Here is a 57,671-nt window from a genome sequence, read left to right on the forward strand (position 1 = left end):
CGCCCGCGCCGATCAGCGCGATGTCGAGTTCTGCCATGGACTTTCCTAGCCGTTCAAGAGGCCTCTGGCCGGTGGGGGTGTCTAGCCTTTGAGGGCGCCGCTGAGCACTCCGTTGATGAAGTGCCGCTGGAAGAAGAGGTAGACGAGGACGACGGGGGCGATCACGATCAGCGTGGCCGCCGCGAGGAGCGGGATGTCGACCTCGTACTGGCCGGTGAACAGGCCGAGTCCGGCGGGCGCGGTGCGTCGGCCCGGGTCCTGGATCAGCACCAGCGGCAGCAGGAACTGGTTCCAGCTCCAGACGAAGTAGAGAACGCCGAGGGTGGTCACGGCCGGGCGGGAGCTGGGCAGCAGCACCCGCCACAGCGTGGCCCAGGACGAGGCGCCGTCCAGCCGGGCGGCCTCGATGAGGCTGCGCGGCATGGTCGCGAAGTGCGCCCGCATCCAGAACACGCCGAACGGCATGAACGCGCCGATCTCGGCGAGGGCCAGGCCCGGCACGGTGTTGGTGAGCCCGACGGCCCGCAGGTCGTAGTAGAGCGGGATGACGGTGACCTCGACCGGGATGGCCAGGCCGAGCAGCAGGTACGCGTAGAGCTTGCCGCGCCCTGGGACCTCCATGGTGGCGAGCGCGTATCCGGCCAGGGTCGCGCACACGACGGCGGCGGGCACGACGCTGAGCGCGATCAGCGCGCTGGACCGCAGCAGGGTGCCGAATCCGGCGGCGGACCAGGCGTGGCCGAAGTTCTCCAGGTGGATGCCCTTCGGCCAGGCGAAGCCGGTGAGCGGCGTACTGGCGGGCTGGAGCGCGGCCAGCAGCAGGGAGAGGAACGGGATCAGGACGACGGCCAGGAAGACGGCGAGCACGGCGGGCGCCGCGATGCCCCTGGTGGCCGGACGGGCTGTAGCGGCCTCGGTGGCGGTGGTCACGGGGCCTCCCTGGCGAGCCGGTTGATCACGAGGACGGCCACCGAGATGACGGCGGTGAGGACGACGGCCAGGGCGCTGGCGAGACCGACGGCGCCGCCGCCGAAGGCGAGGCGGTAGATGAGGATGCCGGGGACGACGGTGGTGTTGCCCGGGCCGCCGCCGGTGGTGATGTAGATGAGGTCGAAGCTGGAGAGCGCGGCGATCACGGTGATCGACAGGGCGACCGCGATCTCGGGCCGCAGCAGCGGGACGGTGATGGACCGGAACTCGCGGATCGGGCCCGCCCCGTCCATGCGGGCCGCCTCGTAGATCTCCTGGTCGATGCGCTGGGTCCCGGACAGGAAGAGGACCATGCACAGGCCGGAGACCACCCAGGTGCCGATGAGCCCGACGGCGGGCAGCGCCCAGGTGAAGCTGCCCAGCCACGAGTCGGCGAGCCGCCCGAGGCCGATGGCGCGCAGCCCCTGGTTGAGGGTGCCGTCCTCGGCGTACACCCAGCGCCAGATGATGGCGACCGCGACCAGCGGGATGACCTGGGGCAGGAAGAGCAGCGCCCGGATGAGGGCGGTGCCGCGGCCGGTGCGGCGGGACACGATGGCCGCCGACACCAGGCCGAGGCAGATGGGCAGAACGGAGAAGAACACGATGAGCGCGCCCGCGTGCCAGGCCGCGGCGCGCAGCTGCGGATCGGCGAAGACACGCCGGTAGTTGTCGAGGCCGACGAAGGACGGCAGGGTCACGCCGTCCCAGTCGAAGAGCGACAGGTAGGCGGTGTGGAGGGCGGGGAGGACGGCGAAGAGCGTGTACGGGAGGAGGGCGGGCAGGACGTACAGCAGCGCCACGGCCCGGCGGCGGCGCCGTCTGCCCGCGCCGGTCGTCACGGTCCCGGCGGTGTGCGGGCGGGGGCGCGGACGGTGAGGGGTGCGGGGGCGGCGGTGGGCTCCGGTGGCGAGGCGTTCGGTGGCGGTCATGCGTGGTAGTTCTCGTAGTCCTGCTGAAGGTTGGACAGGAACTTCTCCGCGCTGACCTTGCCCCCGGCGAGCAGCTGGAGCTGGGTGGTGAGGGTGTCGGCCATGGTCGTGGTTGAGGCGTTCTGGATGAACGGCTCCAGACCGGCGTCCTTGACGATGCCCTGCCAGCCCTGCTGCACCTCGCCGATCAGTCCGCTCTGCCGGGGCATGGCGGCCGCGTCGGGTGCCATGAAGCCGCCCTTGGCGATGACGGGCGCGGCGCCCTTACTCGCGGCGAATTCCAGGAAGGCGGCGGCGACGTCGGGGTTGTCGCACTTACTGGAGACGCAGTAGTAGACCCCGGCGCCGGTGGTGCGGACAGGGGCGCCCCGGGTGGCGGGCGGCGCGTTGACATAGCCCGCGTCGTCGCCGAGGCCCTTGGCGACGGCCGCAGCGGCCCAGTTGCCGCTGATGCGGAAGACGCCCTGGCCCTTGGCGAAGGCGGCGGTGGCGTCGTTGTCGCTGAGCCCGTTGGTCTTGGGCGTGACGTAGCCCTCGTCCACCCAGCGCAGAAGCGTCCGGGCGGCCTTCAGCGCCTCCGGTCCGGTGATGGTGGCGCCCTTGTGGCCGAAGGCCCAGGCCTCGCGGTCGGCGGGCTTCATGAAGACGGAGAGCAGGACGTTGAAGGGGTGGTTGAGGCCGCCGTCGAGGTTGCCTTCGACGAGCGCGGTCTCCCCGGCCGCCTTGGCCTTGGCGAACATCTTCTCCAGGTCGTCCACGGTGGCGGGCGGGAAGCGCAAGCCCAGCTCGCGGGCCTTGGCCTTGTTGTAGTACACGCCCTCGAAGGACAGCCCGGCGGGCACTCCGTACAGCTGCCCGGTGCCTACCGTCCTGCCGTCGTCGGAGAAGGTGATCTGGTCCAGGCCCGGGAACTTCTTCGGCCAGCCGTACGCACGGCTGTACGCGCCCATGTCGAGCAGCAGCCGGCCGCGGACGAGGTTCTGCATGCCGGAGGTGAACTGGGCGATGTCGGGTGCGGTGTCCGCGGACATCGTGGTGTTGATGCTCTTGAGGTAGTCGTCCCAGCCGGTGTACTGGCGCTTGATGGTGATGTTGGGGTACTTCGCCATGAAGGCCTTGACCAGGCCCGGGGTCATGGTGGTGTCGTCCGCGTCGGCGAGCACGAGGGTGAGCTTCTTGCCGGTCGGCACGGCGGTGGAGGCGGGCCCGGCGCTGCTCTTCTTGGCGGAGGAGCCGGGCGTCAGGCTGCCGCACGCGGCGAGCGCGGAGGCGCCGACCACGCCGGAGGCGGCGAGGAAGGCCCGTCTGGACAGGGCGGTGGAGGACAGGGAAGACGCAGAGGACAGGGGTGACTGGGTGGGTCTCACGGGGGTCTCCTGAGACGGCGAGGAGGCGATGCCGGGCTTCGCGGAGGGGGCGCGGGGGGCGCGGCGGGGCCCTGTGCGGGGGAAGCAGGGCGTGATTTAATAAAGCAGTTTCGTTTCATAATCGGCATGGCGCGAAGGCGCGTCAAGAGCCGGGGTCGACGGATACCAGATAGCAGGAGGCTGAATCCTTTGGTCATGTCCAGGGGTCTCGGAGGCCGCGACGACGCGTCCCCGGCCACCGCCGCCGTCCCGCAGACGCGCTGGCCCGTGGACCAGGGCGCCGATCCGGGCCCGCCCATGCCTGCGGTGGTGGGCGTGGCGGACCTCCGCGCCACGAACGCGGCCGCCATCCTGGCCGCCGTCCGCTCGGCGGAGTACCACCCCCGCCTGTCCGAGCTGGTCAAGGCCACCAAGCTGTCCCGCCCCACGGTCGAGGCCATCGTGGACGAGCTGGCCGACTGCGGCCTCATCGAGACCGCCGCCGCGGAGTCAGCGCGGGGCAGGCGCTCCCCCGGCCGCCCGGCCCGCCGGTTCCGCTTCCGGGCCCGCGCGGGTTTCGTCGTCGGCGTCGACGTACGGGCCCGGTCGGTCACCGCCTGCCTCGCCGATCTGGACGGCAGCGCGGTGGCCGTCGAGCGCAAGGCGGTGCGCGCCGACCTCACCGGCCGCGCCCGCGCCCGCGCCGTGACGGCGGCCATCGACGCCGCGATCGGCCGGGCGGGCGTCGACACCCGGCGGGTGTGGGCCGCGACGGTCGGCACCCCCGGCCTGGTCGACCGGGACAACCTCACCATCCGGCAGGCCGACAACCTCAAGGACTGGGCCCGGGCGGACATCGTCGGCGTCCTGCGCGACCAGCTCGACTGCCAGGTGACCGTGGAGAACGACGCCAACCTCGCCGCGCTCGGCGAACGGTGGCGCGGCGTGGGCGGCGACACCGACGAGATGATCTTCGTGCTGCTGGGCGAACGGCTCGGCGCGGGCGTGATCACGGAGGGGCGGCTGCTGCGGGGCCACCACGGGGCGGCCGGGGAGATCGGCTTCATCCACTTCCCCGTCCTCCCCAGCGAGCCCGCGCCGCCGCGCCCGGGCCTGCCGCCGCAGGCCTCCCTCACCGTCCGCAACGCGGCCGCGGGCGACCCGGACGCGGTCCGGGCCGTCGCGTCCTACGGACAGCGGCTGGCCGACGGCATCGCCCCCGTCCTGCTCGCCCTCGACCCGGCGCTGGTCGTGCTCGGCACCGGCCCGTTCGGCGACCCGGACCTGCTGCCCGCCGCCGAACTGCTCCTCGACGCCGCCCAGCGGCACGCCGACGGCCTCCTCGTGGACCCGCCCCGGTGGCGGCTGTCGGCCCTCGGCGACGAGGCCGTGATCACGGGCGCGGTCCGCCTCGCGCTCTCCTCCGTCGAGGCCGTGCTGCGCACCCGTCCCACCAGCCTGACCCCGCGCTGAGTCCGCTTCAGCGCGCGGTGTAGTCGTCCTGGCTCAGCGCGTACACGGTGCAGGGACGGTTCAGGACGGTGTCCTCGCGCAACGGCGTGAACCCCAGGCGGTCGGCCAGGGCCGCGGAGCCGGTATTGCCGTGGTGGATCATGGCCGTGATCTGCTTGAGGCCGAGCGTGCCGAAGCCCCACGCCAGGACGGCGCGAGCTGCTTCCTTGGCGTAGCCGTTGCCCCAATGCGCTCGGGCGAAGGTCCACCCGATCTCGGTCTCGCCGAACTGCTCCCACCAGTTGAGGCCGGAGCGCCCGATCGCCTCACCGGTACTGGCCAGCTCGACGGCGCACAGCCCGTGCCCGCGCCGCACCCACTGCTGGTGGATGTCGCGGAGACGGGCTTCGGCCTGCTCGGGGGTGTAGGCGCCGACGAACTGGTTCACCTCGTCGTCGGCGTGCAGCCGGACCCACCAGTCGGCGTCGGCCTCGGTGAGCGGGCGCAGCCGGAGGCGCGGTGTGGTGAGCACGGGCCCTCAGGCCTCCTCCCGGTGGGCGATACCGTCGCGGCAGCCTACCTTCGGCAGCCACCGGTCCGGCAGTCTCAGCCGAGGGCGCGGGCCATGAGCTGGGCGAGGTGGGTGCCGGTGCGGTCGGTCCGCTGGGCGATCTGCGTACGGCAGCTGAACCCGTCGGCGAGGACGTACGTGCCGGGCGCGGCCGCGCGTACGGCGGGCAGCAGGGCCTCCTCACCCGCGGCCACCGATACGTCGTAGTGGCCGCGTTCGAAGCCGAAGTTTCCGGCCAGGCCGCAGCAGCCCGCGTCGAGGGTGGTGTTGTCGACGCCCATACGGTGCAGCAGTGTGCTGTCGGCGCCGAAGCCCGAGGTGGCGTGCTGGTGGCAGTGGGTCTGGCTGATCGACCGGGCTTCGATGGCCGGGGGCTGCCAGTCGGGTGCGTGGTGGACGAGGAGTTCGGCGAGGGTGACGGTGGCGCGGGCCAGGGCGCGGGCGCCGTCGCCACCGTCGCTGCCTCGGTCGCCGTCGCCGTCGCCGTCGAGGAGTTCGGGCAGGTCGCTCCGGAGGGCCGCCGTGCAGCTGGGCTCCAGGCCGACGACGGGGACGCCCGCCCGTACGGCGGGGGCGAGCGCGGCGACGGTGCGCCGGGCGATACGGCGGGCGACGCCGAGCTGTCCGGTGGTGATCCAGGTCAGCCCGCAGCACTGGGTTCCATCGGGGACCCGCACCTGGAACCCGGCGCTCTCCAGCACCGCCACCCCGGCTCGCAGCACATCGGGGGTGAAGTGGTTGTTGAACGAGTCGACCCACAGCACGACCGGACCACGACGGCCGCCGGTTTCGGGTGTGCGGGTGCGGAACCAGGACAGGAAGGTCTGCTCCGCGAAGCGCGGGATCTCCCGTTCCGCTGCGATCCCGCCCAGCCGTTTGACCAGCGGCGCGAGCCGGGACGACGTCAGCGCGTTGACGAGGCGTGGCATGCGGGCGGCGGGCCGGGACAGCAGGGGCAGCCAGCCCATGGAGTAGTGCGAGGCGGGCCGGACGCGCCGCTTGTAGTGGTGGTGCAGGAACTCCGACTTGTAGGTGGCCATGTCGACGCCGACCGGGCAGTCGGTGCTGCACCCCTTGCAGGACAGACAGAGATCCAGCGCGTCGCGGACCTCGCGGGAGCGCCAGCCGTCGGTGATGACCTCGCCCCGGGTCATCTCGTGGAGCAGACGGGCGCGGCCCCGGGTGGAGTGCTTCTCGTCCCGGGTGACGCGGTAGCTGGGGCACATGACGCCACCGCGCGGGGCGGCGGTGCGGCACTTGCCGACGCCGACGCAGCGGCGGGTGGCCTTGGTGAAGTCACCGTCGTCGGCGTGGAAGGGGAACACGGTCGCCAGCGGGAGCGGGGTGCGGTGCGGGGTGACCCGCAGATTGCCGTCGACGGGCAGCGGCCGCACGATCATGCCGGGGTTGAGGCCGTTGTCCGGGTCCCAGGCGTTCTTGAACTCCTCGAACAGGGCGATGACACCGGGCCCGTACATGAGCGGCAGCAGCTCGGAGCGGGCCTGGCCGTCGCCGTGCTCGCCGGAGAGCGAACCGCCGTGGGCGACGACCAGCTCGGCGGCGTCGGTGACGAAGGCGCGGAAGACGGCCGTACCGTGCTCGGTGGTGAAGTCGAAGTCGATGCGGACATGCAGACAGCCCTCGCCGAAGTGTCCGTACACGGCGCCGCTGAGCCGGTGCCGGTCCAGCAGGCCGGTGAACTGCCGCAGATACGAACCGAGTTGGGCGGGCGGGACGGCCGCGTCCTCCCATCCGGGCCAGGCTTCGGACCCGTCGGGCAGCCGGGTCGCCAGGCCCGCGCCGTCCTCGCGGATGCGCCACAGCGCGCTGGCTCGTCCGGGATCGGTGATGATCTCGCTGCCGGTGAGCCCCGCGGTCCGTTCGGCGGCCGTGGTGAGCGCCCGGGCACACTCGGGCAACTCGTCGGCGGTGCCGCCGAGTTCGGCGAACAGCCAGGCCTTCGCGGCGGGCAGGGTGTCGATGGCCGCTCGGGTCCCGGGCCGGGTGACGACATCGGTCAGCGCCTGGCCGAGCCCTTCCAGCGCGAGCAATGGGTGCTCCAGCAGGGCGGGCACCGCGTCGGCGGCCGCGCAGGCGTCCTCGTAACCGAGGACGACCAGGGCGCGTGCGGGCGGGCGCGGGAGGAGGCGGACCGTCGCCGAGAGGACGACCGCGAGGGTGCCCTCGCTGCCGACCAGCGCCCTGGCGAGGTGGAAGCGGCGTTCGGGCAGCAGATGCTCCAGCCCGTAGCCCGACACCTGGCGCGGGAACCGCCCCAACTCGGTGCGCAGCACCGCGAGGTTGCGCTGCGCGAGGCCGTACAGGGAGGCGATGAGCTGGCCTCGGTCGTCTCCGGCGGCGATGGCCTGGTCGATCTCGTCCTGCGTCATCTCGCCGAGGCGCACCACGGTGCCCCGGTAGGTGACGACTTCGAGTTCCACGATGTTGTCGGCGGTGCGGCCCCAGGCGATGGAGTGGGTTCCGCACGCATTGTTGCCGATCATGCCGCCGAGTGTGCAGCGGCTGTGGGTGGACGGGTCGGCGCCGAACAGCACGCCGTGCCCGGCGGCGGCCGACTGGAGGTCGTCCAGGACGATGCCCGGCTGCACGGTCGCGGTGCGCGCCCGAGGATCGAGGGCGAGCAGCCGGTTGAAGTGGCGGGAGAAGTCGAGCACCACGCCCGGGCCGACGGCCTGGCCGGAGGTGCTGGTGCCCGCGCCACGGGCGGTGACGGGCACGCCCAGGCGGCGGCATGCGGCGAGCGCGGCGAGGACGTGGCGCCGGGTACGGGGGAAGACCACGGCCAGCGGGACCTGCCGGTAGTTGGAGGCGTCGGCCGCGTACTGCGCGCGGCGCCCGGCGTCGCCGAACACCTCTCCGCAGTCCGCGCGGGTGAGGGCGTCGGCCACCACGGCCGGGTCGACGCCGTCGCTGCCTGGTGCTGTCGTGCTCACCGCGCTCGCTCCTCCTGTGCTCACCTGCCACCTGGGACACGCACCGGTCACGCCCGCCCTGGCCGTCCCGGCCGTCCCACGATGTGGGCGGGCGGGGACGCTCCACAAGCCCCAGCAGGGCGACGGTCTTGACGGAGGAGGGCAAGCCCTCCTTATGCTCCCGGTGGCCCGTCCGTCCCTACGCCTCCTACTGACACGAGGAGTCGCGTTGCTCAAGCCCCTGCATCTCCTCACCCTGAAGGCCGTCGTCGGCAGCGGCTCGTTCGCCGTGGCGGCCCGCGACCTCGGCTACACCGCCTCCGCCATCTCGCAGCAGATCTCGGCCCTGGAGAAGGAGACCGGGCTGGTCCTGTTCGAGCGGGAGGCGCACGGGATCCGGCCGACCGCCGCCGCCCACCGCCTGGTCGACCTCAGCGGCCGGGCCCTGGCCGCCCTGGACGACCTGGACGAGCAGGTGCGGGAGCTGGCCACCGGTGTCACCGGGCGGCTGCGGCTGGGCAGTTTCCCGACCGCGAGCGTCCGGCTGGTGCCCGCCGCGCTGTCGGCGCTGGTCGAGACCCACCCCCGGGCGCGGATCCAGCTGGAGGAGGGCGAACCGGAGGATCTGATCGCCCTGCTCACCAGCGGTGACCTGGACATCGCCCTGGTCTACGAGTACGGGCTCAGCCCCCGGCAGTGGCCGGACGGGCTGACCCGCCACCCCTTGCTGCGCGAGGACCTGGTCTTGCTGCGGGCCACGGACAGCCGCCTGGGGGCGAGCCTTCCCCAGCTGGCCGAGGCGCGCTGGATCACCAGCGCGGAGGGCACGGCCGGGGCGCTCTCGCTGGTCCGGCTGTGCGCGTCCGCCGGGTTCGACGCGGAGGTGGCGTTCCGGAGCAACAACTACGACGTCGTACGGGAGTTGGTGTCCACGGGGCTCGGCGTGGCGGTCGTCCCGGCGCTGGGCCACGCGCCCAGCGAGGCGATCCAGGCCACCCGGCTCACCCAGCGGTCCGCGTACCGCCAGGTGATGGCCCTGCACCGCGCCGAGAACACCAACCCCCTGCTCGGCACGGTGCTCGACACGCTGCGGCGCGCGGTGCCCGGTGACGAGCCGTATCTGCACCCGGCTAAGGCGCCCGCGCCGTAGTGTCAGCATCCGGTTCGAACACCGGGCTGGGGCATTCAGCGGTAGATCAGCATCCTTTTGAGTTGCGGGCCGGTGGGATGAACTCGTTTTGCGGCTGTGCTGACCAACAGAGTCGGTTGACTTGGCGTGGGAGGCGATCGCTTCCCCGACGCGTCTCTTGTGAGGGCAGCTACCTTGATCAACAGGCGGAGCGTACTGCGGGCAGGCACTGTGGGTGTTGTGGGGACGGAGGCGGTGGGTTCGCAGTCGCTGCCCGCTGCTGCCGCGTCACCCACCGAAGAGGCGGAGCGGCTCAGCCAACGGGACTGGGAGTTGCTGGCTCAGGCACTGTCGTCGCGTTCCACTCTCTACCGGCCGGGAGATTCCGGCTACCCGCCGCTGGCACTTCCGTTCAACCACCGGTACGCCGGGGTCCGCCCTGCTGGAATCGTGGCGTGCGCCACCACCCGAGATGTCCGGGCGGCGGTCCGCTGGGCCCGCGCGGTGGGGCTGCCCGCCGTGCCTCGTTCCGGGCTGGGCCACAACTACGCCGGGTACTCCACCACCACTGGTCTGCTGCTCAACATGGCCCGCATGAAAAGCATCGTCTCCACCCCGCGGCCGGGTGCCGGCTCCCGGACCCGGACCTACGGGCGGATGAGGGTCGTTCACGACGCGGGTACGGTCACCGTGGGAGCCGGGGTCACCAACGGCGACCTGCACCCGCTGCTGGAGGACCGGGGCATGTTCGTGCCGACCGGCCGCTGCCCTACGGTCGGTGTGGCCGGGCTGGTGCTCGGTGGCGGAATCGGTTTCAGTGACAAGATGTTCGGCCTGACCTGCGACCGGCTCGTGTCGACGACCGTGGTACTCGCCGACGGCAGCGTGGTTGAGGCCGGCCAGGACGCACACTCCGACCTGTTCTGGGGTTGCCGCGGCGGCGCGGGAAACAACTTCGGTGTCAACACCTCCTTTACGTTCCAGTACGAGCGGTTCCAGGGCGACGTGGGCGTCTACCAGCTGCGCTGGAGCCTGGACTCGGTGCTGCAGGTGATCGCCACCGCGCAACAGATCGCCGTGAACACCCTGGACAACAAGCGGTTCCATCTCCGCGCCGGCATCGGGACGCACGGGCTCACCAGTGACCAGATTCGCGCCAACGCCAACGTCAATGCCATCGGTCAGTACTACGGCCCCCTTGAGGAGTTGCGCGACATCCTGGCCCCGCTGCTCGCCATCGGCACGGCTGAGGAGCGCGCTCGCAACAACGCGTCCGTCCGCGAGGTCGCTCCGGGTGTGGCGAGCGTGCTGCTGAGTGCCACCACTCCGGTGCAACAGTTCGCCGCCAAGTCGGCGGTTCTGACGTCCCGGACGCTCCTGACCGATGCACAGATCGGTGCCGCCGCCGAGCAACTGCTGGACTGGCCTGGCAGCGACAACGAGGACGGAGCCGGGTTCGCCATGTTCGCCCTCGGCGGCGAGATCAATCAAGTGCCGCCGGACGCCACGGCGTTCGTGCACCGAAACGCCGTGTTCATCCTCGCCGCCGAGACCTCCTGGGCGGATTATGATCCGCCCAGCGTCGCCGACGCGAACCTTCACTGGCTCCGTGAGTTCTACTGCGGCATTTTCGGTGACACGCCGCCCCCGCATTCGTATCAGAATTTCCCGGATCCGACCCTGAAGGACTGGCGGCGGGCCTACTACGGTGCGAACTACGACCGGCTGGTCCGGGTGAATCGTCAGTACGATCCGACCAACTTCTTCAGCTATCCGCAAGGGGTCGGCACCTGACATTCTCAAACCGACGCTAAGCTCACGCACCATGTCGTCGCCGCACACCCCGTCCCCCGCCCCGAACGCCACGGTCATACCCATCGGCCGTCGCAGCGCCATGACCGGGCTCCCCTGCTCCGTCGTCCTCATCGCCATCGGCGCCGCAGGCATCTTCGGCATCATCATGGTCGCCACCGGGAACCAGAAGGGAGAGGCCACCGTCGCCGGGTTCGTGGGACTCGGGATCGCGGTGGCACTCGGCGTCGTCGGCATCACCCTCTTCATGGGCTTCCTGGCGAACCGCCGCAGCAGGATTCTCATCGACCACACGGGCCTGTGGCTCGAAGAGGGAAGCAGGCGGAGCGTCATCCCCTGGAACACCCTCGCCGGAGTCGCCCTCTACTGGAGCGAATTCGGGCGCAACGCGAAGGTCTACTCCTTGGAGCTGTACCCCGCCGGGCCCATCGACCGGGACCACCCCCACCTGTGGACCCTGGTCCGCGACGAGGAGCCGTTGCACCCCGGCCTTCCCCGCCTGCGCCACCGCGTCACCCTCTCCGCGCCCACCCAGCGGCCGGTGGTCGAGGCGGTACGGAGTCACGTACCGCAGATCTGGCTCGGCGAGTCCCGGCGCGCGGCGGGCCACGTCGGCCGCCCCGATGTCAGCGGGCACCGGCAGCGCACCCGGAACCGAACGCCGTGAACGACGGACAGGTCAGGCGCCGAGCTTCCCGGAGGCGGCGCGGACCAGCCCGTCCAGCCACGCCTGGTGGCCGTTGAGCATCGGGTTCGGGATCTGCCCGGCCAGCTCCGCGGCGGGGGCGCCGATCTGGGTCTCCTGGGTCAGGACGCGGACCCGGCCACCGGGCAGGTCCTCCACCAGCCAGGCATGCAGCACATCCAGCCGCTCCTGCGGCTCGCCGTCCTGCTTCGCGGTCCACGACAGTCGGCCCGGGACACCCGTGGCGGGGGCCTGGAACTCCACGACGCGGACGGCCAGGGGCGGGAAGCCGAAGGTGCCGAAGCTGAAGTCGGCGTCACCCGCGAGCACGGGGCCGCCACCGTGCGGGAAGGAGATGTCGGCGACGTTGTCGTAGTACGACTCCCAGGTGGCGGTGTCCGTCAGGTAGGGCCACACCTGGGCGGCGGTGACGCCCTGGACGATCACCTCGTTGGAGACGAAGTTGTCCCCGGTCCCGGGCAGGTACTTCTCGGGCCAGTTGATCGCGTTCTGCGTGCTCATGTGGGTCTTCCTTCCAGCGAGCCTCTTCCGTGACACCCATGAAGTTAGGCTCACGTGCCATCGGCATACCAATAGGAAGACCGATTCCAGCTATCGGAACTCCGATGTGAACGGGGCGTACGATAGCCGCCATGAAGAAGCGGACGCCCGACGCTCCCGACACCGCGCGGCTCCCGGCGCACGCCGATCTGAATCTGCTGCGCACCTTCCTGGCCGTCTACCGCGCCGGTACGTTCACCGCCGCCGCACCCGCGCTCGGGCTGTCCCAGCCCACCGTGACCGCCCAGATCCGCACCCTGGAGCAGCAGACCGGCCGCGAGCTGTTCTCCCGGCTGCCGCGCGGCGTCGAGCCCACCCCCTACGCCCATGAACTCGCCGCCCGGATCGCGGGCCCGCTCGACGCGCTCGCCACCCTCGACGGCGGCTCCCAAGGCGGGCCTGTGGCGCCCGTGCACATCGCCGGTCCGTCGGAGCTGCTGTGCGTGCGCGTCCTGCCCGCCCTGGCCGCCCTCGTCACCGACGGTGTCCAACTGCGCGTCAGCCAGGGGCTGCCCGAACCCCTGCTGGAGGAGATGCGGACGGGCCGCCACGACCTGGTCATCGCCACCCGGCGGCCGCGCGGCCGCGGCCTGGCGTCGGTGCCGCTCACGGACGAGGAATACCTGCTGGTCGCCGCCCCCGCCTGGGCCCGGCGCATCGCCGCCCACCCGCAGGCCGCCGACGATCTGTGCGCCGCCCTGCGCGAGGTTCCGCTGATCACCTACGCCGAGGACCTACCCATCGTGCGGCGCTACTGGCGGACCATCTTCGGCAGGCAGCTCACCACTCGCGCCGCGGTCACCGTGCCCAATCTGTACGCGGTCCTGTCGGCGGTCAACGCGGGCACCGGTGTCAGTGTGCTGCCCCGCTCGCTGTGTCAGGAGTACCTCGACTCCGGCCGCCTCGCCCTGCTCCACGAACCGGAGGAGCCCCCGCTGAACACGCTGTTCCTCATCCAGCGGCCCGGCGCCGAGACCAACCCCGATGTGCTCCGGGTGCGCGATGCCCTCCAGCGGGCCGCCCGCGGCTGGTAAGCGCGTACGACACCCGCCATCGCTATTGAGGCTAGGCTAAGCTAACAAAATCTTGGCAAGGTCGGCTGAACGCACCTCATGAACGGGGCGGGGACACAGATGAGACCTGTCGTCATCAAGTTCGGCGGTCACGCCATGGTGGACGCGAATCTGCAGCGCGCGTTCGCCACTGATGTCGTGGAGCTACGGCACGCGGGCCTGCGGCCGGTCGTCGTCCACGGGGGCGGGCCGCAGATCAGCGCGATGCTCGACCGATTAGGCCTGGAGACCCGGTTCGAGGCGGGCCTGCGGGTGACCACGGCGGAGGCCATGGAGGTGGTCCGCATGGTCCTGTCCGGCCGGGTCCAGCGGGAGCTGGTCGGCCACATCAACGCCCACGGGCCTTTCGCCGTCGGCATGACGGGCGAGGACGCGCACACGATGACCGCCGTGCGGCGGCCCGCCTGGGTGGACGGACGGCCGGTGGACATCGGCCTCGTCGGCGATGTCGTGGACGTGAACCCGGGCATGGTGCGCACGCTCCTGGAGGAGGGCCACATCCCGGTGGTCTCCCCCGTGGCGCGCGGCACGGACGGGCAGGTCTACAACGTCAACGCCGATCTCGCGGCGTCCGCACTGGCCGTGGCCCTCGACGCCGAGCGGCTGGTGATGCTCACCGATGTGGCGGGGCTGTACGCGAACTGGCCGCACAGCACCGAGGTGATCCAGCGGCTGACGGCCGACGCGCTGGACGAACTGCTGCCGGGGCTGGCGAGCGGGATGCTGCCGAAGATGGAGGGCTGCCTGCGGGCCGTCCGTGGCGGGGTACGCAGCGCACACGTACTCGACGGGCGGGTGGCGCACGCGGTGTTGCGCGGCGTTCTCGGCGAACCGGGCCAGGGCACCACCGTGGTACCCGACCACAGCCCCGACCGCGACCCGGAGCACAGTGCGGACCACGACACGGACCGCGACGGAAGCGCCGCCGTATGAGGGGTCACAGGTTCCGCCCGAGGACCCGCGCATCGCGCCGGGGATCCAGCGACGCCGCCCAGGACGCGGGCGCCAGGCGCACCGGCGTGGGTGTGAATCCGTACCGGAGGAACAGGCCACCACCGCCGGTCGTCGCCGTGAACACGGCGTCGAGCGACTGGGCGCGCGCCCTGGCCAGCACCGCGCGCAGCAGCCCGGCCCCCACTCCGCTCCCCTGCCGCCGCCCGGCCACGCAGAAGTTGTACACGACACCCGCGGGCCCGCGACCCTCCCCCGGCGCGGTACCGTGCACCCGCAGCCCCACGCACCCCTCCAGGGTGCCGTCCGGGGCCTCCGCCACGAGGAAGTCGGCCGCGTGGGTGGCGTAGAGCGCGTCAGGACGCTCCCGCAGGGCACCCGAGCGCACGAAGGGCCGGGATAATGCGGCGAGTTCGGCCGCGTCCTCCTGACGGGCCGTCCGCACGGACGGTGTCGGCGCGGACGGTGTCGGCGCGGGCAGTACCCCGGCAACCGCCGATATCCCGCTCACAGCGCGGACGCGCCGGTCTCGCGGCCGCCGACATACGTCGCCACCACGTCGATGTCGCCGATGCGCGAGGGTTCGGCGCGCCGGGGGTCGTCGCCGAGCACGACGAGGTCGGCGAGCTTGCCCGGGGTGAGGCTGCCGAGGCTGTCCTCCCAGTGGCACGCGTACGCGCCCGCCACCGTGTAGGCGTGCAGCGCCTCGTCGACGGTGATGCCCTCGTCCGGGCCGATGACCTGGCCGGACCCGGAGGCGCGCTCCACCATGAACTGGATGGCCCGCAGCGGGGATCCATCGGTCACCGGGCGGTCGGAGCTGCCGACGAGGGTGATGCCGTGCTCCAGGAACGCCCTGCCGCGATAGAGCCAGGGGGCGCGATGCGCGCCCATGATCGCCGCGTAGTCGTCGCCGAAGGAGCGCAGGAAGTTGGGCTGGACAACCGCGCTGACGCCGAGCCGCGCGAAGCGCGCGAGCTGGTCGGGGCGGATCAGCCCGGCGTGCTCGATGCGGTGCCGGGCGGCGGGGCGCGGGCGGAGGCGCTGGGCCCGTTCCAGCGCGTCCAGGGCGAGGTCGGCCGCGCGGTCGCCGATCGCGTGAACGGCGAGCTGCCACCCGGCGAGGTGGCCGTCCACGATGGTGTCCGCGAGCACCTCCGGGTCGTCCTGCAACTCGCCCCGGTGGTCAAGCCCTTCGTACGGGCTGCTGAGTGCGGCGGTCCGGGCCATCATCCCGCCATCGGTGAAGATCTTCAGCGCGCCCACCGACAGCCGGTCGTCGCCGAATCCGGTGCGCAGGCCGAGGTCGAGGGCGCGGGGAATGCCGTCGGCCGGATGTGCGGCGGCCGGGCGCAGCCGGTCGGCGGACACCATGAGCTGGACGCGCAGTGGCAACAGGCCCTGTTCCTGGGCGAGTTGGTAGGCGCCCAGCTCGACCGGGCTATGGCCGAAGAGGGTGCCGCCGATGCCCGCCTCGGCGCAGGCGGTGACGCCCTCGGCCAGGCAGGTCCGGGCGGCGCGCCCGATCGCCTCGGCCAGTTCCGTCTGGGCGTGCGGCAGGCGCAGGGCGCGGGCGGCGCCCATGGCGCCCTCGGCCAGGAAGCCGTTCTCGTGCGGCAGGTCGGCGGGGAGCAGGTCCAGGACGGCGGAGTTGACGACGCAGCCGTGCCCGGACTCGTGCAGCAGGAACACCTTGTGGCCGTGGCTGACCCGGTCCAGTTCGGCGGCGGTCAGATGGCGGCCGAGGGCCCGCTGGTCGTAGCCCGCGATGCTCACCCAGGCACCGGGCGAGCCCTTGCGGGTGACGGCCTCCTCCACGAGGGCGAGCACGTCGTCGATCCGCGAGTGCCCCGCGATGCTCGGCGTGTTCTGTTTGAAGCCGGTCCAGGCCAGGTGCACATGGGCGTCGATGAACCCGGGCAGCACGGTGGCGCCCTGGAGGTCGATCACCTCGCGGGCGGGCAGGGACGTCACGGCCTCGTCCAGGCCCACGATCCGGCCCCGCCACACGCCCAGGTCATGGGCGACGGGGTGGTCGGGGTCCATGGTGAGGAAACGTGCGTTCGTCAGTCTGGTGCAGAGCATCGGACAGGGCTCTCCCGCGGTGAACGCCAAAAGTTAGGTTAGGCTCGCCTAATTGACAGGAGCTTATCCGTGTCCCTCCCCTCTCACAAGGAGACGTTCATGCGCCTGGGCGCGACCGGCAGGGAAACCGCCTTCGTCGAGTTCGGACTGTCCGGCACGCCGGGCACCGAGGAGTTCTGGGCCGCGGCGGAGGCGGAGGCGCCCGCGTCGATACCCGACGGCGACGGCGGCTGGGTGACCCTCTTCCTGTGGCGCGGGTCCCCGGCGACCATCGGCTTCGAAAGCTGGTCGGAGCCGGTGCCCCTGCGCCGGTGGGGCGACACGGACTGCTGGTACGCCGAGGTGCGCATGCCCGCGCGGCTGCGGGTCACCTACCAGTTCCTCACGGACGGCGAAGCCCACGCCGACCCGTTCAACCCGGTCGGTGCCGGTGGCGACCGGTCCATCGCCGCCACCCCGGACGCCCCGGCCCAGCCGCACTGGCCCGTCTTCGGCGCCGCTGACGTACTGCCCGTCCCGCGCACCCGGATCCGCTGGAACAGCGAACGGCTCGGCGGGCGGCGCACCGTGCGCGTCCACCCGGTGGGCGGCGGCGGGCCCGTGGTCCTGCTGCTCGACGGGGACGACTGGCTGTATCTGCACCCGGCCATGACCGCGTTCGACTCGGCCGCCGCCAGTGGCGAGATGCCCGCCGTCACGCTCGTCTTCGTACCGGTCAAGGACCGGGAGGCCGAGTTCGGGTGCGCGCCCGAGCTGTGGGAGGCGGTCCGGGACGAACTGCTGCCGCTGGTGGCGGAGTCCGGCGTACCCGCCGACCTCGACCGGCTGGTGGTCGCCGGGCAGAGCCTGGGCGGGCTGAGCGCGGTGTACGCGGCGCTGGAGTTCCCGGAGCTGGTGTCCCGCGTCGCCTGTCAGTCGGGGTCGTTCTGGTGGACACCCGGCGCCCTGGACCTGCCGGACCCGCTGGGCGGCCCGGTCGGCGGCGCCATCGCCGCACGGCTGCGGGAGCGCCCCGATCTGTCCGGCCTGCGGGTCGCGTTCGACGTGGGGGAACACGAGACCAGCATGCTCCCCCACTGCGAGCTGACCGAGACCCTGGCGGTACGGACCGGTGCGACCGTACGGGTCGCGCGGTCGGCGTCCGGCCACGACCGGGCGGGCTGGCGGCACGCCCTGCTCAGGGATGTCGCCTGGGCCCTCGCCTGACCCAGCCCACCGGGCTCAACACGTCACCGGGCCACCGCCGAGCAGTAACCCTCGTCGGTGGCGAGCAGGTTGCGGTGGGTGTCCTCGGCGGTGATGACGCCGTCGTCCAGGACGAGAACACGGTCGGCGGCGTCCAGCAGGGCCGGGCTGCTGGTGATCACGATGGTGGTGCGGTCCCGGCGCAGCTTCGCGACGTTGCGCGCGATGAGCTGCTCGGTGACCGCGTCGACGGCCGTCGTCGGGTCGTGCAGTACGAGGACATCGGTGTCGGCGGCCAGCGCCCTGGCCAGGGACAGCCGTTGGCGCTGCCCCCCGGAGAGGTTCGCGCCACGGTCGCGGACGCCGTAGTCGAGGCCCGCGCGGTGGAGGGCGACGACATCGGTCAGCATGGACGCCTCGACGGCCTCGGGGATCATCCGGCTGGTGCCCGAGGGGTCGATGTTCGTCCGGAGGGTGCCCGCGAAGATCTCCCCGTCGTACGGGTTGACCAGCAGGTGCCCGCGGACCGCCTCGACCGCCAGGTCCGCCAGCTCCTGCCCGCCGACCCGCACCGCTCCCTCGTACGCGCCGGGCGGGACGTTCACGGCCAGGACCGACGCCAGATCGGCCGCCGCGCGCGGCTGGTAGGCGGCGATGGCCACGAACTCGCCCGCCGCCACCTGGAACTTCAGCTCGCGCAGGGTCCCGTACCGGACGCAGTCGATCTCCAGGCCGCCACCGGTGGCCGGGCGTTCCGGGCCCGGGGCCGCCACCGGCGGCGCGGCCAGCACCAGCGCCATCCGCTCGGCGGACGCGCGCGCCATCATCACGTACTTCGGCATCTCCGAGAACAGCTTCAGCGGTTCCATGATGAACTGCGCCAGCCCCACGGCCATGACGAGTTCCCCGATGTTGATGCTGCCGCTCCAGGCCAGCGAGCCCGCCGTCAGGGTCACGGCGGCGGCGAGGACCGCGTTGAGGGCCAGCGCGGTGCCCGCGTACACGCCGTTCACCTTGGCGACGGTGATCGCCTGGTGTTTGGCCTCCGTGCTGACCTCGCGGTAGGACCGGAACGCGGCGGAGTTGCCGCCGAAGCCGTGCAGCGGGCGCAGGCCGGTGATCAGGTCGGCGACCTTCGCGCCCGCCCGCGCCACCCGGGCCTGCTGTTCGCGGGTGCTGGACCCGATCCGCTTGGACAGCACGCTTAAGGCCGACAGGATCGCGACGGTGCCCACGATCACCAGCAGCCCGAGCCGTACGTCGGCCAGGCCCAGCGCGACCGCCGCGACCAGCACCGCGACCAGCGAGCTGATCAGCAGCGGCACCACCTCGATGATGTCGGCGGTCTGGTCGGCGTCCTCGGTGGCGATGGTCAGCACCTCGCCGGACTTCAGGTCGACGTCCCTGGCCACCGGCTGGAGGCCGCAGGCCGCGACCTTCACCCGCCAGCGGTGTGCCTCGGTCGTGTTGGCCTTCTGCAGGACGCGCATCCCGAACCGCCACGACAGCGACACCGTCGTGATGATCACCGCCAGCGCGGCGATCGACAGGCCGAGCGCGCCGAGGCTCCGGTCCCGCATGGTGTGCTCGACGATGAGGCCGAGCGCGATGGGGAAGGCCGTCTCGCCCGCCTGGTACAGGCCCATGAGGACGGTGCCCCAGGCCATCGCGCCCTTGTTGCGGCGCAGGGCGGTCCGGAGGATGTCGGACCCCGGTCGGGGCCGCTGCGTGTCAGGAGTGGTCATCGCGGTGCGTTGTCATCGAGGTGGCGGGCCATCGCTTCCGGGGTTCGCAGGGTGAACAGATCACGGATCGTGATCACAGGACCGTACTCTCGGCGGAGCAGCCCGATCAGCCGTACCGCCAGCATGGAGTGCCCTCCCAGGGACACGAAGTCGCTCACCGCGCTCACCTCGTCGTCGTCCAGGTCCAGTGCCTCGGCGAAGAACTCGCACACCACGGTCTCGGTCTCGGTCTCGGGCCTCCGCTCTCCCGCCGTGGTCAGCGCGCCGAGCGGCTTGGCCTCCGGCAGCGCCTTGGTGTCAGCCTTCCCGTTCACGGTCAGCGGGATGCTGTCGACCTGGGCGTAGTGCGTGGGGCGCAGGAAGTCCGGCAGCCCGGCGCCCACTTCGGCGGCCACCGCCGCCAGCTCCGCCCCCTCCAGCACCAGGTAGGCGGCCAGCCGGTACGCGCCGTCCACCTGCGGGTCGGGCTGGGCGACGGCGGCGACGAACCGCACCGCCGGGTGCGCCGCGAACACGGCCTCCGCCTCGCCCAGTTCGACCCGGTGGCCCCGGATCTTGACCTGCTGATCGGTGCGGCCCAGGTACATCAGGTTGCCGTCGGGCCGCCGGATCACCAGGTCCCCGGTGCGGTACATGCGTTCCCCTGGAGCGCCGAACGGGCAGGCGACGAAGCGGTGCGCGGTCTGGCCGGGCTGGCCGAGATAGCCGCGCGCGATGCCGATGCCCGCTACGTACAGCTCACCGGGGACTCCGTCCGGCAGCGGCCGCAGCCAGGGGTCGAGCACATACACATCGGTGTTGTCGATCGCCACTCCGACCACCGGGTCCTGGCATTCGAAGGTGCCGACGCCGAGGGTGTTGATCGTGTACTCGGTGGGTCCGTAGAGGTTGTAGCCGACCGTGCCCTCGGTCTCGGCGAGCCGCTGCCAGAGCGTCGGGGTGACGGCCTCGCCGCCGAGCAGCACCAGCGCCGGGCGCCGTGCCGGGTTGTCGAGCAGGCCCTCGGCCACCAGCTGCTGTGCGTAGGTCGGGGTCACGTTGATGACGTCGATGCCGTGTTCGAGGCAGTACTCGACCAGCCGGGGAGCGTCGCGGCGCAGTTCCTCGTCGCAGATGTGCACCTCGTGGCCGTCGGCGAGCCACAGCAGCTCCTCCCACGACATGTCGAAGGCGAACGACACGGTGTGCGCGATCCGGAAGGTGCGGTGGCCGTGCTCCGCGAGCACCGGTTCGAAGATCCGGCGCTGATGGTTGATCAGCATGTTGGTGAGCCCGGCGTACTCGGTCACCACGCCCTTGGGCTTGCCCGTAGAGCCGGAGGTGTAGATCGTGTACGCGGGGTGCCGCAGCCGGTCCGGGTCGTCCGGCGCGAACGTCACATATGGCTCGGCCCCGGGCAGCGGGCGGTCCAGCTCGATCAGGTCGCCGGTGAGCCGGGGCGACACCGCGCTCACCGTGAGGATGACGTCGGGGCGGGCATCCGCGACGATCGCGGCGATCCGCTCGTCCGGGTGGTCCAGCTCCAGCGGTACGTACGCGGCGCCGACACGCAGCACGGCGAACAGCGCCACGATCGAGTCGAGGGAGCGCGGTATCGCGAGCCCCACGGTCGTCTCCGGGCCGATGCCGCGCTGGGCGAGCACACCCGCCACAGCGCGGCTGCGGTCCCGTAGCCCCGCGAAGGTCATGGTCGAACCATCGGCGACGAGCGCCACCCGCTGCGGGTCGCGGTCCGCCGCCTGGTCGAAGCGGTCGACCACGGTGTCCGTGCCGACGTCCGTACGCGCCTCCCGCGAGGGCCACGGCCCCAGACCGCGCAGCGCGCCGACCGGTCCGGTGGAGCGGGCCACGTCCTCGAGGACGCTCAGGTAGTCGTCCAGGAGGCGGCGGGCGTTCGCGGTGTCGTGGTCGCGGTACTCCAGCTTGACCGTGAGCCGGTCGCCGGGCGTGACGACCCAGGTGAACGGATAGTGAGTGGAGTCGTCGGCCTTGACGGAGGTGATGCCGTGCCGGGCGTTCATCTCGGCGAACGCGTCCATGTCGAGGAAGTTCTGCAGCACGAACAGGTTGTCGAAGAGGGTGTCGTGCCCGCTGGCCCGCTGGATCTCGCCGAGCCCCAGGTGCTCGTGCTCCATCGCCTCGACCCTGGCCGCCTGGACGGCCGACAGATACGCGCCGGCCGTGTCGTCCGGCCTGGCCCGGGTCCACTGGGGCACGGTGTTGAGCAGCACCCCGACGATGCCGTCCAGCCCCTCGCCCTCCCGGCCCGAGACGGTCACGCCGAACACGGCGTCGCTACGGCCCGTACGGGCGCCCAGCAGCAGGCCGAACGCGCCGGTCAGCACCGAGTTCAGCGTGACGCCGTGCGCCCTGGCCGCGTCCCGCAGCAGGTCCGACAGCTCGGCGGACAGCGGGTGCACGAGGGTGCGCGGCAGGTCGTCCACGAGGGACGGCGCCGGTCCGGCGAGCAGCGTCGGGCCGGGAACACCGGCCAGGTGCTCCGCCCAGAAGCGCTCCGATACGGCCGCGTCGCGGGCGCCGAGCGCCCGGGCGTGGTCCTCGAAGCTCGGCGTGGCCGGGACCGGTGCGGTCAGCTCGCCCGCGAGGACGGCCGCGTAGGCGTCGAAGAGTTCCCGCAGCACGATCTCCCGCGACCAGCCGTCCCACAGCAGCAGGTGGTAGCTGAGCAGCAGCCCGTCGCGGTCGTCGGGCAGCCGCACCACGGTCATCCGGATCAGCGGCGGCTCCCCCGGATCGAATCCGGTGTCGCGGTCCCGTACGCGCAGGGCGTCGACCTCGGCGTCCGTGGCGAGGGACACCGTACGGACGTCGACCCGCCGCCCCGCGCCCAGGACCTGGACCGGGTTTCCGTCGTCGTCGGTGGCGAATCCGGCGGCCACGCCCGGGTAGCGGGCGATCACGTACGCCATCGCCTCGGCCAGCGCGTCGGTGTCCAGGCGCCGGTCGAAGGTGAACCAGCTCTGCGCGACATAGTGTCCGGCCGGGCCCGCCAGCTGGGCCTGGAAGAACAGCCCTCGCTGGAGCGGGGTCACGGGCGCGGTGCGCTCGGCCGTCGCGGAGGCGTCCGCGAGGTGTTCCAGCGCGCTCCGCCAGTGTTCGGTGATCTCGTCCGGGATGCCCTCGGCGAGGATGAACTCCGTGTGCAGGCTTCCGGTGGCCGCGTCGGTCCACGCGTTGACCTCGACGGCGTACGGGCTGCCCTGATCGCCGCCGGTGATGCGCGGCGCGTGGGACTCGCCGCCCCGGCCGAGGTAGTTGAACAGCACCTGCGGGCGGGAGTCGAGCAGTGGCGCCGTCTGCGGGTTGAGGTATCTGAGCTGCCCGTAGCCGACGTGTGCGCGCTCGTCCGGCTGGCGTTCGGCCACCTCGTGCGCCGCCGCGACGGGGTCGGTGTGCGCGGTGAGCCGTACGGGCGCGATGGAGGTGAACCAGCCGACCGTGCGGGTGTAGTCGTGGTGTTCCAGCGCCGGGACCCGGCCGTGCCGCTCCAGCTCGATCACCAGATCGGTGGGCGTGGGCTGGACGCGGGTCAGCGCGGTGCGCAGCGCGCCGCACAGCAGCTCGGTGAGACCGACGCCGAGCGCGGCGGGCGCGGTACGGGTCACCCGGTCGCTCACCTCGGGCGCGAGCACGACCGTGGTTACGCGCGACTCGCCCATGGTCGGCAGGAGTTCGGGTGATTGCAGTGTGGTGATCCAGTGCCCGAGGTCGTCGATCGCGTGAGCGGACTGCGATGCGAGGGCTTCGGCGTACTCGGCGTACGACGTGGTCGGCGGCGCCAGGGGCTCCCCGCGCAGGGCGGTGGCCAGGTCGTCCAGCAGGATCAGCCAGGACACCGAGTCGACGGCGAGATGGTGCACGGTGACCACCAGGGTCCGGCTCGCCTCCAGCCACGAGAACGCGGCCACATCCCCGGACTCGGGATCGAGCCGCCCGGCGGCCTCGTTCGCCGCCGCTGTGGCATCGGTGGTGTCCGGCGTCACGACGGCGACCTCGCGGGCGGGCTCGGTACGCGGGGCCCACACCCCGTGCTCGACGCGCAGCCGCAGCCGCAGGGCGGGATGCGCGGCCAGCACGGCGTTCGCGGCGCGCTGGGCGTCGGCGAACCCGGTGCCCTCGGGCGCCACCAGCGTCCTGGCCTGGGCGAACCGGGCGAGCGATCCGCCCAGTTCGCGCTGGCGCAGGATGATCGGCGTCGGTGTCAGCGGGCCGTCCTCGCGGCGGACGGATGCGGGCGCTTCTGCTGTCGGTGTGCGCGTTCCCAGGTGTTCGGCGAGCGCCCGCGGTGTCCGGAACAGGAACACGTCACGTGGCGCGATCGGCAGGCCGAGCGCCCTGGCCCGGTTGATCACCGTGATGGCGACGATGCTGTCGCCCCCGGCCCGGAAGAAGTCGGTGTCGGCGTCCACGGCGGATCCGGGCAGCGTGTCCGCGAAGATGCCGACCAGTGCGGCGAGCGCGGAATCGCTCATCGCGGCCGGAGTGTCGTCCTGGGCGGCGGCTCGCTGGATCAGGGCCTTGCGGTCCAGCTTGCCGTTGACCGTCAGCGGCAGGGCGTCGACCGGCAGCACCCGGCCCGGCACCATGTGCACCGGCAGCTTCGTGGACAGCGACGCGGCGAAGTCGCCCGGCACCCGGCCCACGATGTGTGCGACGAGGTGGTCTCCGGTGTCCGCCACGGTGACGGCCACGTCGACCACACCGTCGAGTTCCCGGACGGCGGCCTCCACCTCGCCCAACTCGATACGGAAACCCTTGAGTTGGACCTGATCGTCGGCGCGGCCGGTGAACTCCAGCTCACCGTCGAGGGTGCGGATGGCGAGGTCGCCCGTGTGGTACATGCGGGAGCCGTCGCCCGCGAACGGGTCCGCCACGAACCGGCCCGAGGTGAGCCCCGGCCTGCCCAGATAGCCCAGCGACACCTGGTCGCCCGCGACGTAGATGGCGCCCTCCCGGCCCGGCGGCACCGGCCGGAGCCGGTCGTCGAGCAGATAGGTGACCAACCCGGGAATCGGACCGCCGATCGGGCTGACGTCGTGGCCGGGGCCGAAGTCCTCGTCGGTCAGCACCCGGTGGGTGACATGGACGGTGGTCTCGGTGATGCCGTACATGTTGACCAGCTCGGGCGATCCGGTGCCATGCCGCTCGACCCAGCCGCGCAGCCGCCCCAGATCCAGCGCCTCGCCGCCGAAGATGATCCGGCGCAGCGCGGGCAACGGCTCACCGGCATGCCGGTCGGCCTCGATGAACTGGTAGAACGCCGACGGGGTCTGGTTGAGTACGGTCACTCCGCGCTCCCGGACCAGCCGGTGGAAGTCGACGGGCGAGCGGGTCAGCCCGTACTCCGGCACCAGCAGCTCGCCACCGTGCGCCAGCGCGCCCCACAGCTCCCAGACCGCGAAGTCGAAGGAGAAGGAGTGGAACTGGACCCAGACGTCATCTGGACCGAAGTCCATGTCGGGTCGGGTGTTCGCGAGCAGGGTCACCACGCTGGAGTGCGGGACGACGACGCCCTTGGGCCTGCCGGTCGACCCGGACGTGTAAATCACGTACGCGGGGTCGTGCCAGGCGGCCTCTGGCCCGGGCTCGGTGGTGGCCGGTGGCCGCTCGTCCTCCCGCACCAGCACACGGGCTCGCACACCGGCCCGGTCCAGCAGCCGGGTGAAGCGGTCGCGCTGCTCCCGTTCCACGAGGACGACCTGCGGAGCGGCGTCGGCGAGGATGTACTCCAGCCGTTCGTCCGGGTACGCCAGGTCCAGCGGTACGTACGCGCCGCCCGCGCTGACGATCGCGACCAGGGCGACGACCTGTTCGACGGAGCGCGGGACGGCAACGGCGACCCGCTGGCCCGGACCTACCCCGGCCGCGCGCAGGACAGCGGCCAGCTCGTCCTTCGCGTCCGCGAGTTCGCCGTAGGTCAGGGACCGGGTGCCGCCGTCGAGACCGCACTGGGTGACGGCGGTGGCCGCCGGGTCACGGCGCGCGGCGGTGTCGAACAGTCCGCCCAGGGTCGTCTCGGCGATCCGCTCGGGACGCCGGGTGTCCTGCGGTGCCAGGTCGCCGACCAGGGTGTCCGGCCGGGTGAGCAGGCCGGTGAGGGTCCGGGTGAACGTGTGCAGGATCGCCTGGGCGGTTGTCTCGCGCAGCAGTTCACCGTCGTAGATCAGGTTGAAGCGGGGGCGGCCGTCGAGCGCGCGCTCGACCACCAGCGTCAGCGGGTAGTGCGGGGCGCCCTCGTTGACGATTCCGGTGATGGAGAGAGTGTCGCCGGGCCGTCGCAGCGCGGCCACATCGGTCGCCACGTCGAACACCACCAGGGTGTCGAACAGCGTGCCCGCGCCGGTCTGCCGACCGATCCGGGCCAGCGAGACATGCTGGTGCGGCAGCACCGCGCTCTGGTGTTCCCGCACCGAGGCGAGCAGGTCAGCGGCCGTGGTGGTACCGGCCCAGCGGGCGCGCACGGGGATGGTGTTGATGAACAGCCCCACCATGTCCTCGATGCCGGACACCTCCGCGTCCCGCCCGGACACCGTGGAGCCGAACACCACGTCCCGGCCGTGCAGGAGGGAGCCCAGGGTCACGGCCCAGGCGCTGTGCACGGCCACGCTCAGCGGCACACCGGCCGACCGGGCGGCCGCGTCGATGTCCTCCCCCGGCTCCACGGCGGTGTCGGCGAACCGGTCGGAGGGAGTGTGGCCCTCGGCGACCAGCGAGGGTCCGGGCAGCTCGGCGAGCTGTTCGCGCCACACCCGGTCGCTCTCGTCGTCGTCGCGTCCGGCGAGCTGCCGTACGTAGTCGGGGAAGCCGCCGAGCGGGTGCACGGTCCCCGGTGCGTGGTATTCGGCCAGCAGCGCGCGGAGCATCGGCGGCACCGACCAGCCGTCGGCGATGATGTGGTGCACGGTCTGCACCAGGACATCCCTGCCGGGGCCGCCACGGATGAGCGTGTACCGCATCAGCGGGCCGGTGGCCAGGTCGAATCCGGCGCGGCGGTCCCGCTCGGCCAGGGCGCGGATCTCGTCGTCGGTGATGCCGGGGCGGTCCAGCGTGGTGAAGGGCGCCTCCACGCCGCGCTCCAGTACGGAGACCACGCGGCCGTCGGCGAGGGCCGTGAACCGGGCGGCCAGGTTCGGGTACAGGGTGAGCAACCGGGTGGCCGCCGCCGCGAGCCGGTCGGTGTCCACCTCACCGTCCAGGGTCAGCAGCTGCTGCTCGACGTACGCGCCCGGCGAGTCGCCGTCGAAGACCGAGTGGAAGTACAGGCCCTCCTGCAGCGGGGTCAGCGGCAGGATGTCGCGCAGCGCCGGGCCGTCCAGGGCGTCGACGTCGGCCTGGGTGAGCGGCACCGGGCCGAAGTCACTGGGCGAGTGGCCGCCCTGGTCGAGCGCGGCCAGCCCGGCCAGGGTCTCGCGGAAGTACGCGCCGATCGTCGCGATGTCGTCGTCGGTGAACATCCCGTCGGGCCAGGACAGGGTGGTGACCAGTTCGTACGCGCCGGTCGAGGCGGGTTCGGTGATCGCGTTGAACTCCAGGGCGCGCGGCAGGCGCATCCCCGGGTCGCGCTTCTCGCCCAACTGTCCGGTGGAGCCCGTGAGTTGCCAGTCGCCGGACGCGCCCGCCTCGAAGCGGCCGAGGTAGTTGAACAACACCTGCGGTGCGGGCGCGTCGAACTCGGCGCCACGCAGATACCGCAGGGCGCCGTAGGACACGCCGTTGCCCGGCACTCGGGCGAGGTCGTCCTTGACCGCCTTGAGCGCGGCGGCCAGATACCCGGGCGCGGTGAAGTCGGCCGCCGCGCCGGGGTCCACGGTCACCGGGAACAGGGTGGTGAACCAGCCCACGGTCCGCGACAGCTCCGGTTCGAAACCGGCGGTGTCCGCCACGAACCGCCCCTCGCGGCCGTGGCCTTCGAGTTCGATGTGCGCGAACGTCTGGTCCTGTCCGAGGTCGCGGCGCCATCGGGCGAGGGTGACGGCGAGCGCGGTCAGCAGCACGTCGTTCACCCCCGCGTGGAACTTCGCGGGGATCTCGCCGAGCAGCGCGGCCGTGATCTCGGGGCCGACCGACACGGTCCGTACCCGCTCCCGTGCGACGGTGTCGGCCTCGGACAGCGCGCGCCTGCCCACGGGTGCGTCCGCGCCCGGCAGGGGGCTCTGGAAGTAGCCACGGTCCGCGTCGAACGCGGTGTGCTCCAGCAGTTGCGTCCAGCGCCGGAACGACGTGCCCACCGGGGGCAGCGCGATCGGCTCGCCCGAGGCGAACTGCCGCCACGCGGTGGCCAGGTCGTCCATCAGGACCCGCCAGGAAACGCCGTCGACCACCACATGGTGGACGACCACGACCAGCTGCCGTGGCTCGCGCCGCCAGACGGCGCGCAGCATCACGCCGCCCGCCGGGTCCAGCCCGTCGGTGGCGAGCGCGACGCACTCCTCCATCGGCCGGTCGCTCTCCTGCCATGACGCCGTGGCCCGGTCCGCCTCTGGGATGGCGAAGCTCCAGCGGTCGCCGCGCACCAGCGTGGCGCGCAGCATGTCGTGGCGCCGGACCACGGCGGTGAGGATCGCGTCGAGGGCGTCGGCGGTCAGGTACGCCGGGGTGTTCAGCACGACCGACTGTACGAAGCCGTCGATGGCGTCCGTGGTCTCGCCGAGCCACTGCACGATGGGCGAGCCCACGACCGTGCCGGTCGCGACATCCTCCCGGTCCACGGTGGCGGTGTCCGCGACGAGCGCCACCGCCGCCAGCGCCCCCACGGTGCTGTGGGTGAAGATCTGCCGGGCCGTGAGGTGGAGTCCCGCGTCGCGCACCGCGCTCAGCAGCGAGATCGCCAGCAGGCTGTCCCCGCCGAGCTGGAAGAAGTCCTGGTCGACACCGACCTCGTCCAGCCGCAGCACCTTCGCGACCGCCGCGCACACCACGCGCTCGTTCTCGGTGGCGGGCGGGGTGAGCGAGCCCGTTCCGATCACGGGTTCCGGCAGCGCGCGGCGGTCGAGCTTGCCGTTCGCGGTGAGCGGGAACTCCGCCATCACGACGATGTGGGCGGGCACCATGTACTCCACCATGTGCGCGGCGGCCCACGCCGTGACCTCGTCCGCGCGCAGGTCCTCGCTCCCGGCCGCCGGGATCACGTACCCCACCAGGTAGGTGCCGCCCGCCGTGTTCTTCTTCGCGACGACGCAGGTGTGCCGCACCCTGGGGTGCTCGGCGAGGCCGACCTCGACGTCCTCGATCTCCAGCCGCATGCCGCGGATCTTGACCTGGTTGTCGGCCCGGCCGAGGAAGTCCAGCGACCCGTCCGGGGCGAATCGCGCCAGGTCACCGGTGCGGTACAGCCGGGAGCCGTCCCCGGCGAAGGGGTTGGCCACGAACCGGGACGCCGTCAGGCCGGGCGCGTTGATGTAGCCGCGGCCCAGGAGGAAGCCGCCCGCGTACAGTTCGCCGCCGACGCCGACCGGGACCGGGCGCAGTTCGTCGTCCAGCACGTACAGCTGGGTGTTGGGGTTGGCTTTGCCGATGGACGTCGACAGGCGTTCCGCCGCGCCCCGGTAGATGACGTGCGAGACACCGATCGTCGTCTCGGCGGGGCCGTAGCCGTGGTACAGCGGGATGTCGAGCCGGGTGCGGAACCGCTCGTACAGCTCCGGGGTCAGCACCTCGCCGCCGCACCACACATGGCGCAGGCTGTCCAGCCGCCCGGAGTCGCCCGCCATCTCCAGCAGCACGTCCAGCATGGAGGACACCAGGTAGGTGAAGGTGACGCGCTGCTCGGCGATCACGCTCAGCAGATGGTGCGGGTCGCGTTCGCCACCGGGGCGCAGGACCACGAGTCTGCCGCCGGACACCAGGGGCAGGAAGATCTCGTTGATGGAGATGTCGAACGACAGCGGCGCCTTGAACAGGGACGCGTCGTCGTGGCCGAAGCCCAGGATCTCGTCGACCTGCCACAGCAGGCGCTCGCTGATCGCCTCGTGGCGGATCATCGCGCCCTTGGGCCGCCCGGTCGAACCGGACGTGAAGATCACGTATGCCAGGGCGTCGCCGGGGACGGTGACCCCGGGGCTCTGCGTGGGGTAGCCGCCGAAGCGCCAGTCGCCGAGGTCGACGGCCACGGCGTCCGGCTCTTCCGGGTGGTGCTCGCCCGTGCCGCCCAGCTGCGCCACGACCTGGGCGTCGGCGATGACGACGGCCCGGCGCGCGGCGGGCCACTGCGGATCGAGCGGTACGAACGCGCACCCCGCCTGCACCACGCCGAGCAGCCCGATCACCATGTCGGCGGAGCGGCCGAGGGAGATACCGACGACCTGTTCGGGGCGGAGTCCGCGCTCCAGCAGATGGTGGGCGAGCTGGGCGGCCTTCTCGGCGGCCTCACGGTAGGTCAGCGACCGGTGTTCGTCGACGATGGCGATGGCGTCCGGCCTGGTCCGCGCCTGCTCGTGGAACATCTCCACGATGGTCGGGCGGACCCGCTCCGCGGTGTTGTCGTTCCACTCGGCCAGGGCGTCGAGCCTCGCCGCCACGCTGGACGGGCCGATGGTGCCGAGCGGCCGGTCCGGGAAGTCGGCCAGGTCGTCCAGCGCGAGCTGCGCGTCGGCCCGTACGACACCCTCCGGGACGGCGATGCTCCGGCCGTCCGCGCCGACTGCCCAACTCTCCGGTCCCGCACCGCCGTTGTCGACCCATGCGAGGACGTCGGCGAACAGGGTGGCGGGGGTGAGGTCGATGCCGTCGGGGCTGTGGCCCGTCGCCCAGTAGGACAGCCCGATGGCGCACGCTCCGGCGATGGTCCGATCGGAGAACTCGCCGGTTCGGCGACGTACGTCGGCAACGCGTGCGGGAGAGAGCAGGACGCGACGAGCGCTCGGTTCCATCATCGAAGACTCAGCTTTCCTTCCACGTCATGAAGACCTCACCTGAAACCGGGCGCGCCTAGCTGCCTTCTCGCCAGGCCCGCCACAGTCGCGCGTAGCGGCCGCCCAGGGCCACCAGCTCCTCGTGTGTCCCCTGCTCCACCACCCGTCCCGCGTCCAGCACGGCGATCCGGTCCGCCGCCATCGCCTGGGTCAGCCGGTGCGCCACGAACAGCGTGGTGCGGCCCGCGCACGCGGCCAGCACGGCCCGGTCCAGCTCGGCGGCGCCCTCGCTGCCCGCCTCCGCGGTCGACTCGTCGAGCACCACCACCGGCGACCGGCTCAGCACCAGCCGGGCCAGGGCGATCTGGGCCACCTTGGTGACGTCCAGGCGTTCGCCGCCCTCGCCGACCATGGTGTGCAGGCCCTCGGGCAGCGCGTCGACCCACCGCTGCGCGCCGACCGTGCGCAGCGCGTCCCGCAGCTCGACGTCGGTCGCCTCCGGCGCGGCAAGCCGCAGGTCGTCGGCGAGCGGGCCGGAGAACACATGGGAGTCCTGCGTCAGGATGGACACCAGCGCCCGCGCCCCGGCCTCGTCCAGACCGGCCAGGTCGGTCGGCCCGACGCGCACCGAACCCGCCTCCGGGGTCCCGATGCCCGCGATCAGCGCGGCCAGCGTCGTCTTGCCCGCGCCCGTGGCCCCCACCAGCGCGAGCGAACCGCCCGCCGGGATCGTCAGGCTGACGTCCCGCAGGACCGGGTCCTCGGCATCGGGGTAGCGATACGTCAGCCCCTCCACCGTCACCGGGTACGGCACGGTGTCCGCCGGGGCGACGGCCGGGGCGTCGCCCACCAGCCGGTCCTCCGCGGCCTCGCCCAGCACCCCGACGAGCCGGGTCAGGCTCGCGCCCGACTTCTGCGCCTCGTCGAAAGTGAACATGATGGAGCCCAGCGGGGTGAACAGCCGGTGGAACATCAGCGGGGCGGACGACACCTCGCCCAGGGTGGCGGCGTCGGCCTCCAGCAGGGCGTAACCCACCACGATGATCAGGACCAGCCCGATGAACTCGGCGCGGTTCTCCCGGCCGACGAACCGGCCGAAGAACCGGAACACCTCGATGCCGAAGTTCCGCACCCGCCACGACTCGCTGGTGACCTTGTCGCGGAAGGCGCCCTCCAGACGGTACGCCCGGACCGTGTCGATGCCGTTCAGGCCGCTGATGAGCGCCTGCGCGCGGTCGGCCTGGGCCGCCCGCTGCTTCTGGTAGAGCGGCGCGGACCGGGGCAGATACCAGCGCAGGGCCAGCGCGTACGCGGGCAGCGCACCCGCGCCCGCGAGGCCGAGCCGCCAGTCAAGACCGAACATGCCGACCGTGGCGATGACGACCAGCACGCCCGCCGAGAACACCGTGGGGACGGCTGTACGGATGCCCTTGGACAGCACGGCCACATCGTCGCCGACCCTGGAGAGCACATCGCCCCGGCCGACCTGCTCGATACGTGCGCTCGGCATCCCCAGCACCGCGCGGACGGCGCCTTCGCGCAGCCGCGCGAGGAGATCCGCGCCCAGCCGCCCGATCAGATAGGTCGACGCCGCGGTGGCCGCCGCGCCGAGCAGCGCGGCGGCTCCCATCAGCACACCGATGGTGACCAGGGCCGAGCGCGATTCGCCCTCGGCCACCCCGTCGACCACCTGACCGAGCAGAAGCACCGGGAGCACCTGGAGCGCAGCCCCGGCCACCGTGGTGAGCACGGTGGCGGCTGACAGCCACGGCACCTCGCGGCAGTGCGCCACGACCCATCGGGTGGCCACGCGTCCGGTCGCGGTGCGCAGGGTGGCCTGGGCGGTGCGCGCTTCGGTGATGCTCACACCTAACCGGCCGACTTGACGAGTTCGTCGATCGCGTACGGCAGGGACAGCAGGGTGCCCTGGGACATCGCCGCGCCGACCGCCGGGCCCTCACTGTCCAGCAGGTACGACACCTTGCCCTGCTTCACCGCGTCCAGGTTGGCGAACAGCTTGAACTTCTTCAGCGCTTCCTGGTCCGCCTTGTCGTTGACGACGAAGATACGGTCGACGTCGACCAGGTCGACGCGCTCGGGGGACAGCGCGGTGTAGAACTTTCCGTCCGCGATCTTGTCGATCTCGGTCTGGTAGGTGAAGCCGATGCCCGTCACCAGGCGTCCGCGCACATCGGTGGAGGTGAACGGCGCCACCGACTTCTCGTACCAGGACAGCGCGACGGCCTTCTGGTCCGCGAACTTGGGGTGCGCCTTCTTGGCCGCGTCGAGCTTGTCCTGGACGCCCTGCACCAGCTTGGTGCCCTCGTCCTCCTTGCCGAGCGCCTTGGCGATCTGCACGGCGTTGTCCTGCCACGGGGCACTGAAGGGTTCTTTCTCGCCCTTGGTGCGGCCCACGGTCGGGGCGATCTTGGAGAGCTTGTCGTAGGCGGCCTTGTCGATCTCGGAGTAGACCGCCACGATCAGGTCCGGCCGCAGGGCGGCGATCTTCTCGAAGTCGGGGCCTGAGTCGCCGTTCTTCATGACGACCTCGGGCCGGGTGTCGCCCCACTTGTCCTTCACCCAGGGCCACTGGGTGTTGATGTCGGGCTTCTTGCCCGGGGGGTTCGGGTACTGGTCGACCATGCCGACCGGCTTGACGCCGAGCGCCAGCATGGCCTGGTCGTCCGTGTAGCCCACGGAGACGACCCGCTTGGGGGCTTCGGCGACCTTCGTGGATCCGAACGCGTGCTCCACGGTGACCGGGAACGCGCCGGAGGCGGCGGCCGGGGCGTCGTCGTTCGTCTTGTCCGACGAGTCGGAACCACATCCGGCGAGGAGGCCGACGCCGAGGGCCGCCGCGGAGAGTGCCGCCGCTAACCGCCGTCTTGGCGCCATACGCGTCGTTCGATCGAGGAGCATCCGGAATCCCTTGCTGTCGCGCTGTCCGTTACGCCCCTTGTTTCAGGGCAGGCAAACTTTATCCTGAGCAAGTGAGGCTAGCCTAGCCTTACTTGCAACATTCCTTGGCAGGAACCTGCTCCGACCGCACATGGGCGCGGCCGATCGGCACGATGAGCGGCCGGTCGCCCACCGGGTCGTCGACGACCGCGGCACGCAGCCCGAACGCCTCGTCCAGCAGCTCGGCGGTGATCACGTCACGCGGATGTCCCTGCGCCAGGATCGCGCCCTCCCGCATCACGATGAGGTTGTCGCTGTAGCGGGTGGCGAGGTTGAGATCGTGCAGCACCATGACCACGGTGCGGCCCGATTCGTGCAGGTCGTCGACCAGGTCGAGCACATCGATCGCGTGGGCCAGGTCCAGGTAGGTGGTCGGCTCGTCGAGGAGCAGCAGATCGGTGCCCTGGGCCAGGGTCATCGAGATCCAGACGCGCTGCCGCTGCCCGCCGGACAGCGAGTCCACCGGGCGGTCGGCCAGATCCGCCACCCCGGTCATGGCCAGCGCGCGCTCCACCACCCCGGCGTCGTCCGACGACCACTGCCGCAGCCAGCTCTGGTGCGGATGACGCCCCCTGGCCACCAGGTCCGCCACCGTCAGCCCCTCCGGCGCGACCGGCGCCTGCGGCAGCAGGCCCAGCTTCTTCGCCACGTCCCGGGTCCTGAGCCGCGCGATGTCCTCGCCGTCCAGTACGACGCTCCCGCTGGCCGGTTTGAGCAGCCGGGTCAGGGTGCGCAGAAGCGTTGACTTCCCACAGCCGTTCGGCCCGATGATCGTGGTGATCACGCCCGGCGGAATCGCCACGTCCAGGCCGTCGATGACGCTCCGTCCGCCGTACCCGACCGTGACGCTCCTGGCCGCCAGCCGTGCGGAGCCCTGGGCCCCGGACTCGCTCTCGGTGCTGCGCTCGGCGCTCACAAGCCCCCCTGTATTCACGTGTGCCAACCTTCTTCTACCACCTATCCGAGGCATCTATGTGGGGCACCTATTTCAGGTTGGCCCGTACCAGCAGATAGACGAGGAAGGGGCCGCCGATCGCGGCGGTGACCACGCCGACCGGGAGCGTGATCGGCAGGGCCGTGCGCGCGGCCAGATCCGCGCCGATCAGCAGCAGCGCGCCCACCAGGCCGGAGGCCGCCAGCGGCGGTGTCGGGCATCGCGCGAGACGCATCGCCACCTGCGGCGCCACCAGCGCGACGAACGGCACAGGACCCGCCGCGCTCACCGCCACGCCGGCCAGCAGCACCGCGCACAGCAGCAGGACGGCCCGCACCAGCGAGTACCGGACGCCCAGGCCCGCGGCGACATCGTCGCCCAGGTGCATCGGCTTGAACTGGAACGCGACACAGGACACGACGGCCAGCAGGGCGAGCGTGCACCACAGCGCCGTATTGACCTCGTCCCACGACCGGTTGTCCAGCGAGCCGACCAGCCATGCCTGGGCCCGGGCCACGTCCTTGATGTCGGCGGTGACCAGCAGCCACGTCGTGATCGCCTCCATCACGGCGCTCACCGAGATGCCGATGAGGATGAGCCGGAAGCCGTCGATCCCGCGCCGCCACGCCAGGAAGTACACCAGCAGGCCCGTGCCGAGCCCGCCCGCGAGCGCCGCCGCCGACAGGCCCACGGCGCCTTCGATCGCCGCGGACGCCCCGCCCGACACCGTCACCAGGAACACCGAGACCGCCCCGGCGCCCCCGGTGATCCCCAGGATGTCCGGGCTGGCCAGCGGGTTGCGCGCGATGGACTGCGTGAGCGCCCCGGACACCCCCAGCGCGATCCCCACCACGAGCCCGGCCAGGGCGCGCGGCATCCGCAGATCCATGATGACGAACTCGTCGACCCGCTCGCCCCGGCCGAGGATCGTCCTGACCACCTGGGGCAGCCCGATGGGGAACTCCCCCACGCCGATGGACAGGCAGAACACCAGGAAGACCGCCGCCGCCAGCAGCAGCGTGACGCAGACCAGCCAGGGCCGCCACACGAACGACACCTGGCCGAGCCGCACGCCCGGCGCCACCGAGCGCTTCACATCCGCTCTCGCGTCCGTTCTCACATCTGTTCCGCTCATGCCGTCTTGAACTTTCCGAGCCACACCAGAACCGCGAAGAACGGGGCGCCGAGGAGAGCGACGAGCACACCCGCGTCCAGCTCGCCCGGCCGCACCACCAGGCGGCCCACGATGTCGCAGACGAGGAGGACGACGGCCCCGAGCAGCCCCGCGTACGGCACCAGCCAGCGGTAGTCCGGCCCGGTCAGATACCGGGCGATGTGGGCCACCATGAGTCCGAGGAACGCGATGGGGCCGCACGCCGCCGTCGCCGCGCCCGCCAGCAGGGTGATGGCGACGATGCCCACGGTCCGGCTCAGCGCGATGTTCACGCCCAGCCCCCGCGCCACGTCATCCCCCAGGTTGAGCAGGTTCATCGCGGGCAGCGTGGTCACCGCCAGCACCAGCCCGACGGCGATGAACGCGGTCACCGGCCAGATGACATCGAATCCGACCCCGGCCACCGAGCCCGCGTCCCAGAACCGCAGCGCGTTCAGCGACTTCTGGTCCGACAGCGCGATCGCCTTCGTCATCGCCGCGAGGAACACGGTGATGCCCTGCCCGGCCAGGGCGAGCGTCAGCGGATTGCCCGCACCCCGGCCGAGGCTCGCCAGCCCGAACACCACGACACCCGCGATCGCCGCGCCCAGGAAGCCGAACCAGACGTACTGGAACGGATTCTCGAACCCGAACACGGCGATCACCGACACCACGGCGAACGAGGCACCGGCGTTCACCCCCAGCAGGCCCGTGTCGGCGATCGGGTTCCGGGTGTACCCCTGGATCAGCGCACCGCCGACCCCCAGCGCGATGCCCGCCACGATCGCGAGCACCGTCCGGGGCACCCGCACGGTCCGCACGATGAGCCTGATCTCGGTGAGCCGCTGATCGGGCTCCGGCCCCGCGAACAGCCCGTGCCACACCTCGGCGGGGCTCAGCGCGCGCGCACCGACGGCCAGCGACACCGCCGCCACGGCCACCAGGACCGCCACGAGCGTGCCGAGCCCCACAACCCGCCGCCGACGGGCCTTCGTTACGCCCCTGGCCACGGGGCGCTCAATCGCAGTCGTGCCCATGTCTCAGTACGTCATCCTTCGTTCTGCGGTGGCCCGTGTACCACCGGTGACGCACTAGCGCGCGGTGCTGCCGACTCCATCGGCGACCGGCCGGGCCTCGGCCGACGCGGCTCCGGCGCCCCGGTCGAGGAGCGAGTCCAGGATCTCGCCGACCCTGATCGCGGTGTTGGACAGCAGGGACGACGTGATGCCGTGCGTATGCTCCGTGCCGCCCTGCAGATAGATACCACAGCGCAGACCGGGGTCGGTCGCTATGCGGTAATCCCGCTCCACGCGGACCCGGCCCTCGTCGTCACGCAGGCAGCTGTCCGCGACTTCGCCGAGGAGGCCGAGGGGGTCGACGGGGCTGTAGCCGGTGGCGAAGACCACGACATCCGCGTCCAGCAGCGTCTCCTCGCCGGTGACCAGGGACGTCACGGTGGCCCGTACCTGGGCGGGGGTCTCCTTGACGTCGGTGAGCCGGGAGACGTTGAGGAAGCGCAGCCGCTCGGCGCCCAGCACCTTCTCCTGGTAACTCTGCCGGTACAGGTCGTCGATCAGGTCGATGTCCACCACGGAGTAGTTGGTGTTGCCGTGGTAGTCCATCAGCCGCCGCTTGACGTCGTCGGGCGCCGCGAAGTAGTCGTCGACCGCCCCGGGATCGAAGATCCGGTTGGCGAAACCGCTGTCGTCGGCAGGGCTGTAGCCGTACCGGGAGAAGACCGCGCACACCTCGGCCCCGGGGAAGCGGCGGTGCAGATAGGCCACGTTCTCGGCGGCGCTCTGCCCGGCGCCCACGACGACGAACCGGGAGGGCGAGGTGCCCTCCAACCCATCGGCCTTGGCCAGGAGTTCGGAGGTATGCCAGACGCGGTCGCCGCGCTCCACGCCCTCCGGCATGAGGGGACGCAGCCCGGTGCCGATGACGAGGTTGCGGGCCCGGTGGACCTCCAGCCCCTCCCCCGAACGGACCGTCACGTCCAGGTACTCCACCGCTCCGTCCCGGACGACGGGCGCGACGCCGACCACCTCGTGGCCGTAGGAGACCATGTCCCCGACCTTGGCCGCGGCCCACTCGAAGTAGTCGTGGAACTCCACGCGCAGCGGGAAGAGGTTCTTGTGGTTGATGAAGTCGATCAACCGGCCCTTGCTCTGCAGATAGCAGAGGAAGCTGTACTCACTGGACGGGTTCCGCAGCGTCACCAGGTCCTTGAGGAAGGACACCTGCATGGTCGCGTCGTCGATCAGCATGCCACGGTGCCAGCCGAAGCGCGGCTGCTGCTCGAAGAAGTGAGCGCTGATCGCCTCCGGCCCTCCGGCGCGTGCGTTGTGCTCACCGATCGCGATCGCCATGGCCACATTGGACGGTCCGAAGCCGATGCCAATGAGGTCGTGAACCGGTAATGCGTCACCAGGAAGAACCCGTGACATGACACTCCCATCGTGCGGGGCCATCGCCTGTCAGGCGGTGAGAATGGTGCGTAAAAGGGGGCGCGCCGACGGAACGACACGCCAACAACTTAGGCGAGCCTAAGCTAAACACGTGAGGCTGTCGATAGCCGGAAACAATCAATCCGATACCCGCTCCGCCAACTGAGGCCCTAGATCGACCCGTTGCAGACTAAGGCAAGCCTTGCTTTACTTGCCCCGGTCATCCCCTGCTTCAAGGAGGAACCCCATGCGGGTCGTCATGTTCGGCTACCAGACCTGGGGGCACCGCACCCTGCAAGCCCTCCTGGACTCCGAACACGACGTGGTCCTGGTCGTGACGCATCCCAAGAGCGAGCACGCGTACGAGAAGATCTGGAGCGACTCCGTCGCCGACCTCGCCGAAGAGCACGGCGTCCCGGTCCTGATCCGCAACCGCCCCGACGACGACGAGCTGTTCGAGCGCCTCAAGGAGGCGGACGCGGACATCATCGTGGCGAACAACTGGCGGACCTGGATCCCCCCGCGCATCTTCGGCCTGCCGCGCCGCGGCACGCTCAACGTCCATGACTCGCTGCTGCCGAAGTACGCCGGTTTCTCGCCGCTGATCTGGGCCCTGATCAACGGCGAGCCCGAAGTGGGCGTGACCGCGCACATGATGAACGACGAACTCGACGCCGGTGACATCGTCCGGCAGGAGGCGGTCCCGGTGGGCCCCAAGGACACCACCACCGACCTCTTCCACAAGACCGTCGACCTCATCGCCCCGGTCACGATCGGCGCCCTCGACCTCATCGCCTCCGGGCAGACGGAGTTCACGAAGCAGGACCGGTCCCAGGCCACCTTCTTCCACAAGCGGTCCACCGAGGACATCCGCATCGACTGGACCTGGCCCGCGGAAGACCTCGAACGCCTGGTCCGCGCCCAGTCCGAGCCGTACCCCAGCACCTACACCTTCCACAAGGGCAAGCGGCTCGAAATCCTGGCCGCGGACGTGTCCCAGAACCGGTACGGCGGCACTCCCGGCCGCATCTTCTACCGCGAGGGCGACGGGGTGGTGATCGTCGCGGGAGCCGACGCCCGCACCGGCCGCAACCACGGCCTGGCCATCACCCGGGTACGGACCGAGGACGGCCACGAGCTGGCCGCCACCGAGTACTTCACCTCCATGGGCGGCTACCTCACCAGCCGCCCCTGAGCCGCGCGCCGGGCGTCGGGCGTCGGCGGCCTCGGGAGGGGTCCCGGGACCGCCGGGTTACAAACTCCGGGCCAGATTCCCTGTGAGGACCGGAGGTTTCCTTGATGAGTACGGTCATGCGCCGACGCGCCGCGACGACCGCCATGACGCTGACCCTGGCGGGTGCGCTGGGAGGCGGCCTGATGGCGCCGGTGGCGTACGGGGCCGGGCGGGGACCCTGTTACGACGGGCGGTGCACCATCACCGTGTCGAAGCCGCAGAGCATCAGCGTCCAGCGCGGCACGTTCGGGTTCGGGAAGCTGAACGTCACCCACATCAGCTCCCGGTCCGTGAAGTTCTCGGCCACCAGCGGTGGCACGCGTCTGGGCGGCAGCGCCAGTCCGGGGAGCACGGTCCAGCTGAACAACCTGAGGATCTGGGTGAAGTCGGCCTCGGGTCACAAGGCCAGGCTGGTCCTCTCCCGCACCTGGTAGCGGCCGCACGGGCGTGGCCCCGTACCCGGTCCTGCCGGGTACGGGGCCACCCATGCTCATGGGTTCAGAGGTCGGCCGCGGCGCCGCGCAGATTCTTGGCGGCCAGGGCCAGCCCCTCGGTCTGCGAGTAGGCGGCGTCCTCGTGTTCGATGTTCACGGCCATGTCCGGGTTGACCTCCGCGAGGGTGCGCAGGAACTCCGTCCAGTAGGCGGTGTCATGTCCGAGGCCGACCGCGACGAACTTCCACGCCGGGTCCTTGGGCCACGCGTTGCACCAGAAGCCGTAGCCGGTGGGCACCTTGCCGGGGGCGTCAGCGGGCACGCGGGTGAACGACGAGTCCAGTACGCCGCGGATGTCGGCGCCGGGGCAGAGCGTCGCGTCCTTCGCCGCGGCGTGGAACACCAGCGGGCCGAGCCACTTGATGGACGCCACGATGTCCATGCCCTGCCACATCAGATGCGAGGGGTCCATCTCCGCGCCGACGTTGGTGGCGCCGGTCTCGTCGACCAGCCGCTTCAGGGTGACCGGGGAGAACACCACATTGTGCGGGTGCATCTCGACGGCCACCCGGACGTCGTTCTCCCGGGCCAGCGCGTCGATCTCCTTCCAGAACTCGACGGCCACGCCCCACTGGTAGTCCAGGACGTCCATGTAGACGCCGTCCCACGGGTTCACGACCCAGGAGGGGTACTTGGCGTCGGGGTCGGAGCCCGGTGTGCCGGACATGGTGACCACGTGCTTCACCCCGAGCAGGCCCGCGAGCCGGATGGTGCGGCGCAGGTCGTCGGCGTGTTTCGGGCCGACCCCGGGGAGCGGATTGAGCGGGTTGCCGTTGCAGTTGAGGCCGGTCAGCTCCATGCCCCGGTCGGCGAAGGTGGCCAGGTACTCCTCGCGTGCCGTGGCCGAGGACAGCAGCAGGTCGACCGGGCAGTGCGGGGCGGGAATGAAGCCACCGGTGTTGACCTCCACGGAGGTCAGCCCGTTCTCCTTGAGCATGTCGAGGGCCTCGGTGAGCGTGCGGTCGTGCAGACAGGCGGTGTAAGCGCCGAGCTTGAGAGCCATGGGTATCTCCTACGTAATGGGGGTGGTCAGGAGGTGGCCGGGATGGTGACGGCGGAACCGCCGCTGTGGGAGGACTCGACGATGGCGCGGATGATCTCCATGGTCCGCAGCCCGTCGGCGAAGGTGGCGCAGGCCGGCAGCGGGTCGGTGACGCCCGCGACCTGGTCGAGGAAGGCCCGCGCCTGGTACGTGAACATCTCGGCGTTGCCGCCGCCCACGCCCGGCGCCTCCATCGGGTAGCCGCCCTTGAAGTACGGCATCTGCGGACCCGCGATGATGTGGCGCGCGCCACGGGTACGGGCGTCCGGCTGGGCGTCGTCGAAGAGGTACTCGGCGGGCCGGTGCTGGTCGAACGCCGCCCGGCCGCCGAGCCCCACGACATCGAAGGCGAGCCCGTTGGGCAGCCCGAAGGCGGTGCGCGACAGCGAGAAGGTGCCCACGAGACCGGACTCGAAGCGCGCGGTGAAGGACGCGGTGTCCTCGTTCTCGACCTCGCCGAACTCGTCGGAGACGGGGGCGGCGTTGTGTCCGACGACCGCGCCGAGCGGCAGCGGCCGCTTGGGGATCTGCGTCGACAGCGAGGCGCCGGAGACCGCGGCGATGGGACCGGCGATGTACTCGGCGGCGTCGATCACGTGCGCGCCGACGTCCCCGAGCGCGCCGGAGCCGGGGCCGCCCTTGAAGCGCCAGCTCAGCGGGCCGTTCGGGTCGGTGGCGTAGTCGCACCAGTAGCGGCCGCTGAACAGCGTGAGGTCGCCCAGCTCACCGCGCTGGACGTGGTCGCGGATGGCGGAGATGGCGGGAGAGCGCCGGAAGGTGTACCCGACGGCCGTCACGACATCGGCGGTGCGCTCCAGCTCGGCCATCGCGCGGGCGTCGTCCAGCGTTCCGGCCAGGGGCTTCTCGCACAGCACGTGCTTGCCCGCGGCGACCAGGGCCTCGGCGATGGGGCGGTGCAGATCGTTGCCGACGACGATGCTGACGGCGTCGATCGTCGGGTCCTCGGCCACGGCCTCCCAGCTGGGGAGCGCCTTCTCGTAGCCGTACCGGCGGGCGGCGTCCTCGCCGAGTGCGACGTTGGCGTCGGCTATGGCGGCCAGCCGGACCGGCGGCAGGCCGGCCGCGAAGACCGTGTTGACGTTGCGGTAACCGGCGGCGTGGGTGCGGCCGGCCATGCCGGCTCCGATTACCGCGACGGACAGGGGCTTGCCGGACGTGGCCATGGATATGCCTTTCAGCGTGGAGTGGGTGGTCGGGCTGGTCGATGTGGTGGGGGTGGTCAGTCGGCGGACTGGCCACGGAAGTGGGCCTCGATGGCTTCCATCGAGCGGCCTCGGGTCTCGGGGACGGTGCGCAGGTAGTAGAAGATGGTGGCGACGTTGACCGCCGCGAAGAGCAGGAACGTGGCACCGCCGACGGCGGCGATCAGTGGCGGGAAGACCAGGGTCACGACGAAGTTGGCGGTCCAGGTGCCGAACACGGCCATGCCCATCGCGAAGCCCCGCAGCCGGAGCGGGAAGATCTCGGAGAGCATCAGCCAGAACACGGTCGCGACGCACCCCTGCATGAACAGCAGGAACGTCAGCATGGACGCCAGGACGAGGTAGCTGCGGGCGGCCGATTCGGGCAGCACCAGGAAGCAGAAGGCGATCAGCACCAGCGAGGCGGTGACGCCGATCTGCCCGGTCAGCAGCATCGGGCGCCGCCCGTACCGGCCCAGCAGCCACATGCCGGTGGAGACGGCGAGCACCGCGACGACGCCGTTGGCGATGGTGGCGGTCAGCGCGGCCTGGGTGCCGAGCCCGGTGTCCAGCAGGATCGTCGGCGCGAAGTACATGATGGAGTTGACGCCGGTGAGCTGGGTCAGCGTGGCGAGCGCGAAGCCGAACAGCACCAGGCGCCGTACCCACGGAGTGCGCAGGTCGCCCCAACTCGCCTTCGGTTCACCGGCGTCTGTCATGACGCGCCGCTTGATCTCGGCGAACTCCGGCTCGACCGCCTGCGGGTCACGGATGAGGCCCAGGGTGCGGGCGGCGTCCTCGAAGCGGCCTCGGGAGGCGAGCCAGCGCGGTGACTCGGGCACGAACAGCATGCCGATCCACAGCAGCACGGCCGGGATGGTGGCCAGCGCGAGCATCCAGCGCCAGACGCTCCCCTCCCCCACGGTCTTCGCGATGACCGCGTTCGAGGTGTAGGCCAGCAGCTGGCCGGTCACGATCATCAGCTCGTTCTGGGTGACCAGGCGGCCGCGGTGTGCGGCGGGGGCCAGTTCGGCGATGAAGACCGGCACGGTGGCGGACGCGCCGCCGACGGCGAGCCCGAGCAGGACCCGGAAGAGCACCATCACCACGAGGTCCGGTGCGAGCGCGGTGCCGAGCGCGCCGATGAAGAACAGTACGGCGAGCCCGAGGATCGCCCGCTTGCGCCCGTACCGGTCGGACAGGCGCCCGCCGTACAGCGCGCCGAACGCGGCCCCCGCCACCAGGGAGGACGCGACGATCCCCTCGGTCAGCGGGTTGAGTCCGAGCCCGCCCCGCTCGGCGGAGAGGGCCATGAAGGGGAGCGCGCCGGAGATGACGCCGGTGTCGTAGCCGAAGAGGAGTCCGCCGAAGGTGGCGATGATGGTGATGACGCGCAGTCTTCGGTAGACCTTCGGCGAGGCGTGGTCCGTGACGGCGTTGCTCTGTGTGGGGGCCTGGGGCGTGTCGTCCCTGACGTCCATGGCCACCTCCTAGGTTGGTGTGCGGGTGTCGTGGGCTTCCCGTGACGCGTCAGTGGGATGTGGGGAAGGTGAAACCGGCCGTGTCCTGCTGGGCGGGCTGCGGCCAGCGGCTGGTGACGACCTTGGGGCGGGTGTAGAAGCGGATGCCCTCGGGGCCGTGGATGGGCGAGTCGCCGATGAGCGAGTCCTTCCAGCCCCCGAAGGAGTAGTACGACATCGGCACGGGCACCGGCACGTTGACGCCGATCATGCCGACCCTGACCCGGCGCTGGAAGCGGCGGGCGGCCTCGCCGGAGCCGGTGAACAGGGCGGTTCCATTGCCGTACGGATTGGCGTTGATGAGGTCGATGGCCTTGTCCAGGGTGTCGACGCGGACGACCGCGAGGACCGGGCCGAACAGCTCCTCCCGGTACGCGTCCATCCCGGCGGTGACGTGGTCCAGCAGGGACGGGCCGGTGAAGAAGCCCGCGGCGCACTCGGGGTGACCGTCGAGCTTCAGCCCGCGGCCGTCCACGACGACGGTGGCGCCCTGGGCGGCGGCGGTGCCGACGGCGTTCTCGACGCGCTCCCGCGCGGCCTGGGTGACCAGCGGTCCCATGTCGGTGCCGGGGGCGTCGCCGGGGCCGACCTTTACCTCGCGGGCCTTGCGCTCCAGGGCCTCGACCAGCCCGTCGGCCGACGTTCCCACCGCGACGGCCACCGAGACTGCCATGCAGCGCTCACCGGCGGATCCGTAGGCGCCCGCCGTGATGTGGTCGGCGGCGAACTCCAGGTCGGCGTCGGGGAGGACGACGGCGTGGTTCTTGGCGCCGCCGAGCGCCTGGACCCGCTTGCCGGTCCTGGTGGCGGTCTCGTGCACGTACGTGGCGATCGGGGTCGATCCGACGAAGGAGACCGCCTCGATGCCGGGGTGGCCGAGGATCGCGTCGACCGCCTCCTTGTCCCCGTGGACGACGTTGAAGACGCCGTCCGGAAGACCGGCCCGCCGGTACAGCTCCGCCACGAAGTTCGCGGCCGACGGGTCGCGTTCGCTGGGCTTGAGGAGGAAGGTGTTGCCGGTGGCGATGGCCACCGGGTGCATCCACAGCGGCACCATGGCGGGGAAGTTGAACGGGGTGATGCCCGCCACCACGCCCAGCGGCTGCCGGAAGTCGTGCACGTCCACGCCGCGCGACACCTGGTCGGAGAAGCCGCCCTTGAGGACTTCGCCGAGACCGCAGGCGAACTCCACGACCTCCCGGCCGCGCACGATCTCGCCGCGCGCGTCGTCGACCGTCTTGCCGTGCTCGGCCGAGATGATCCGTCCCAGCTCTTCCTCGTGCTCCACGAGCAGCTGCCGGAAGGCGAACATCACCTGGGTGCGCCGGGTGAGCGAGGACTCCGACCACTCCAGAGAGGCCCGCGCGGCGGCGGTGACCGCGGCGTCGACGTCGGCGGAGCCGCCGAGGGCGACCCGGGCCTGCTCCTGCCCGGTGGCCGGGTTGAACACCGGCGCGGTGCGGGGGCCCGCGCCCGGGGCCGGGGATCCGTCGATCCAGTGCTGAATGGTCTTCACGGGGGTGTCCTTACAGGTAGTGCCGCTGGGTGAGCTTGTGGGCGGCGTACGTCTCGTACGCGGCGCGGGTGGAGTCCAGGGCGGACGTCTGGCTGACCGGCACGTCCCACCAGCCGTGGCCGGGAGGGTTGGGTCCGTAGAGGTCGGTCTCGACGTGCACCACGGTCGTACGGGTGGCGGCCTTGGCCTTCTCCATCGCGGTGCGGAACCCGTCGACGGTCGTGGCGTGCAGGACGTCGGCGCCGAGGGAGGAGGCGTTGGTGGCGAGGTCGACGGGCAGGACATCGCCGTCGAGGAGTCCCGAATCCCCGTCGCGAAAGCGGTACTTGGTGCCGAACCGCTGTGAGCCGAGCGCCTCGGAGAGCGACCCGATGGACGCGAAACCGTGGTTCTGGACGAGGACGACGATGACCTTCAGGCCCTCGCTGACCATGGTCGCGATCTCCTGGGCCATCATCAGGTACGAGCCGTCTCCGACGAGGACGACCACCTCGCGCGACGGATCGGCCATCTTCGCGCCGAGGCCCGCGGCGACCTCGTAGCCCATGCAGGAGTACGCGTACTCGACGTGGTAGGCCTTCGGGTCCCGCGCCCGCCACAGCTGCTGGAGGTCGCCGGGCATGGAACCGGCGGCGTTGATGACCACGTCGCGGTCGCCGAGTGCCTGGTTGAGCGCGCCGAGGATCTCCGTCTGGGCGGGCCGGGGGCCATGGCCTCGGTGGAAGCACACCTCCTCGATCTCCCGGGTGCGGGCGATGAGGTGGCGGGTCCGGTCCCGGTACGCCTCGTCCGTCCGCCAGCCCGTGAGTGCCGCCGTCAGCGCCTCGATGCCGAGCCGGGCGTCGGCCACCAGCGGCTCCGCCGAGTGCTTCACGGCGTCGAGGCGGGCCACGTTGAGGTTGACGAACGTGACGTCCGGGTTACCGAAGACGGTGTGGCTGGCGGTGGTGAAGTCGGAGTAGCGGGTGCCGATACCGAGGACGACATCGGCCTCCTTCGCCAGCTCGTTCGCCGCGTACGCGCCGGTCGAGCCGATGCCGCCCACCGCGCACGGGTGGTCCCAGGGCACGGCGCCCTTGCCCGCGTGGGTGTCCGCGACCGGGATGCCGGTGGCCTCGGCGAAGGCGCACAGCCGGGACCGGGCGTCGGAGTAGACGACGCCGCCACCGGCCACGATCAGCGGCTTCCTGGCGTTCCGCAGCAGCCGTGCGGCCCGCTCGACGGCGGCCGGTTCCGGCAGCGGGCGGCCCACGTGCCAGACCCGGCGCCGGAAGAAGGACACCGGCCACTCGAAGCTCTCCGCCTGGACGTCCTGCGGCAGCGCCAGCGTGACGGCGCCGGTTTCCACCGGGTCGGTCAGCACCCGCATGGCGGCCAGGACGGCCGGGATGAGCTGTTCCGGACGGGACACCCGGTCGAAGTACTTGGACACGGAGCGGAAGGCGTCGTTGACGGTGACGTCCCCGCCTCGGCTGTCCTCCAGCTGCTGGAGCACCGGGTCGGCGGCCCGGGTGGCGAACATGTCGCTCGGCAGCAGCAGGACCGGCAGGCGGTTGGTCGTGGCGAGCGCGGCGCCGGTGAGCATGTTGGTGGAACCGGGCCCGGTGGACGCCGTGCAGGCGAAGGCCGCGAGCCGGTCGCGCATCTTCGCGTACGCCACCGACGCGTGCACCATGCCTTGTTCGTTGCGCGCGAGGTAGTACGGGAGGTCGGCTTCCCGGGTGACGGCCGCCTGGAGCAGCGCCTGCCCGATCCCGGCCACGTTGCCGTGGCCGAAGATGCCCCAGACGCCGGGGATCAGCCGCTGCTCCCGGCCGTCGCGCTCGCTGTACTGGTTCGCCAGGAAGCGGACCAGGGCCTGGGCCGTGGTGAGACGGATCGTGGTGGGGGCGGTCACAGCAGGCTCACCGCCCGGTCCACGGCGCCGGCCACATCGCCGTCCGGGGGGTAGAGCAGGGAGCGGCCCACGACCAGGCCCTGCGCGGTCGGGAGCTTCAGGGCCCTGCCCCAGGACGCGAACGCCGCGTCGGGGTCGGTGACCTGGCCGCCCAGCAGCAGCGCGGGCAGCGTCGAGGCGGACAGCACCCGCTCCATGTCGCCCACGACGGGCAGCTTGAGCCAGGTGTAGGCGGTGCGGCGGCCGAGTCCGGAGGCGATGGTGATGGATGTGATGACGGCGTCGGGACACAGGTCGTTGTGGATCCGCCCGTCCTTCCAGACGCTGAGGAACGGCTCCACCATCGCGATCAGGTGGCGGTCGTTCAGCTCGTCCACCGCACGGGCGGTGTTCTCCAGCGCCGCCGGGGTCGCGGGGTCGTCGAGGGCGATGCGGGTGAGCATCTTGCCGCCCTCGAAGCCCATGGCGGCGATGGTCTCGGCGTCGTAGCCGGTGAACCGGTCGTCGATCTCGAAGGCCGATCCGGCGAGCCCGGCCCGGTTCATGGAGCCGAACACGTTCTTGCCGTCGAGGACGCCGAGCAGCAGCAGGTCCTCCAGGATGTCGGCGGTGGCCAGCACTCCGGTGACACCGGGCCGGTCCAGGGCCGTGCACAGGCGGTCCAGCAGCGCGCGGCGGTCGGCCATGGCGCTGGGGTCGCCGCCGACGCCGTTGGCGCCGCGCGCCGGATGGTCGGCTGCGATGATCATGGCTTTGCCGTGCTCGCCGAGCAGCGAGGTGGGCTTGCGCCGTCGTACGGCGGCGGCCGCGATGGCGCCGGGGTCGTTGACCCGGGCCCCCACGATCCGGCTCACGTTGTCGGACAGCACGTCGTCACACCTTTCGCTGGGGGTCGTCGGAGGTGGCGGGGCTCGCGGAGCGGAGCTTCGCCTCCACCTCGGCCTCCGTGGGCATGGCGTCGGAGCAGGCCAGGCGCCCGGCGACGAGGGCGCCCGCGGCGTTGGCGAAGGCGATCGTGCGGCCGGTGTCCCAGCCGGACAGCAGGCCGTGGCAGAGCGCGCCGCCGAAGGCGTCCCCCGCGCCGAGGCCGTTGACGACGTCCACCGGAACGGGCGGTATCTCGGCGGCCGAGCCGTCGCGGCCGACGGCCAGCACCCCCTTGGGGCCCTGCTTCACCACGGCCAGCTCCACACCGGCGGCGAGCAGCGCCTTCGCGGCGGCGTACGGCTCGCGTTCACCGGTCGCCACCTCGCACTCGTCGAGGTTGCCGACGGCCACGGTGGTGTGCCGCAGGGCCTCGGCGTAGTACGCCCGCGCCTGCTCGGGAGCGTTCCAGAACATCGGGCGCCAGTCGAGGTCGAAGACCGTCGTCCCCGCCTTCGCCCGGTGGGCGAGCGCGGCGAGGGTGGCCGAGCGGCTCGGTTCGTCGCACAGCCCCGTGCCGGTGACCCAGAAGATCCGGGCTTCGCGCACGGCGTCGAGGTCCAGTTCGCCGGGGCGGATGTCGAGGTCGGGGGCCTTCGGCAGCCGGTAGAAGTACAGCGGGAAGTCGTCCGGCGGGAAGATCTCGCAGAAGGTCACCGGGGTCGGCGCGATGTCCGACGTACCGACGTGGCGGGTGTCGACGCCGTAGCCGGTCAGCGCGGTGCGGACGAAGTCCCCGAACGGGTCACGGCCCGTCTTGGTGATCACGGCGGAGGGGTGGCCGAAGCGGGCCGCGGCGACGGCGACGTTGCTCGGGCTGCCGCCCAGGTACTTGCCGAACGACGTGACCTCCGCCAGCCCCACGCCGGTCTGGAGCGGATACACATCCACTCCCACCCGGCCCATGGTCAGCAGTTCCAACGGCATAACGCGGTGTCCCTTCGATTCTGCGGGCCCGGGGGGATGGCGGAGTTAAAGCGCTTTAAACGCGCCTACGACGAGTACGATGCCCTCGCGTAAATGTCATGTCAATAGGTTGTCACTACGGTGTTGCGCGACCGGGAGGCGACGCGGCGGCGGATGCCGTGAGGTCCGCCGCTTCGGGGAGCTTCGCCACGTCGACGCCGTGGACCGGCGCCAACTCGTGCTTGAGTGCGGCCAGTTCGGCGCCGCCCGCCATGTGGTTGGTCAGCTCTTCGAGACTGACCTCGCTGCGGTCGGCGCTGAGTTCGAGGGTGCCGAGGCGCAGCACGCTGAAGTGGTCGCCGACCATGTAGGCGTGGTGCGGGTTGTGGGTGATGAAGATGACGCCGAGCCCGCGGGCGCGGGCGGCGGCGATGTACTTCAGCACCACGCCGGACTGCTTCACACCGAGGGCCGCGGTCGGTTCGTCCAGGATCAGCACCCGGGCGCCGAAGTAGACGGCGCGGGCGATCGCCACGCACTGGCGCTGGCCACCGGAGAGGGTGCCGATGGGCTGCTCCAAGTCGTCCAGGACGATGCCCATATTGCGCAGTTCCTCATCGGCGGTCTTCTTCATCCGGCCGATGCTGAGGCGGCGGAGCGGCCAGGGTCCTGTGGTCATCTCGGAGCCGAGGAAGAAGTTGCGCCACACCGGCATGAGCGGGACGGTCGCCAGGTCCTGGTAGACGGTGGCGATGCCCTTGCCGAGTGCCTCGCGCGGGGTGGTGAAGCGCACCGGTCCGCCGTCGACCAGGAACTCGCCCTCGGTGTGCTGGTGCAGCCCGGAGATGATCTTGATGAGGGTGGACTTCCCGGCGCCGTTGTCGCCGAGGACGCAGGTCACCCTGGAAGGGCGGACGGCGAGGTCGACGCCGTGCAGTGCGCGGACGTTGCCGTAGGACTTGCCCGCCGCGCGCAGTTCGACGACGGGGCGGTCGTCCGCAGGCGAAGTGTCCTCGGCTTGGGTAGTGGTCGCGTCAGTGGTCATGGGGTCACCTCCGGGTCGCCGTGCGGCGGACCCACAGATTGATCAGGGCGGCGCCGAGCAGCATCACGCCGAGGAACGCCTTGAACCAGTCGGGGTTCCACCCGGCGTAGACGATGCCCTGCTGCACCATGCCGAACATGAAGGCGCCGAAGACCGGGCCGATCGCGGAGCCGTAGCCACCGGTCAGCAGGCAGCCGCCGATCACCGCCGCGGCGATGTAGATGAACTCCTGGCCCACGCCCTCGCCGGACTGCACGGTGTTGAAGGAGAACAGGTTGTGCATGCCGACGAACCAGGCGCCGAAGCCGACCAGCATGAACAGCGAGATCTTGGTGAAGGTCACCGGGACACCGACCGCGCGGGCAGACTCCTTGTTGCCGCCGACCGCGAAGATCCAGTTGCCGTATTTGGTGCGGAGCAGCACCCAGGTGGCCAGGGCCGCGAAGACCAGCCACCAGACGACGGTGATCTTCACTTGGGCGCCGCCGACGTCGAACGACGAGGCGAATACCGCCCTGGCCTGGTCGAAGCCCTCCATCGTGCTGATGTCGTCGGTCGAGACATTGCTGGTGACCAGCTTGGTGACCGCGAGGTTCGCGCCCTGGAGGATCAGGAAGGTGCCGAGGGTGACCAGGAAGCTCGGCAGTCCCGTCCTGACCAGCATCCAGCCGTTGAACATGCCGACCGCCAGCGACACCACCAGGGCGATGATCACGCCCGACCACACGTTCAGGGTCAGCTGATAGCTGAGCATGCTGGCGGTGAGCGCCGAGGTGATCACGGCGACGCCGGACGACAGGTCGAACTCGCCGCCGATCATCAGGAGCGCCACCGGCAGCGCCATGATGCCGATCGTCGACGACTGGTACAGGATGTTGGCCATCGAACCGGCGTCGCGGACCGGCGGTGCAGCGATGAGGAAGAACACGAACACGGCGACGGCGCCGAGGAAGACCCCGACCTCCGGCTGGGCGAGCAGCCGGAACGCGAGGGAGCGCCGTGCGGTCCGGCCGCCGCTCGGCCGGGATCCGGGAGCCGGGGGTGTGCTGACCGCCGGGGCTGCCTGCTGGGCCATGCTCATCACCGGTTGCCCTTCGCGGCGAACGTGGCGACGGTGTCGACGTTGGACTTGTCGACGAAGGCCGGGCCGGTCAGCACGGGCTGCTCGCCGCCGCCGCTGTAGTTGCCGTTGTTCTTGTAGAGCCACAGCGAGTCGATGGCCAAGTAGCCCTGGAGATAGGGCTGTTGGTCGACGGCGAACTGGACCGTGCCCTTCTCGATGGCGGAGATGAGGTCCTTGTTGAGGTCGAAGGTCGCCACCTTCGCCTTGCTGCCCGCCTCGGACGCCGCCTGCGCGGCGGTGATCGCGAACGGGGCCCCGAGCGTGACCACTTCGTCGATGGACTTGTCCTGCGAGAGCTTGGCGTTGATGGTCGACTTCACCGAGGGCATGTCGGTGCCGTTGACATAGAGGATGTCGGTCTTGCCGCTGAAGGTCTTCTTCACCCCGGCGCAGCGCTCTTCGAGGTTGACGTCCCCCTGGGCCTGGATGACGCACAGGGCGTGCTTGGCGCCGGTGGTGTTGATTTTACTGCCGAGCGCCTGGCCGGAGACGGACTCGTCCTGGCCGAAGAAGGACAGCAGGCCCTGCTTCTTCCACACGGACAGACCGGCGTTGAAGCCGACGACCGGGATCCCGGCCTTCTCAGCCTTGGCCACCACGGCCTTCATGGCGTCCGGCTTGGCCAGGGTGACGGCTATGCCGTCGACCTTCTGGTCGATCGCGTTCTGCACCAGGTTGGCCTGGTCGCCCGCGCTCTCGTCGTTGGAGTAGATGAGCTTGACGTTGTCCTTGGCGGCGGCGGCCTGGGCACCCTTGCGGATGGTGTCCCAGAAGGTGTCACCGGAGGGCGCGTGGGTAACCATCGCGATCGTCATGCGGGGAGTGGATGCCTTGCCCGCGGACACGTTGCTTCCGGCCTCTTCGGCCTTCTTCCCACCGGAGCTGCTGGAACAGCCCGCGAGGATCAGGGCGGCCGAGGCGGCCACGGCGGGGACGGCTCTTCGGGAACGGGAGCGGGATCGGGATCGGGAAACGCGGTTCATGGCTCGTGCACCTCACTGTGCGACGGGACGGGGAGGAGAGGGAGAGCAGACCGAAGCCGGGCGTGCGCGCCGTGCGGATCTCGCACGCGCGGGGCCGGTTTCGCGGGAAACAACCAGGAGCGGTCAAGAGCGATTAAAGCGCTTTAAGTGCTGGTACTATCGACTCGTTTCAAGAGCGTGTCAAGGCGTTGCACGAGGAGATCGCTGTCCGGGAGTGTCCGGGAGGTACAGGTGGACGAGGTCGATTCCGAGCGACGCCAGAACGGCGCGAACAAGCGCCCCCGGCTCGAGGACGTGGCGGCCCGCGTAGGCGTGTCCACCGCGTCCGTCTCCCTCGTACTGCGCGGTGTGTCCGGACCCAGTGAGCGCACCCGGCAGCGGGTCCTGAAAGCCGCCGCCGAACTCGGCTACCAGGCGGACCGCACCGCCAGCCTGCTCGCCAGCAGGCGCACCCGGCTGCTCGGGGTCATGGTCGACGTGCACAGCCCGTTCCACGCCGAACTGGTCGACTATCTGCACTCCGCTGCCGAGGAGGTCGGCTACGACCTCGTCCTCAGCACGCTGACCCGGACCCGCGACGAGCACACCGCCGTGGAAACCCTGCTGGCCTTCCGCAGCGAGGCCCTGATCCTCCTCGGCCCCACCTCTCCCGCCGACACCCTCGCCGCCCTCGACCGCAAGTCCCCGGTGATCGTCGTCGGCCGCCGGATCACCGACGAGCAACTGGACGTGGTCCGCACCGCGGACGACGACGGAGTCGGCCAGATCGTCGACCACTTGGTGGGCCTCGGCCACCGTGCCATCGCCTACGTCGACGGCGGCAAGGGCGTCATCGCCACCGACCGGCGCCGCGGCTACCGCACCGCCATGCGCCGCCACGGGCTGGACCCGCACATCAGGATCCTGCGCGGCGACAACACCGAGGCGGCCGGTGAGCGCGCCGCCCGCCACCTCCTCGACGGGGCCACCCTGCCCACCGCCGTGGTCGCCTTCAACGACCAGTGCGCCATCGGTGTCCTGGCCGCCCTCTCCCGCGCGGGTGTCGCCGTCCCCGGCGAGGTGTCCGTGGCCGGATACGACGACGACACGCTCTCCCGGCTGAGCTGCTTCAACCTGACCACGGTCAGCCAGAACGCCGAGGAACAGGCCCGCCACGCGGTGGCCGCCGCCGTCGAACGCCTCGACCGGGGCCGCACCGACCCCCGCGAGGTCGTCCTCAGCCCGCAGCTCGTCGTACGCGGCACGGTGGCCGCACCCGCCTGACCCGCCACGTACACACATCCGCACACGACAAGGGACTCCCGGCGCGCCCTGCGCACCGGGAGTCCCTCATTGCCACGCGGCAGAGTGCCTCAGATCAGGACTGGGGGCGGCTGCCGTGGTTGGCGCCGTTCTTCCGACGGGCCTTCTTCTTGCGACGTCGCTTCGACGACATGTCGCCCTCCTTCCAACGATGCTCTACCTGTGCCGATCACTTCGGTGTTGCCACGTGGTGATCATGGCGCGCGTACCCAGCCCGCCACGCCTCACCCGTCATTTCATTGTGAAGCACCTCACGGTCCGGTGTCGGGGGCCAGCCACCACCTGACGTGGTACATCCCCCCTCAGGTGGGTACATGCCATGGTGTGCGCTGGCTGAGCGACATCCGGACAGCGATAGCGTTCGCCCTGGTGGGGCCGCTGATCGTTTCGCTGGCGCTGGTGCCGTTCCGTACTGTCTTCCCCCGGACCGACGCGGCTCTGGTGCTGGTGGCCGTGGTGGTGGCCGTGGCCGCGCTGGGTTTCCGGAGCGCCGGTGTGATCGCGGCGCTGTCGGCCACCATCTGGTTCGACTTCTTCCTGACCCGCCCGTGGAGCGCGCTGTCCGTCACCAGCGCCCAGGAGGGGTGGACGGCCGCCCTGCTGCTCGGCATCGGTCTCGCCGTCTCGGAGTTGGCGGTACGCGCCCTCAGCCAGCGCGACCGGGCGCAGGCGGCGCAGCGGCGCCTCGGGCTGCTGCATGACGCCGGGACGGCCATCGGCGCCACGCTCGACGCGCGGCGGACCGCGCAGGAGCTGGCGCAGGTGGCGGCGGGCCGGTTCGCCGATTTCGTCACCGTCGATCTGGCGGTGTGCGTACTGGCCGGGGAGGAGGCGCCCTCGGACGCTGCCACGCACGTGCGCAGGGTGGCCCTGGCCGGGGTTCGCGACGATCATCCGCTGCTCCCCGTGGGCGGGCCGCCCCGGCTGGCCCTGTGCGGGGCGCGGTCCCGTGGCTCGCCGTACGGACAGCCGCGACTCGAACCCGATGTGCGGGCCCGCGCCGACTGGCAGGCGCTGGTCCCCGAGGACACCGGGGCGGTGCTGGAGTACGGCATGCGCTCGCTGATCACGGCTCCGATGCGGGCGCGGGGCAGTGTGCTGGGAACGGTCTGCTTCTGGCGTACGCGGGACACCCCGCCCTTCACCGACGGCGATCTGTCCGACGCCGGGGAACTGGCCGCCAAGGCCGCCGTGGCCATCGACAACGCGCGCCGCTACACCCGTGAGCGGGCCACCGCGCTGGCGCTGCAGCGCAATCTGCTGCCCCAGCATCTGCCCGGGCAGACGGCCGTCGATGTGGCCTCCCGCTATCTGCCCGCGGATTCGCGGGCCGGAGTGGGCGGCGACTGGTTCGATGCGATCCCACTGTCCGGCAGCCGAGTGGCTCTCGTCGTCGGGGACGTGGTCGGCCACGGCATCAACGCGTCCGCCACCATGGGACGGCTGCGCACCGCCGTGCGCACCCTGGCCGATGTCGATCTGCCACCCGACGAACTCCTCACCCACCTCGACGATCTGGTCGTCCACCTCACCGATGACGAGGTCCTGGAGGCGGACGCGGACGCGACGGCCAACGGCGGGGTGGGGGCGACCTGCCTGTACGCGGTCTACGACCCGGTCTCCCGGCACTGCGCGCTCGCCTCGGCAGGCCACCCGCTGCCCGTCCTCGTCACCCCCGGCGGCCGCGCCGATCTGGTGCGCGGCTTCACCGGACCGCCGCTCGGCGTGGGCGGCCTCCCCTTCGAGACCACCGAGCTGGACCTGACCGCGGGCAGTGTCCTCGCCCTGTACTCCGACGGTCTGGTGCGCTCCAGCGACCGCGACATCGACGCGGGTCTGACCAAACTGTGCGACGCCCTGTCGGTGCCGGAGACCTCGCTGAACGCGGCCTGCGAGAGCGTTCTGCGCGCGCTGGCGGACGACCGCCCGGCGGACGACATCACCCTGCTGCTCGCCCGTACCCGCGCCCTGGCCCCCGACCGGGTCGCCGACTGGGAGATCGCCGCCGACCCGGCCCTGGTCGTGCAGGCCCGGAAGCTGGCCGTGGAGCAGCTCGACGCGTGGGGGCTGTGGGATCTGGCGTTCATCACCGAGCTGCTGGTCAGCGAGCTGGTCACCAATGCCATCCGCTACGGCGCCGCGCCGATCCGCCTGCGGCTGATCCGCGACCGCAAGCTGATCTGCGAGGTGTCCGACGCCAGCAGCACCACACCCCATCTGCGCCGCACCCGCGTCTACGACGAGGGCGGCCGTGGCCTGGTGCTCGTGGCGCGGCTCAGCCACAACTGGGGGACCCGCCAGACCACCGCCGGGAAGACCATCTGGTGCGAGCAGCGGCTGCCGGACACTAGCCCAGCTTCTTGAGCAGTTCGGTGGCGAGGGCGGCGGACGAGGCGGGGTTCTGGCCGGTGACCACGTTGCGGTCGACCTCGACGTGCGGCGCCCACGCGTCGCCCACCTCGACGGTGAGCCCGGCCTCGGTCAGCCGGTCCTGCAGCAGCCACTTGGCGTTGTCGGCGCTGCCCGCCAGCTGCTCCTCGGCGTTGGTGAAGGCGGTGATCCGGTACCCGGCGTAGGCGTTGGTGCTGTCCTCCTTGACGGCGGCCAGCAGCGCGGCCGGGCCGTGGCACACCACGCCCACCGGCAGCCCGGACTCCACCGCCCGCGTCAGCAGGCGCCCGCTGTCGGCGTCGACCGCGAGGTCTTCCATGGGGCCGTGGCCGCCGGGGACATACACCGCGTCGAAGTCCTCCAGCCGCACCTCGGCGAGGACGGCGGGCCGCTGGAACTCGGCGGCGGTCTCCACCACCTTGGCGAGCCGCGCGGCCTCCTCGGCGCCACCGGCGGCCTCCGGTGCCAGGCTGACGGCGTCGACGGGCGAGACCACACCGCCCGGAGTGGCCACGGTGACCTCATGCCCGGCGGCCTTGAAGGCCTCCAGCGGGACGACGGCCTCTTCCGCCCAGAAACCCGTGGGGTGCGTGCTGCCGTCCGCCAGTGTCCACACGTCGGCGCCGGTCATCACAAAAAGAATCTTCGCCATGGTTCTCTCCTCAGCGGTGTCGCGTTGCCTCCCCCGCACACTAGGTCCGGTGATCGTTGAAAGCCCAATCAACGTGTCGCTCCCCGGCGCCCAGGAGCAGATGCCAGCCCGGGGTGTAGGCGCTGTGCAGCACCAGCGACGCCGCGCCGACGGCGCCGACCGCGTCCCCGATGAGGCTCGGCTCGATGGCGATGGTGCGGACGGCACGGGCGATGGAACGGTCGTTGACCCACGTGTCCATCGCGCGGCGGACCGTCTCCTCGATATCGCGCAGCGCCTCGCCACCGAGCACGATGCGGCGCACATCGAGCAGGTTCACCGCGGTCACCGCCGCCCGGCCGATGCGCTCCGCCGCCCCTTCGACCGCCTCGGCGGCGTACGGGTCGCCCTTCGCCGCGGCGGCGCACAGCCTGCTCCAGTCGGCGCGGGTCCGCTTCGGGTCCAGGGTCAGGCCGAGCCGTTCGGCCTCGGGGCGGCCGTATTGGGTGGCGAACGCGGCGAGGACCGCGTGGGGTGCCGCGTACGCCTCCAGGCAGCCGTGCGCACCGCAGTGGCACGCGGCCCCGCCTGACTCCACCACGACATGGCCGAACTCGCCCGCGTTGCCGGAGTTTCCCCGCAGCACCGAGTCCGCGAGCATGATCCCGCCACCGATCCCCGCGCCCACGTACACGAAGAGGAAGTCGCCCGCCCGGTCCGCGCCTCCTGCCCAGCGCTCCCCTATCGCGGCGGCGGTGGCGTCGTTGTCCATCACCACGGGCAGCCCGGTCGCCTCGGCCAGCAGATCCGCGAGGGGAACGTGGTGCCACGAGGGGAAGTTGGGCGGGTCGAGCACCATGCCACGCCGGTTGTCTATCGGCCCGGGCACGGCCACGCCGAGCCCGAGCACCCGGCCCGGCTCCACGCCCGACTGCCTGATCAGCGCCTTCACCCCGCGGCCCACCTCCCGCACCAGCCGGTTCGGGTCGGTCTCGGACGAGGTGCGCAGCCTGCGGCGGCGCAGCACCCGGCCGGACAGGTCGAGCAGGACGGCCACCGTGGTGTCGGGGTCGAGATGGACGCCGACGGCGTACGCGGCCTCCGGGCGCAGCGACAGCAGCGTGCGCGGTTTGCCACCGCGGGACGGGGCCTGGCCGGTCTCCTGGATCAGTCCCTCGCCGAGCAGTCTGCGCACCACGTTGGAGACGGTCTGGTTGGTGAGGCCGGTGGCCTGGGCCAGCTCGACCCGGCTCACGGATGTCCTTCTGCGCACGGCGTCCAGTACGACGGCGCGGTTGTATCCCCCGACCCGGGGGAGGTTGGTGCCCGTCCGCATGCGCCTGCGTGCCTCCGTCCGGTCTTCTGGGGCGACAGCGCCCCGCGTGGCCGTGCCCGGTCGCGCGGGGCTTTGAAGGTACCGGAGAAATCGTGACGCGCACCCGTTGACTTCATCAATCCATTGGATTTACTTTTCCGCACAACAGCACCACCGCCCTTGTTCCGCGAGGGCTTCTCCTCCTGGGGAGCATCCGTGAAAGCGCACCACCTCAGACCCCTTCTCATAGCCTCCTTGAGCGGACCTCTCGTCCTGCCGCTCGCCGCGTGTGGAAACAACAGCGCCTCCGGGTCCGGCGACACAATCAAGATCGCCTACCAGCGCAACATGGAC

General features: G+C 71.4%; 41 protein-coding genes and 1 pseudogene (2 of these 42 cut by a window edge). 12 read left to right on the forward strand and 30 right to left on the reverse strand.

Annotated elements, in window-relative coordinates; genetic code table 11:
- From ACFV9T_RS09630 to ACFV9T_RS09645, 4 genes and pseudogenes are all read right to left on the reverse strand, one after another.
- Nucleotides 1-55 (reverse strand): annotated as a pseudogene (locus ACFV9T_RS09630) (Gfo/Idh/MocA family oxidoreductase); its annotated part reaches 302 nt to the left of the window's first position; the annotation flags it as partial.
- Nucleotides 56-81: 26 nt separating this feature from the next.
- Nucleotides 82-930: a carbohydrate ABC transporter permease gene (locus tag ACFV9T_RS09635; RefSeq protein WP_385437974.1), complete on the reverse strand. Its 849-nt coding sequence runs from the start codon at nt 928-930 to the stop codon at nt 82-84.
- Entirely contained in the window at nt 927-1,901 is a 975-nt protein-coding gene (locus ACFV9T_RS09640; RefSeq protein WP_385437976.1) for a carbohydrate ABC transporter permease, read from the reverse strand. The genes ACFV9T_RS09635 and ACFV9T_RS09640 overlap by 4 nt, the downstream gene beginning before the upstream one ends.
- Nucleotides 1,898-3,268, reverse strand: a complete 1,371-nt coding sequence (locus tag ACFV9T_RS09645) for an ABC transporter substrate-binding protein (protein WP_385437978.1) — start codon at nt 3,266-3,268, stop codon at nt 1,898-1,900. Before ACFV9T_RS09645 ends, ACFV9T_RS09640 begins: the two co-directional genes overlap by 4 nt.
- Nucleotides 3,269-3,463: 195 nt before the next feature.
- Here ACFV9T_RS09645 and ACFV9T_RS09650 point away from each other — a divergent pair, with 195 nt between their 5' ends.
- Nucleotides 3,464-4,720 (forward strand): ROK family protein, encoded by a 1,257-nt coding sequence (locus ACFV9T_RS09650; RefSeq protein ID WP_385437980.1) that lies wholly within the window; start codon nt 3,464-3,466, stop codon nt 4,718-4,720.
- A gap of 7 nt (nt 4,721-4,727) precedes the next feature.
- Here the strand turns inward: ACFV9T_RS09650 and ACFV9T_RS09655 are convergent, their stop codons facing one another.
- Together ACFV9T_RS09655 and ACFV9T_RS09660 are read right to left on the reverse strand one after the other, a co-directional pair.
- The gene (locus ACFV9T_RS09655; RefSeq protein ID WP_385437981.1) at nt 4,728-5,231 is read right to left on the reverse strand and encodes a GNAT family N-acetyltransferase; all 504 of its coding nucleotides are present in this window, start codon (nt 5,229-5,231) and stop codon (nt 4,728-4,730) included.
- Between the two features lie 74 nt (nt 5,232-5,305).
- Nucleotides 5,306-8,224 (reverse strand): FAD-binding and (Fe-S)-binding domain-containing protein, encoded by a 2,919-nt coding sequence (locus tag ACFV9T_RS09660; RefSeq protein WP_385437984.1) that lies wholly within the window; start codon nt 8,222-8,224, stop codon nt 5,306-5,308.
- 208 nt (nt 8,225-8,432) lie between these two features.
- On the opposite strand from ACFV9T_RS09660, the gene ACFV9T_RS09665 reads away from it, so the two are divergent.
- From ACFV9T_RS09665 to ACFV9T_RS09675, 3 genes are all read left to right on the forward strand, one after another.
- Nucleotides 8,433-9,353, forward strand: coding sequence for a LysR substrate-binding domain-containing protein (locus ACFV9T_RS09665; protein WP_385437986.1), 921 nt, complete (start codon nt 8,433-8,435; stop codon nt 9,351-9,353).
- A 219-nt stretch (nt 9,354-9,572) separates the two neighbouring features.
- Complete coding sequence (locus tag ACFV9T_RS09670; protein ID WP_385437988.1) at nt 9,573-11,126, forward strand: FAD-binding oxidoreductase; 1,554 nt, start codon at nt 9,573-9,575, stop codon at nt 11,124-11,126.
- A gap of 31 nt (nt 11,127-11,157) precedes the next feature.
- Entirely contained in the window at nt 11,158-11,811 is a 654-nt protein-coding gene (locus ACFV9T_RS09675; RefSeq protein WP_385437990.1) for a hypothetical protein, read from the forward strand.
- Nucleotides 11,812-11,823: 12 nt separating this feature from the next.
- Here ACFV9T_RS09675 and ACFV9T_RS09680 read toward each other — a convergent pair whose 3' ends face one another.
- Nucleotides 11,824-12,351: an SRPBCC family protein gene (locus ACFV9T_RS09680; protein WP_385437992.1), complete on the reverse strand. Its 528-nt coding sequence runs from the start codon at nt 12,349-12,351 to the stop codon at nt 11,824-11,826.
- A 131-nt stretch (nt 12,352-12,482) separates the two neighbouring features.
- Between ACFV9T_RS09680 and ACFV9T_RS09685 the strand changes: the two genes are divergently transcribed.
- Nucleotides 12,483-13,424, forward strand: a complete 942-nt coding sequence (locus tag ACFV9T_RS09685) for a LysR family transcriptional regulator (RefSeq protein WP_385437993.1) — start codon at nt 12,483-12,485, stop codon at nt 13,422-13,424.
- A gap of 99 nt (nt 13,425-13,523) precedes the next feature.
- The gene (gene argB / locus ACFV9T_RS09690; RefSeq protein ID WP_385437995.1) at nt 13,524-14,396 is read left to right on the forward strand and encodes an acetylglutamate kinase; all 873 of its coding nucleotides are present in this window, start codon (nt 13,524-13,526) and stop codon (nt 14,394-14,396) included.
- Between the two features lie 4 nt (nt 14,397-14,400).
- Here the strand turns inward: argB and ACFV9T_RS09695 are convergent, their stop codons facing one another.
- Both ACFV9T_RS09695 and ACFV9T_RS09700 read right to left on the reverse strand, forming a co-directional pair.
- Nucleotides 14,401-14,916 (reverse strand): GNAT family N-acetyltransferase, encoded by a 516-nt coding sequence (locus ACFV9T_RS09695; protein WP_385438196.1) that lies wholly within the window; start codon nt 14,914-14,916, stop codon nt 14,401-14,403.
- A 5-nt stretch (nt 14,917-14,921) separates the two neighbouring features.
- Nucleotides 14,922-16,499 (reverse strand): amidohydrolase, encoded by a 1,578-nt coding sequence (locus ACFV9T_RS09700; RefSeq protein ID WP_385437996.1) that lies wholly within the window; start codon nt 16,497-16,499, stop codon nt 14,922-14,924.
- Nucleotides 16,500-16,598: 99 nt separating this feature from the next.
- Between ACFV9T_RS09700 and ACFV9T_RS09705 the strand changes: the two genes are divergently transcribed.
- Nucleotides 16,599-17,705, forward strand: a complete 1,107-nt coding sequence (locus ACFV9T_RS09705; protein WP_385438198.1) for an alpha/beta hydrolase-fold protein — start codon at nt 16,599-16,601, stop codon at nt 17,703-17,705.
- 23 nt (nt 17,706-17,728) lie between these two features.
- Here ACFV9T_RS09705 and ACFV9T_RS09710 read toward each other — a convergent pair whose 3' ends face one another.
- The 8 genes from ACFV9T_RS09710 to ACFV9T_RS09745 form a co-directional block, all read right to left on the reverse strand.
- On the reverse strand, nt 17,729-19,429 hold the full coding sequence (locus ACFV9T_RS09710; RefSeq protein ID WP_385437998.1) for an ABC transporter ATP-binding protein: 1,701 nt from the start codon (nt 19,427-19,429) through the stop codon (nt 17,729-17,731).
- Entirely contained in the window at nt 19,426-30,321 is a 10,896-nt protein-coding gene (locus tag ACFV9T_RS09715; RefSeq protein ID WP_385438000.1) for an amino acid adenylation domain-containing protein, read from the reverse strand. Before ACFV9T_RS09715 ends, ACFV9T_RS09710 begins: the two co-directional genes overlap by 4 nt.
- 55 nt (nt 30,322-30,376) lie before the next feature.
- Nucleotides 30,377-32,167, reverse strand: a complete 1,791-nt coding sequence (locus ACFV9T_RS09720) for an ABC transporter ATP-binding protein (protein ID WP_385438003.1) — start codon at nt 32,165-32,167, stop codon at nt 30,377-30,379.
- 2 nt (nt 32,168-32,169) lie between these two features.
- Complete coding sequence (locus tag ACFV9T_RS09725) at nt 32,170-33,219, reverse strand: iron-siderophore ABC transporter substrate-binding protein (protein WP_385438005.1); 1,050 nt, start codon at nt 33,217-33,219, stop codon at nt 32,170-32,172.
- An 88-nt stretch (nt 33,220-33,307) separates the two neighbouring features.
- Entirely contained in the window at nt 33,308-34,174 is an 867-nt protein-coding gene (locus ACFV9T_RS09730; RefSeq protein ID WP_385438007.1) for an ABC transporter ATP-binding protein, read from the reverse strand.
- A gap of 67 nt (nt 34,175-34,241) precedes the next feature.
- On the reverse strand, nt 34,242-35,327 hold the full coding sequence (locus ACFV9T_RS09735; RefSeq protein ID WP_385438009.1) for a FecCD family ABC transporter permease: 1,086 nt from the start codon (nt 35,325-35,327) through the stop codon (nt 34,242-34,244).
- The gene (locus ACFV9T_RS09740) at nt 35,324-36,382 is read right to left on the reverse strand and encodes a FecCD family ABC transporter permease (protein ID WP_385438011.1); all 1,059 of its coding nucleotides are present in this window, start codon (nt 36,380-36,382) and stop codon (nt 35,324-35,326) included. The genes ACFV9T_RS09735 and ACFV9T_RS09740 overlap by 4 nt, the downstream gene beginning before the upstream one ends.
- Nucleotides 36,383-36,436: 54 nt before the next feature.
- Nucleotides 36,437-37,792, reverse strand: a complete 1,356-nt coding sequence (locus tag ACFV9T_RS09745) for a lysine N(6)-hydroxylase/L-ornithine N(5)-oxygenase family protein (RefSeq protein ID WP_385438014.1) — start codon at nt 37,790-37,792, stop codon at nt 36,437-36,439.
- Between the two features lie 247 nt (nt 37,793-38,039).
- On the opposite strand from ACFV9T_RS09745, the gene ACFV9T_RS09750 reads away from it, so the two are divergent.
- Nucleotides 38,040-38,987 (forward strand): methionyl-tRNA formyltransferase, encoded by a 948-nt coding sequence (locus ACFV9T_RS09750; RefSeq protein ID WP_385438016.1) that lies wholly within the window; start codon nt 38,040-38,042, stop codon nt 38,985-38,987.
- 104 nt (nt 38,988-39,091) lie between these two features.
- Nucleotides 39,092-39,460, forward strand: a complete 369-nt coding sequence (locus ACFV9T_RS09755; RefSeq protein ID WP_385438017.1) for a hypothetical protein — start codon at nt 39,092-39,094, stop codon at nt 39,458-39,460.
- A gap of 64 nt (nt 39,461-39,524) precedes the next feature.
- On the opposite strand, the gene ACFV9T_RS09760 is transcribed toward ACFV9T_RS09755, so the two are convergent.
- The 10 genes from ACFV9T_RS09760 to ACFV9T_RS09805 all read right to left on the reverse strand — a co-directional run bounded on the left by ACFV9T_RS09760 (nt 39,525) and on the right by ACFV9T_RS09805 (nt 51,678).
- Nucleotides 39,525-40,523, reverse strand: coding sequence for a sugar phosphate isomerase/epimerase family protein (locus ACFV9T_RS09760; RefSeq protein WP_385438020.1), 999 nt, complete (start codon nt 40,521-40,523; stop codon nt 39,525-39,527).
- 26 nt (nt 40,524-40,549) lie between these two features.
- Nucleotides 40,550-41,746 carry a Gfo/Idh/MocA family protein gene (locus tag ACFV9T_RS09765; protein WP_385438022.1) on the reverse strand — a complete coding sequence of 399 codons (1,197 nt, stop codon included), beginning with the start codon at nt 41,744-41,746 and terminating at the stop codon, nt 40,550-40,552.
- Between the two features lie 56 nt (nt 41,747-41,802).
- The gene (locus ACFV9T_RS09770) at nt 41,803-43,245 is read right to left on the reverse strand and encodes a sugar porter family MFS transporter (RefSeq protein ID WP_385438024.1); all 1,443 of its coding nucleotides are present in this window, start codon (nt 43,243-43,245) and stop codon (nt 41,803-41,805) included.
- A 49-nt stretch (nt 43,246-43,294) separates the two neighbouring features.
- Complete coding sequence (locus tag ACFV9T_RS09775; protein ID WP_385438027.1) at nt 43,295-44,800, reverse strand: CoA-acylating methylmalonate-semialdehyde dehydrogenase; 1,506 nt, start codon at nt 44,798-44,800, stop codon at nt 43,295-43,297.
- 10 nt (nt 44,801-44,810) lie between these two features.
- Nucleotides 44,811-46,697: a 3D-(3,5/4)-trihydroxycyclohexane-1,2-dione acylhydrolase (decyclizing) gene (gene iolD, locus ACFV9T_RS09780; protein WP_385438030.1), complete on the reverse strand. Its 1,887-nt coding sequence runs from the start codon at nt 46,695-46,697 to the stop codon at nt 44,811-44,813.
- On the reverse strand, nt 46,694-47,566 hold the full coding sequence (locus ACFV9T_RS09785; RefSeq protein WP_385438032.1) for an aldolase: 873 nt from the start codon (nt 47,564-47,566) through the stop codon (nt 46,694-46,696). The genes iolD and ACFV9T_RS09785 overlap by 4 nt, the downstream gene beginning before the upstream one ends.
- Before the next feature lie 4 nt (nt 47,567-47,570).
- The gene (gene iolC, locus ACFV9T_RS09790; RefSeq protein WP_385438034.1) at nt 47,571-48,548 is read right to left on the reverse strand and encodes a 5-dehydro-2-deoxygluconokinase; all 978 of its coding nucleotides are present in this window, start codon (nt 48,546-48,548) and stop codon (nt 47,571-47,573) included.
- A 115-nt stretch (nt 48,549-48,663) separates the two neighbouring features.
- Nucleotides 48,664-49,572, reverse strand: a complete 909-nt coding sequence (locus tag ACFV9T_RS09795) for an ATP-binding cassette domain-containing protein (RefSeq protein ID WP_385438037.1) — start codon at nt 49,570-49,572, stop codon at nt 48,664-48,666.
- A 4-nt stretch (nt 49,573-49,576) separates the two neighbouring features.
- Entirely contained in the window at nt 49,577-50,653 is a 1,077-nt protein-coding gene (locus ACFV9T_RS09800; protein WP_385438039.1) for an ABC transporter permease, read from the reverse strand.
- Complete coding sequence (locus tag ACFV9T_RS09805; RefSeq protein WP_385438040.1) at nt 50,653-51,678, reverse strand: sugar ABC transporter substrate-binding protein; 1,026 nt, start codon at nt 51,676-51,678, stop codon at nt 50,653-50,655. The genes ACFV9T_RS09800 and ACFV9T_RS09805 overlap by 1 nt, the downstream gene beginning before the upstream one ends.
- 231 nt (nt 51,679-51,909) lie before the next feature.
- Here ACFV9T_RS09805 and ACFV9T_RS09810 point away from each other — a divergent pair, with 231 nt between their 5' ends.
- The gene (locus ACFV9T_RS09810) at nt 51,910-52,941 is read left to right on the forward strand and encodes a LacI family DNA-binding transcriptional regulator (RefSeq protein ID WP_385438042.1); all 1,032 of its coding nucleotides are present in this window, start codon (nt 51,910-51,912) and stop codon (nt 52,939-52,941) included.
- Between the two features lie 94 nt (nt 52,942-53,035).
- Here ACFV9T_RS09810 and ACFV9T_RS09815 read toward each other — a convergent pair whose 3' ends face one another.
- On the reverse strand, nt 53,036-53,113 hold the full coding sequence (locus ACFV9T_RS09815; protein WP_370443954.1) for a 50S ribosomal protein bL37: 78 nt from the start codon (nt 53,111-53,113) through the stop codon (nt 53,036-53,038).
- Between the two features lie 191 nt (nt 53,114-53,304).
- On the opposite strand from ACFV9T_RS09815, the gene ACFV9T_RS09820 reads away from it, so the two are divergent.
- Nucleotides 53,305-55,344, forward strand: coding sequence for a SpoIIE family protein phosphatase (locus ACFV9T_RS09820; RefSeq protein ID WP_385438044.1), 2,040 nt, complete (start codon nt 53,305-53,307; stop codon nt 55,342-55,344).
- On the opposite strand, the gene ACFV9T_RS09825 is transcribed toward ACFV9T_RS09820, so the two are convergent.
- Together ACFV9T_RS09825 and ACFV9T_RS09830 are read right to left on the reverse strand one after the other, a co-directional pair.
- The gene (locus ACFV9T_RS09825; protein ID WP_385438046.1) at nt 55,328-56,023 is read right to left on the reverse strand and encodes a type 1 glutamine amidotransferase domain-containing protein; all 696 of its coding nucleotides are present in this window, start codon (nt 56,021-56,023) and stop codon (nt 55,328-55,330) included. The two genes, ACFV9T_RS09820 and ACFV9T_RS09825, sit on opposite strands and share 17 nt — an antisense overlap.
- A gap of 40 nt (nt 56,024-56,063) precedes the next feature.
- Nucleotides 56,064-57,338: an ROK family protein gene (locus ACFV9T_RS09830; RefSeq protein WP_385438048.1), complete on the reverse strand. Its 1,275-nt coding sequence runs from the start codon at nt 57,336-57,338 to the stop codon at nt 56,064-56,066.
- A 234-nt stretch (nt 57,339-57,572) separates the two neighbouring features.
- Between ACFV9T_RS09830 and ACFV9T_RS09835 the strand changes: the two genes are divergently transcribed.
- On the forward strand, nt 57,573-57,671 hold the 5' portion of the coding sequence (locus tag ACFV9T_RS09835) for an ABC transporter substrate-binding protein (protein WP_385438050.1). The gene runs 1,239 nt beyond the window's last position; the window shows 99 of its 1,338 coding nt (coding positions 1-99); its start codon is at nt 57,573-57,575; its stop codon lies beyond the right edge, outside the window.

The organism is Streptomyces sp. NPDC059850, assembly GCF_042731515.1.
Classification (GTDB): domain Bacteria; phylum Actinomycetota; class Actinomycetes; order Streptomycetales; family Streptomycetaceae; genus Streptomyces.

Excerpts from the sequence above, each read along its gene's own strand:
- ACFV9T_RS09640 (WP_385437976.1), bottom strand. The coding sequence starts at position 1,901 with ATGACCGCCACCGAACGCCTCGCCACCGGAGCCCACCGCCGCCCCCGC.
- ACFV9T_RS09650 (WP_385437980.1), top strand. The coding sequence starts at position 3,464 with ATGTCCAGGGGTCTCGGAGGCCGCGACGACGCGTCCCCGGCCACCGCC.
- ACFV9T_RS09675 (WP_385437990.1), top strand. The coding sequence starts at position 11,158 with ATGTCGTCGCCGCACACCCCGTCCCCCGCCCCGAACGCCACGGTCATA.
- ACFV9T_RS09680 (WP_385437992.1), bottom strand. The coding sequence starts at position 12,351 with ATGAGCACGCAGAACGCGATCAACTGGCCCGAGAAGTACCTGCCCGGG.
- ACFV9T_RS09685 (WP_385437993.1), top strand. The coding sequence starts at position 12,483 with ATGAAGAAGCGGACGCCCGACGCTCCCGACACCGCGCGGCTCCCGGCG.
- argB (WP_385437995.1), top strand. The coding sequence starts at position 13,524 with ATGAGACCTGTCGTCATCAAGTTCGGCGGTCACGCCATGGTGGACGCG.
- ACFV9T_RS09700 (WP_385437996.1), bottom strand. The coding sequence starts at position 16,499 with ATGCTCTGCACCAGACTGACGAACGCACGTTTCCTCACCATGGACCCC.
- ACFV9T_RS09705 (WP_385438198.1), top strand. The coding sequence starts at position 16,599 with ATGCGCCTGGGCGCGACCGGCAGGGAAACCGCCTTCGTCGAGTTCGGA.
- ACFV9T_RS09710 (WP_385437998.1), bottom strand. The coding sequence starts at position 19,429 with ATGACCACTCCTGACACGCAGCGGCCCCGACCGGGGTCCGACATCCTC.
- ACFV9T_RS09715 (WP_385438000.1), bottom strand. The coding sequence starts at position 30,321 with ATGATGGAACCGAGCGCTCGTCGCGTCCTGCTCTCTCCCGCACGCGTT.
- ACFV9T_RS09725 (WP_385438005.1), bottom strand. The coding sequence starts at position 33,219 with ATGCTCCTCGATCGAACGACGCGTATGGCGCCAAGACGGCGGTTAGCG.
- ACFV9T_RS09735 (WP_385438009.1), bottom strand. The coding sequence starts at position 35,327 with ATGAGCGGAACAGATGTGAGAACGGACGCGAGAGCGGATGTGAAGCGC.
- ACFV9T_RS09740 (WP_385438011.1), bottom strand. The coding sequence starts at position 36,382 with ATGGGCACGACTGCGATTGAGCGCCCCGTGGCCAGGGGCGTAACGAAG.
- ACFV9T_RS09745 (WP_385438014.1), bottom strand. The coding sequence starts at position 37,792 with ATGTCACGGGTTCTTCCTGGTGACGCATTACCGGTTCACGACCTCATT.
- ACFV9T_RS09750 (WP_385438016.1), top strand. The coding sequence starts at position 38,040 with ATGCGGGTCGTCATGTTCGGCTACCAGACCTGGGGGCACCGCACCCTG.
- ACFV9T_RS09755 (WP_385438017.1), top strand. The coding sequence starts at position 39,092 with ATGAGTACGGTCATGCGCCGACGCGCCGCGACGACCGCCATGACGCTG.
- ACFV9T_RS09760 (WP_385438020.1), bottom strand. The coding sequence starts at position 40,523 with ATGGCTCTCAAGCTCGGCGCTTACACCGCCTGTCTGCACGACCGCACG.
- ACFV9T_RS09765 (WP_385438022.1), bottom strand. The coding sequence starts at position 41,746 with ATGGCCACGTCCGGCAAGCCCCTGTCCGTCGCGGTAATCGGAGCCGGC.
- ACFV9T_RS09770 (WP_385438024.1), bottom strand. The coding sequence starts at position 43,245 with ATGGACGTCAGGGACGACACGCCCCAGGCCCCCACACAGAGCAACGCC.
- iolC (WP_385438034.1), bottom strand. The coding sequence starts at position 48,548 with ATGCCGTTGGAACTGCTGACCATGGGCCGGGTGGGAGTGGATGTGTAT.
- ACFV9T_RS09795 (WP_385438037.1), bottom strand. The coding sequence starts at position 49,572 with ATGACCACTGACGCGACCACTACCCAAGCCGAGGACACTTCGCCTGCG.
- ACFV9T_RS09800 (WP_385438039.1), bottom strand. The coding sequence starts at position 50,653 with ATGAGCATGGCCCAGCAGGCAGCCCCGGCGGTCAGCACACCCCCGGCT.
- ACFV9T_RS09805 (WP_385438040.1), bottom strand. The coding sequence starts at position 51,678 with ATGAACCGCGTTTCCCGATCCCGATCCCGCTCCCGTTCCCGAAGAGCC.
- ACFV9T_RS09815 (WP_370443954.1), bottom strand. The coding sequence starts at position 53,113 with ATGTCGTCGAAGCGACGTCGCAAGAAGAAGGCCCGTCGGAAGAACGGC.
- ACFV9T_RS09825 (WP_385438046.1), bottom strand. The coding sequence starts at position 56,023 with ATGGCGAAGATTCTTTTTGTGATGACCGGCGCCGACGTGTGGACACTG.
- ACFV9T_RS09830 (WP_385438048.1), bottom strand. The coding sequence starts at position 57,338 with ATGCGGACGGGCACCAACCTCCCCCGGGTCGGGGGATACAACCGCGCC.